The organism is Micromonospora sp. NPDC048868 (assembly GCF_043198195.1).
GTDB lineage: Bacteria > Actinomycetota > Actinomycetes > Mycobacteriales > Micromonosporaceae > Micromonospora > Micromonospora reichwaldensis.
On record NZ_JBICUN010000015.1, the window covers coordinates 53628 to 109898 of the forward strand.

General features: G+C 73.0%; 52 protein-coding genes and 2 tRNA genes (2 of these 54 running past the window's edge). 33 read left to right on the plus strand and 21 right to left on the minus strand.

Annotation, left to right across the window (positions count from 1 at the left end):
• The 3 genes from glp to ACGFNF_RS21985 all read left to right on the plus strand — a co-directional run.
• Positions 1-1141, plus strand: partial view of a gephyrin-like molybdotransferase Glp gene (glp, locus tag ACGFNF_RS21975; protein WP_121396714.1) — the 3' portion only. The gene continues 173 nt to the left of window position 1, outside the view; the window shows 1141 of its 1314 coding nt (coding positions 174-1314); its start codon lies off the left edge, out of view; its stop codon occupies positions 1139-1141.
• Between the two features lie 96 nt (positions 1142-1237).
• Positions 1238-1888 carry a GNAT family N-acetyltransferase gene (locus ACGFNF_RS21980; protein ID WP_393170270.1) on the plus strand — a complete coding sequence of 217 codons (651 nt, stop codon included), beginning with the start codon at positions 1238-1240 and terminating at the stop codon, positions 1886-1888.
• A gap of 178 nt (positions 1889-2066) precedes the next feature.
• Positions 2067-2858 carry a hypothetical protein gene (locus ACGFNF_RS21985; RefSeq protein ID WP_311410678.1) on the plus strand — a complete coding sequence of 264 codons (792 nt, stop codon included), beginning with the start codon at positions 2067-2069 and terminating at the stop codon, positions 2856-2858.
• A 66-nt stretch (positions 2859-2924) separates the two neighbouring features.
• Here the strand turns inward: ACGFNF_RS21985 and ACGFNF_RS21990 are convergent, their stop codons facing one another.
• Positions 2925-3668: a class I SAM-dependent methyltransferase gene (locus ACGFNF_RS21990; protein ID WP_393170272.1), complete on the minus strand. Its 744-nt coding sequence runs from the start codon at positions 3666-3668 to the stop codon at positions 2925-2927.
• Positions 3669-3914: 246 nt separating this feature from the next.
• Between ACGFNF_RS21990 and ACGFNF_RS21995 the strand changes: the two genes are divergently transcribed.
• A tRNA-Ala gene (locus ACGFNF_RS21995) sits at positions 3915-3988 on the plus strand.
• 71 nt (positions 3989-4059) lie between these two features.
• On the opposite strand, the gene ACGFNF_RS22000 is transcribed toward ACGFNF_RS21995, so the two are convergent.
• From ACGFNF_RS22000 to ACGFNF_RS22015, 4 genes are all read right to left on the minus strand, one after another.
• Entirely contained in the window at positions 4060-5025 is a 966-nt protein-coding gene (locus ACGFNF_RS22000; protein WP_393170274.1) for a phosphotransferase enzyme family protein, read from the minus strand.
• A gap of 121 nt (positions 5026-5146) precedes the next feature.
• Complete coding sequence (locus ACGFNF_RS22005; RefSeq protein WP_393170276.1) at positions 5147-5926, minus strand: class I SAM-dependent methyltransferase; 780 nt, start codon at positions 5924-5926, stop codon at positions 5147-5149.
• 175 nt (positions 5927-6101) lie between these two features.
• Positions 6102-8579 (minus strand): M14 family metallopeptidase, encoded by a 2478-nt coding sequence (locus ACGFNF_RS22010; RefSeq protein WP_393170278.1) that lies wholly within the window; start codon positions 8577-8579, stop codon positions 6102-6104.
• A gap of 451 nt (positions 8580-9030) precedes the next feature.
• Positions 9031-10062, minus strand: coding sequence for a saccharopine dehydrogenase family protein (locus tag ACGFNF_RS22015; protein WP_393170280.1), 1032 nt, complete (start codon positions 10060-10062; stop codon positions 9031-9033).
• A gap of 105 nt (positions 10063-10167) precedes the next feature.
• Here ACGFNF_RS22015 and ACGFNF_RS22020 point away from each other — a divergent pair, with 105 nt between their 5' ends.
• Positions 10168-11121, plus strand: a complete 954-nt coding sequence (locus tag ACGFNF_RS22020; RefSeq protein WP_393170282.1) for a helix-turn-helix domain-containing protein — start codon at positions 10168-10170, stop codon at positions 11119-11121.
• 85 nt (positions 11122-11206) lie between these two features.
• Here ACGFNF_RS22020 and ACGFNF_RS22025 read toward each other — a convergent pair whose 3' ends face one another.
• Positions 11207-12565 (minus strand): glycosyltransferase family 2 protein, encoded by a 1359-nt coding sequence (locus tag ACGFNF_RS22025; RefSeq protein WP_393170284.1) that lies wholly within the window; start codon positions 12563-12565, stop codon positions 11207-11209.
• Between the two features lie 333 nt (positions 12566-12898).
• Here ACGFNF_RS22025 and ACGFNF_RS22030 point away from each other — a divergent pair, with 333 nt between their 5' ends.
• Complete coding sequence (locus ACGFNF_RS22030) at positions 12899-13588, plus strand: hypothetical protein (protein WP_393170286.1); 690 nt, start codon at positions 12899-12901, stop codon at positions 13586-13588.
• An 86-nt stretch (positions 13589-13674) separates the two neighbouring features.
• Here ACGFNF_RS22030 and ACGFNF_RS22035 read toward each other — a convergent pair whose 3' ends face one another.
• The 3 genes from ACGFNF_RS22035 to ACGFNF_RS22045 all read right to left on the minus strand — a co-directional run bounded on the left by ACGFNF_RS22035 (position 13675) and on the right by ACGFNF_RS22045 (position 15671).
• Positions 13675-14661, minus strand: a complete 987-nt coding sequence (locus ACGFNF_RS22035; RefSeq protein ID WP_393170288.1) for a hypothetical protein — start codon at positions 14659-14661, stop codon at positions 13675-13677.
• A gap of 208 nt (positions 14662-14869) precedes the next feature.
• A complete protein-coding gene (locus ACGFNF_RS22040) occupies positions 14870-15526 on the minus strand; it encodes a 4'-phosphopantetheinyl transferase (protein ID WP_393170290.1) in 657 nt (218 codons plus the stop codon).
• Positions 15519-15671, minus strand: a complete 153-nt coding sequence (locus tag ACGFNF_RS22045) for a hypothetical protein (protein WP_393170292.1) — start codon at positions 15669-15671, stop codon at positions 15519-15521. Before ACGFNF_RS22045 ends, ACGFNF_RS22040 begins: the two co-directional genes overlap by 8 nt.
• A gap of 147 nt (positions 15672-15818) precedes the next feature.
• On the opposite strand from ACGFNF_RS22045, the gene ACGFNF_RS22050 reads away from it, so the two are divergent.
• On the plus strand, positions 15819-16088 hold the full coding sequence (locus tag ACGFNF_RS22050) for a hypothetical protein (protein ID WP_357576565.1): 270 nt from the start codon (positions 15819-15821) through the stop codon (positions 16086-16088).
• A 17-nt stretch (positions 16089-16105) separates the two neighbouring features.
• Here the strand turns inward: ACGFNF_RS22050 and ACGFNF_RS22055 are convergent, their stop codons facing one another.
• From ACGFNF_RS22055 to ACGFNF_RS22065, 3 genes are all read right to left on the minus strand, one after another.
• Entirely contained in the window at positions 16106-16270 is a 165-nt protein-coding gene (locus ACGFNF_RS22055; RefSeq protein ID WP_393170294.1) for a hypothetical protein, read from the minus strand.
• Positions 16271-16344: 74 nt separating this feature from the next.
• A complete protein-coding gene (locus tag ACGFNF_RS22060; protein WP_357576559.1) occupies positions 16345-16998 on the minus strand; it encodes an HNH endonuclease family protein in 654 nt (217 codons plus the stop codon).
• Between the two features lie 455 nt (positions 16999-17453).
• Positions 17454-19169 carry a dolichyl-phosphate-mannose--protein mannosyltransferase gene (locus ACGFNF_RS22065; protein ID WP_393170296.1) on the minus strand — a complete coding sequence of 572 codons (1716 nt, stop codon included), beginning with the start codon at positions 19167-19169 and terminating at the stop codon, positions 17454-17456.
• Between the two features lie 66 nt (positions 19170-19235).
• Here ACGFNF_RS22065 and rsmI point away from each other — a divergent pair, with 66 nt between their 5' ends.
• On the plus strand, positions 19236-20102 hold the full coding sequence (gene rsmI, locus ACGFNF_RS22070; RefSeq protein WP_370518919.1) for a 16S rRNA (cytidine(1402)-2'-O)-methyltransferase: 867 nt from the start codon (positions 19236-19238) through the stop codon (positions 20100-20102).
• A gap of 232 nt (positions 20103-20334) precedes the next feature.
• Here rsmI and ACGFNF_RS22075 read toward each other — a convergent pair whose 3' ends face one another.
• On the minus strand, positions 20335-21363 hold the full coding sequence (locus ACGFNF_RS22075; protein ID WP_393170299.1) for a hypothetical protein: 1029 nt from the start codon (positions 21361-21363) through the stop codon (positions 20335-20337).
• 158 nt (positions 21364-21521) lie between these two features.
• Between ACGFNF_RS22075 and metG the strand changes: the two genes are divergently transcribed.
• Complete coding sequence (gene metG / locus ACGFNF_RS22080; RefSeq protein ID WP_393170301.1) at positions 21522-23324, plus strand: methionine--tRNA ligase; 1803 nt, start codon at positions 21522-21524, stop codon at positions 23322-23324.
• Between the two features lie 83 nt (positions 23325-23407).
• Here the strand turns inward: metG and ACGFNF_RS22085 are convergent, their stop codons facing one another.
• A complete protein-coding gene (locus ACGFNF_RS22085; protein WP_393170303.1) occupies positions 23408-24259 on the minus strand; it encodes an alpha/beta fold hydrolase in 852 nt (283 codons plus the stop codon).
• A gap of 89 nt (positions 24260-24348) precedes the next feature.
• Positions 24349-25581, minus strand: a complete 1233-nt coding sequence (locus ACGFNF_RS22090; protein ID WP_393170305.1) for a hypothetical protein — start codon at positions 25579-25581, stop codon at positions 24349-24351.
• 82 nt (positions 25582-25663) lie between these two features.
• On the opposite strand from ACGFNF_RS22090, the gene ACGFNF_RS22095 reads away from it, so the two are divergent.
• The 6 genes from ACGFNF_RS22095 (at position 25664) to ACGFNF_RS22120 (ending at position 31734) form a co-directional block, all read left to right on the plus strand.
• Positions 25664-26590 carry a TatD family hydrolase gene (locus tag ACGFNF_RS22095; RefSeq protein WP_393170307.1) on the plus strand — a complete coding sequence of 309 codons (927 nt, stop codon included), beginning with the start codon at positions 25664-25666 and terminating at the stop codon, positions 26588-26590.
• A gap of 55 nt (positions 26591-26645) precedes the next feature.
• On the plus strand, positions 26646-27515 hold the full coding sequence (gene rsmA, locus ACGFNF_RS22100; RefSeq protein WP_393170309.1) for a 16S rRNA (adenine(1518)-N(6)/adenine(1519)-N(6))-dimethyltransferase RsmA: 870 nt from the start codon (positions 26646-26648) through the stop codon (positions 27513-27515).
• Positions 27516-27525: 10 nt separating this feature from the next.
• Complete coding sequence (locus tag ACGFNF_RS22105; RefSeq protein WP_393170311.1) at positions 27526-28482, plus strand: 4-(cytidine 5'-diphospho)-2-C-methyl-D-erythritol kinase; 957 nt, start codon at positions 27526-27528, stop codon at positions 28480-28482.
• Positions 28483-28653: 171 nt separating this feature from the next.
• Positions 28654-30459, plus strand: a complete 1806-nt coding sequence (locus ACGFNF_RS22110) for an ABC-F family ATP-binding cassette domain-containing protein (RefSeq protein ID WP_393170313.1) — start codon at positions 28654-28656, stop codon at positions 30457-30459.
• Between the two features lie 115 nt (positions 30460-30574).
• On the plus strand, positions 30575-31030 hold the full coding sequence (locus ACGFNF_RS22115; RefSeq protein ID WP_357578990.1) for a DUF4383 domain-containing protein: 456 nt from the start codon (positions 30575-30577) through the stop codon (positions 31028-31030).
• Positions 31031-31257: 227 nt separating this feature from the next.
• Positions 31258-31734: a DUF4383 domain-containing protein gene (locus ACGFNF_RS22120; protein WP_151453465.1), complete on the plus strand. Its 477-nt coding sequence runs from the start codon at positions 31258-31260 to the stop codon at positions 31732-31734.
• Positions 31735-31746: 12 nt separating this feature from the next.
• Here the strand turns inward: ACGFNF_RS22120 and ACGFNF_RS22125 are convergent, their stop codons facing one another.
• Both ACGFNF_RS22125 and ACGFNF_RS22130 read right to left on the minus strand, forming a co-directional pair.
• Positions 31747-32436, minus strand: a complete 690-nt coding sequence (locus tag ACGFNF_RS22125; protein WP_357578991.1) for a TetR/AcrR family transcriptional regulator — start codon at positions 32434-32436, stop codon at positions 31747-31749.
• A gap of 71 nt (positions 32437-32507) precedes the next feature.
• On the minus strand, positions 32508-33464 hold the full coding sequence (locus ACGFNF_RS22130; protein ID WP_393170316.1) for an acyl-CoA desaturase: 957 nt from the start codon (positions 33462-33464) through the stop codon (positions 32508-32510).
• A gap of 135 nt (positions 33465-33599) precedes the next feature.
• Between ACGFNF_RS22130 and ACGFNF_RS22135 the strand changes: the two genes are divergently transcribed.
• The 9 genes from ACGFNF_RS22135 (at position 33600) to ACGFNF_RS22175 (ending at position 42313) form a co-directional block, all read left to right on the plus strand.
• Positions 33600-34466: a helix-turn-helix domain-containing protein gene (locus tag ACGFNF_RS22135; protein ID WP_393170318.1), complete on the plus strand. Its 867-nt coding sequence runs from the start codon at positions 33600-33602 to the stop codon at positions 34464-34466.
• Positions 34467-34474: 8 nt separating this feature from the next.
• A tRNA-Gln gene (locus ACGFNF_RS22140) sits at positions 34475-34546 on the plus strand.
• Between the two features lie 63 nt (positions 34547-34609).
• Positions 34610-36187: a bifunctional UDP-N-acetylglucosamine diphosphorylase/glucosamine-1-phosphate N-acetyltransferase GlmU gene (glmU, locus tag ACGFNF_RS22145; protein ID WP_393170320.1), complete on the plus strand. Its 1578-nt coding sequence runs from the start codon at positions 34610-34612 to the stop codon at positions 36185-36187.
• Positions 36188-36242: 55 nt separating this feature from the next.
• Entirely contained in the window at positions 36243-37223 is a 981-nt protein-coding gene (locus tag ACGFNF_RS22150; protein WP_132231504.1) for a ribose-phosphate diphosphokinase, read from the plus strand.
• A 439-nt stretch (positions 37224-37662) separates the two neighbouring features.
• Entirely contained in the window at positions 37663-38364 is a 702-nt protein-coding gene (locus ACGFNF_RS22155; protein ID WP_393170322.1) for a 50S ribosomal protein L25/general stress protein Ctc, read from the plus strand.
• Between the two features lie 105 nt (positions 38365-38469).
• On the plus strand, positions 38470-39060 hold the full coding sequence (pth, locus tag ACGFNF_RS22160) for an aminoacyl-tRNA hydrolase (RefSeq protein ID WP_132231500.1): 591 nt from the start codon (positions 38470-38472) through the stop codon (positions 39058-39060).
• A 122-nt stretch (positions 39061-39182) separates the two neighbouring features.
• A complete protein-coding gene (locus tag ACGFNF_RS22165; protein ID WP_151453458.1) occupies positions 39183-40016 on the plus strand; it encodes an inositol monophosphatase family protein in 834 nt (277 codons plus the stop codon).
• A gap of 81 nt (positions 40017-40097) precedes the next feature.
• Positions 40098-41009 (plus strand): sulfate adenylyltransferase subunit CysD, encoded by a 912-nt coding sequence (cysD, locus tag ACGFNF_RS22170; RefSeq protein ID WP_311413708.1) that lies wholly within the window; start codon positions 40098-40100, stop codon positions 41007-41009.
• A complete protein-coding gene (locus tag ACGFNF_RS22175; protein ID WP_151453456.1) occupies positions 41009-42313 on the plus strand; it encodes a sulfate adenylyltransferase subunit 1 in 1305 nt (434 codons plus the stop codon). Before cysD ends, ACGFNF_RS22175 begins: the two co-directional genes overlap by 1 nt.
• Positions 42314-42438: 125 nt before the next feature.
• Here ACGFNF_RS22175 and galK read toward each other — a convergent pair whose 3' ends face one another.
• Together galK and galE are read right to left on the minus strand one after the other, a co-directional pair.
• The gene (galK, locus tag ACGFNF_RS22180; protein ID WP_393170325.1) at positions 42439-43599 is read right to left on the minus strand and encodes a galactokinase; all 1161 of its coding nucleotides are present in this window, start codon (positions 43597-43599) and stop codon (positions 42439-42441) included.
• Complete coding sequence (galE, locus tag ACGFNF_RS22185; RefSeq protein ID WP_357578997.1) at positions 43596-44579, minus strand: UDP-glucose 4-epimerase GalE; 984 nt, start codon at positions 44577-44579, stop codon at positions 43596-43598. The genes galK and galE overlap by 4 nt, the downstream gene beginning before the upstream one ends.
• Positions 44580-44844: 265 nt before the next feature.
• Between galE and ACGFNF_RS22190 the strand changes: the two genes are divergently transcribed.
• From ACGFNF_RS22190 to ACGFNF_RS22215, 6 genes are all read left to right on the plus strand, one after another.
• Positions 44845-45780 (plus strand): hemolysin family protein, encoded by a 936-nt coding sequence (locus tag ACGFNF_RS22190; RefSeq protein WP_393170404.1) that lies wholly within the window; start codon positions 44845-44847, stop codon positions 45778-45780.
• Between the two features lie 33 nt (positions 45781-45813).
• Positions 45814-46839: a tryptophan--tRNA ligase gene (trpS, locus tag ACGFNF_RS22195; protein ID WP_151453452.1), complete on the plus strand. Its 1026-nt coding sequence runs from the start codon at positions 45814-45816 to the stop codon at positions 46837-46839.
• Positions 46840-46885: 46 nt separating this feature from the next.
• Positions 46886-47443 carry a 2'-5' RNA ligase family protein gene (locus ACGFNF_RS22200; RefSeq protein ID WP_357578999.1) on the plus strand — a complete coding sequence of 186 codons (558 nt, stop codon included), beginning with the start codon at positions 46886-46888 and terminating at the stop codon, positions 47441-47443.
• Positions 47444-47577: 134 nt separating this feature from the next.
• Positions 47578-48501, plus strand: coding sequence for a YihY/virulence factor BrkB family protein (locus ACGFNF_RS22205; protein WP_357579000.1), 924 nt, complete (start codon positions 47578-47580; stop codon positions 48499-48501).
• Between the two features lie 14 nt (positions 48502-48515).
• Positions 48516-48884: a GntR family transcriptional regulator gene (locus tag ACGFNF_RS22210; protein WP_393170328.1), complete on the plus strand. Its 369-nt coding sequence runs from the start codon at positions 48516-48518 to the stop codon at positions 48882-48884.
• A gap of 87 nt (positions 48885-48971) precedes the next feature.
• Positions 48972-49412 carry a hypothetical protein gene (locus ACGFNF_RS22215; protein ID WP_393170330.1) on the plus strand — a complete coding sequence of 147 codons (441 nt, stop codon included), beginning with the start codon at positions 48972-48974 and terminating at the stop codon, positions 49410-49412.
• A gap of 158 nt (positions 49413-49570) precedes the next feature.
• On the opposite strand, the gene ACGFNF_RS22220 is transcribed toward ACGFNF_RS22215, so the two are convergent.
• Both ACGFNF_RS22220 and ACGFNF_RS22225 read right to left on the minus strand, forming a co-directional pair.
• Positions 49571-51205 carry a glycoside hydrolase family 13 protein gene (locus ACGFNF_RS22220; protein WP_357579002.1) on the minus strand — a complete coding sequence of 545 codons (1635 nt, stop codon included), beginning with the start codon at positions 51203-51205 and terminating at the stop codon, positions 49571-49573.
• Positions 51206-51438: 233 nt separating this feature from the next.
• Entirely contained in the window at positions 51439-52527 is a 1089-nt protein-coding gene (locus tag ACGFNF_RS22225; protein ID WP_357579003.1) for a LacI family DNA-binding transcriptional regulator, read from the minus strand.
• 200 nt (positions 52528-52727) lie between these two features.
• Here ACGFNF_RS22225 and ACGFNF_RS22230 point away from each other — a divergent pair, with 200 nt between their 5' ends.
• The 3 genes in view from ACGFNF_RS22230 to ACGFNF_RS22240 are tightly spaced (each overlapping or abutting the next) and all read left to right on the plus strand, a layout consistent with a single transcriptional unit that may run on beyond the window.
• Complete coding sequence (locus tag ACGFNF_RS22230; protein WP_393170333.1) at positions 52728-53981, plus strand: extracellular solute-binding protein; 1254 nt, start codon at positions 52728-52730, stop codon at positions 53979-53981.
• Positions 53981-55621, plus strand: a complete 1641-nt coding sequence (locus tag ACGFNF_RS22235) for an ABC transporter permease subunit (RefSeq protein WP_393170335.1) — start codon at positions 53981-53983, stop codon at positions 55619-55621. Before ACGFNF_RS22230 ends, ACGFNF_RS22235 begins: the two co-directional genes overlap by 1 nt.
• On the plus strand, positions 55618-56271 hold the 5' portion of the coding sequence (locus ACGFNF_RS22240; protein ID WP_151454464.1) for a sugar ABC transporter permease. It continues 243 nt past the right edge of the window; only the first 654 of its 897 coding nucleotides appear in the window; its start codon is at positions 55618-55620; its stop codon lies beyond the right edge, outside the window. Before ACGFNF_RS22235 ends, ACGFNF_RS22240 begins: the two co-directional genes overlap by 4 nt.

The window sequence follows — 56271 nt, forward strand, 5'->3', positions numbered from 1 at the left end:
CTTCGACCAGTCGGCCGTGGACGGGTACGCGGCCCGCTGGGAGGACATCTCCGGAGGCGGTCGGGGCGTGGGCTACGTCCCGACCCAGTCCGGCGGGCCGGGCGGGCGCAACGTCCGGCTCAACGTCGTCGGCGACCTCGGCGCGGCGAGCTGGCGGCCGGTCCGGCTCACCCCGGGCGCCTGCTTCTCCGTCGCCGCCGGGGCGCCGCTGCCGCTCGCCGCGGACGTGGTCGTCCCGGTCGAGTGGACCGACCAGGGCATGGCCGCCGTGGAGATCTTCCGCGTGCCCAAACGGGGGTACGGGGTGCGCCGGGCCGGCGAGGAACTGCCCGCCGGCACCCTGCTGGCCCGGGCCGGCACCTACGTGTCGCCGGCGCTGGTGGCGGTCTTCGCCGCCACCGGCATCGGGCACGTCGTGGTCCGGCCCAGCCCTCGCGTGGTGATCGTGGCCACCGGCGACGAGCTTGTCGACGTGGGCCGGGGCAGCCAGCCCGGCCAGACGGTCGACGCCAACTCGCACGCGCTGACCGCCGCCGCGGCCGAGGTGGGCGCCCTGGCGTACCGGGTGGGCATCTGCGACGACGATCCGGAGGGGCTGCGCGGGCTGCTGGAGGACCAGACGCTGCGCGCCGACCTGATCATCACCACGGGTGGGACCGGCACCGGGCCGGGCGACATGGTGCGGCGGATCCTCTCCCGGCGGGAGGGCAGCCGGGCCGGCCCGGTCACCTTCACCGAGGTCGCGCTCTACCCCGGCACCTCGCTCGGTTTCGGCACGGTCGGCGCCGAGGAGGTGCCGGTGGTCTGCCTGCCCGGCGACACGGGCTCCGCCCTGATCGGCTTCGAGGTGCTGGCCCGCCCGGCGATCAACCTGCTGGCCGGGGCGGAACCGGTGTTCCGGCCCAGCGTCCGCGCACACCTGCTGGAGACGATCTCGTCGCCGGTGGGGCTGCGCGAGTTCCGCCCCGCGCACGTCGCCGAGCGGCGCGGCGGCGGCTACACGGTGCAGCCGCTCAACGGTGGCCCGTACACCCTCTCGGGGCTGGCCGAGGCGAACGGGCTGATGGTGCTCGGCGAGCGGGTGACCACCGCGGCGGCCGGTTCCACGGTGGACGTCCTCCTGCTGGACCGGCGCCGGTGAGCGCGAGGAGTGAGCTTGCGAGCCCCGCAGTCGTGAACGGAAGGTCAGCTCGGTGAGCGCTCCGGTTTCGTCGGTCGTGAGCGGAAGGTCTGTTCCGTGAGTCTGTTCGGGGTCGGGCGGGCGCCGGGGTGGCCGGCGGTGCTGGCCGACGGGCCGGTGCTGCTGCGGCCCTACCGGCGTTCGGACGCCGCCGCCTGGTCCGAGGTGCGCCGCGCCAACCGGGAGTGGCTCGCGCCGTGGGAGTCGTCCGTGCCGGGGAGCTGGCACGAGCTGAACTCGCCGGCCGCGTTCCGCTGGGTCTACCGCGACCAGCGCCGGTCGGCGCGCACCGGCGAGGGGATGCCGTTCGCCGTCTGCCTGCGCGAGGGCGGCCGGGACCAGCTGGTCGGCCACCTCAACGTGGGCAGCATCGTGCGGCGGGCGTTCTGCTCGGCGTACGTGGGCTACTGGGTGGACTCCCGGGTGGCCGGTCGTGGCGTCATCCCCACCGCGCTGGCGCTCGCGGTCGACCACGCGTTCGGCGTGGGTGGGCTGCACCGGGTCGAGGTGAACATCCGCCCCGAGAACCGGCCGTCCCGGCGGGTGGTGGAGAAGCTGGGTTTCCGCGAGGAGTCGTACCACGTGCGCTACATGCACATCGACGGTGCGTGGCGGGACCATATCGGCTACGCGATGACCAGCGAGGAGGTCGCCGCCGAGGGTGGGCTGCTGGCCCGCTGGCACCGGCTCCGCGCCACCACGGGGTGAGCCGTCCCACGCACGGGATCGGCGCGGCGTGTCAGCATCCGCGTCCACGGCCCGTAACCTCAAGTAACTGCAAGCTGTGGCAAGCGCTGCTCCACCCGTACGATCCGCGCACCCGACCACCATCGGTGGAAGATCCTGCGGCCGGGCGGCGGTTGCTCCGAATTCGGTGACGGGAGGGGTGAGGGTGCCGACCTCGGTGCTCCTCGCCGTCCTCGCCGCCGCCGGTCTGCTCGCCCTCGCCCCGGCGCTGGTTCGCCGGTACGACGCCACCGAGCGGCTGGTGGCGGAGCGGGCGCAGTCGACGGCGCGGGTGCTCCAGCGCCGCCGGCGGCGCCGCACTGTGCCGGGGCACCGCCCGGTGCACCCGCCCCGAAGCCTCGTCATCACCCTCAGTGAGGACGCGAACACGGGCGGGCTCTCCGCGCCGGTCTCCGCGCCCCCCGCCACGCGCCGGTCGAAGCGGCTGCGCGCCGTGCCGCCGGCCCCCCGCAAGGGCCGCCGCCGGCCGCCGCCCCGCCGACAGCACACCCCCGCCGTCTACCGGCGCCGCCGGGTGCTCGCCGCGCTGCTGCTGCTGAACTTCGTCGAGCTCATCGGCGTGATCGTGGTCAGCCCCGGCTTCTGGATCAGTTTCGGGGTCACCGCCGCGCTGCTGGTCGCGTACGTCGTACACCTGCGGCGGCTGGCGCTGGCGGATCGCCGGCGGCGGCGGGCGCAGGCCCGCGAGGCGGCGTGGCTGGCCGCCCGGCAGGCCGAGGTGCGGCGGGAGCAGGCCCGCCGGGCGGCGGCCCGCCGCGAGGCGCAGCGTCGCCTGGCGGCCCAGCGCGAGGTGGTACGCCGTGCCGCGATGGGCCTGGACCGCCCGGCGGACCTGCCGGCGGCGGCCAACGGCGGCTCGGTCTCCTACCGTCGCTCGGGTGGCCTGCGCGGTCGCCCCTACCAGTCCGGCCGCGGCTCCCACTCGGCCTGACCGGCCACGTCTCTTTCTCGCCTGATGCGCCGGTCGTGGCCGGCGGTCGGTCCGGCCCGCCGCGCGTCAGCTCGTGGCCGGCAGGCGGTAGACGGACACGTGCGACCGCGAGTCTGCGGTGAACTCGGCGCCGGACCAGTCCGCGTGCCGGCTCTCCAGCTCGAACCCGGCCAGCTGACCCATGAGGTCCAGCTCCGCCGGCCAGATGTAGCGGTGCGGCGACCGGAACAGCCGGGCGTGCGTGCTCTCGTCGAACCGGAAGTGGTGCGACACGACCTGCTGGCGCAGCACGTCGTAGGTGTCCAGGCCGATGTACCCCGGCTCGGACGACCAGACCGTCGCCTCCTGGCCCGGTGGGAGCTTGCGCAGCTCCGGCACCCACAACTCGATCACGAACCGGCCGCCCGGGGCGAGGTGGCGGGCGGCGTTGCGGAAGCAGGCCACCTGCTCGGACTGGGCGAGCAGGTTCGAGATCGTGTTGTAGACGAGGTAGACCAGCGAGAACTCGCCCGGGGCGGTGGCGGTCGCCATGTCACCGATCACCACCGGAACGGTCGCCTCGTCCACCTTCGTCCGCAGCCGCTCCACCATCGGGCGGGACAGCTCGATGCCGCTGACCGGCACCCCGCGCGCGGCGAGCGGGACGGCCACCCGGCCGGTGCCGACAGCGAATTCGAGCGCCGCCCCGCCGCCGGCCAGCTCGGCCAGCCGGTCCACGGTCGGCCCCAGCACCTCGGGGGCGAACATGCCGGTGCCCGGGGTGTCGTAGCGGCGGGCGGTGTCGTCGTCCCAGACGTCTTCCTGTCGCATGCGCCCCACGCTTCCCACCACCGCCCGCGATGTCCACCGACTTTCGCGCCGAACGGCTCCCCCTCCGCCGCCTGCGTGGGGTCCTGCTCCGAGATCTTGGTGGCTGGCGGCCCCCGGAGGGGCCGTTTCGTGCCAAGATCTCGGCGCGCGGGGGGTGGATTCGCGGCGGGGGCGGTGAACCTGTTAGCCTTGGCGCCGGCCCGCCCGGTGAAAGCCGGGTGGGACCGATGCCGGTCCGCCGGCGGAGGGGTTGTGGCGCAGTCCGGTAGCGCACCTCGTTCGCATCGAGGGGGTCAGGGGTTCGAATCCCCTCAACTCCACCCATTTCGAAGGCCGTTTCCGTTCGTCGGAGACGGCTTTTTTCGATCTTGTACGGCAGCGGAGTGCAGCATCAGGGCGCGTAGCCGGGGTCGGCGACGGTCTCGGCGATGCGGGTGAGCCAGTGCAGGTCGTTGGCGCGAGATTCCGGGCTGGCCTCGGGGTTGAGGATGCCACCCAGGAATTCGGCGACGTCGTCGAGGTGCCGCTCGCTGCGGTAGTAGCTCAGCAGGGTCTGGTCCGGTTCCAGCGGCCCGTAGCCGCGGCGGAAGAGTTCGGCGCGGTGCGCGTCGATCGGGTGGTCGCCGAAGTCCTGGCTGTAGACGAACATCAGGTCCCGCTCGCGTGGCGCGAGGATCGGCGCGTCCCAGTCCACGACGTGCAGTGGACCGTCGTCGTCAGCGATCAGGTTGCCGGGGTGGATGTCGGCGTGGCAGATGACGTGTCGAGCGTGCGTCACGCGGGAAGCCAGCTCGTCGACCGTCTCCGCCAACCGGTGCAGCGCGGCGCCGTACCGGGCCCAGAACGCGCCGAGGGCCTCGCTCGTCGCAGCCTGCCCGCCGAGGGTTCGCAGCCGCTCGCCAGCGTCCGACCGGTAGGTCTCGACCGGCAGGACGGCGGCGAGGTCTGCGCTCGGCGTGACGGCGTGCAGGCGCCCCAGGAACTCGCCGTACTCGCTCCACTGGCGGTCGGTGAGGCCGCGCCGCCACCGGCTGCCGCCGTCGTGGAACGGGTAGAGCAGCAGCTGGTACTCCCCGAACCGGTGACAGGCTCCGCCGTCCGGCAGGTCGATGGGTGCCACGACCTGCCGGACGCCCTGCGTCCTGAGGAACCCGGGCAGCAGGACGGCCGCCCGGGTGAACGTGCCGCGGCGCAGCTTGAGGAAGTATCGCTCGCCGTCGGACGCGTCCACCCGGTACGCCCATGCGTGCCCGTCGAGCCCGACCGGCATGAACACGAGGTCGACGATGGTGACGGCCCAGGCGGCGGCCACCTCAGCCGCCAGGAGCCGTTCGTCGACGCCAGGCTTGTCGATCATCGCCGGAGCGTCGCAGTTGGCAGTCCGGCCGGCAAGTGACTTGCCACCTGCGGGCGCCCGGGCCCCTGGCTGCCCCGCGAGTCGGGGCAGCCATGCCACGGCGCCTGTCAGCCGCCCGCCGTCACGGCTTCACCGCCCGGGTGGCGAAGTAGCCGGGCAGCCATCCGGCGGTGGCGTCGGAGTGGTGCGGCGCCTCCTCGAAGCCGACGATGACGAAGCCGGCGGCGAGCTGACCGCCGATCTGCGCGGTCATCGTGTGGCTGTACTCCAGCGGTGCGTCCGCGCCCCACAGGCGTTCGCGTTCCGCCGCCGGGACGTGGGTCAGGTCGCTGTACGGCAGCCGGTGGCGCACCACCAGTTCGCCGCGCTGGTCCAGCGCCTCGTTGTCGAAGAGGAAGACGTCCGGGTTGAGGAAGCCGGACAGCAGCGTCCCGCCCGGTCGCAGCACCCGGAAGCACTCTCGCCACACCGGCGCGAGCTCGGGCACGAACAGGTTCGACACGGGGTGGAAGACCAGGTCGAACGAGGAGTCCGGGAACGCCGACAGGTCGCGCATGTCCCCGAGGACGGTACGCAGCTCCAGGCCGTCCCGCCGGGCGACCGACTCGTCCTGCTCGAGCTGACGGGGCGAGTTGTCGAAGACGGTGACCCGGGCCCCCGCAGCGGCCAGCGTCGGACCCTGCTGCCCGCCGCCCGAGGCCAGACACAGGATGTCCGTGCCCGCGAGGTCGGCGGGGAACCAGGAGCGGTCGACGGGCTGGTAGCCGATCAGGACGACCGACCAGTCGCCGGCACGCGCCCTGGCGGTCGTCTCGCTCGATACGGGGCGTGACCATTCGTTGCCCTGCTCGACCTGCCGATCCCAGGCGGTGCGGTTGTGTGCTACCGGGTCAGGAGGCATTGCCCCACGCTAGCGGCCGAGGGCCGCGGCGCAGCCGGCATTTTCGTCCGGGCGGCGGACGCCGGGTCGCCCGGCGGCACCACAGCGACGGCCGGCCGTGGCCCACCATGGAAATGATCATTGCCTCGTCGGTGCGGTCTCCCGCACCGACGAGGCAACGCCTTGACGCCGCTACCTACTTGACGATCGTGACCGTCGCCGAGCGGTAGTTCCTGCCGTTCTTCTCCGGGTCGTAGCCCTTCTCGACGTTGCCGGAGGCGTCGACCGAGAACCAGCGGAACGTGGTGGTCCCGGTGACGCGGAAGACCTGTCCCGGCTCACGGAACTCGGTGGCCTGGTAGCGCGGCGATTCGAGGGTGGGCCGGCTGCCGTCCGTCGTGTAGTAGATGGTGGCCGGCTCGCTCGTCTCGAAGCGCACGTCGACGGACCCGGTGTACCTGCCGCCGCCAGGGACGAGCTCGGACGTCGGCTTCTTCTTGTCCTTGCCCCACTCCGCCGCGATCCGGAACATCTCCATGATCCCGTTGGCGTACTCCATCGTCTCGGAGTGGCCGCTGACGAGCGCCGGATTGCCCTCCCACGCGGGCTGGAACGAGCCGCCCTGCCAGTTGCCGGTGGCCGGGTTGTAGATCGAGCCGCCGACCTCCCAGCCGAAGGAGTAGATCCCGTAGGTGTGGTACATGTCCTCACGGACGTTGCCGGCGGAGGAGTACAGGACGTCCGACGAGCCGCCGACGTTCTCCGGCGTGACGACGGTCTCCCGGTACGCCTTGACCTGCGACAGGATCCTGCCGGCCGACTGCCAGTAGAATGCCTCGTCGCCCAGCGGCGGACGCGGCGTGGTGACCCGGCCGTCCGCGATGTAGGCGCCGGGCTGCCAGAACAGCTGACCGCCGTTGGAGTGCACCGACATCATGAACTTGATGTTCGAGTACTTCTCGACCAGCCAGACGATGTTCTTCGACTCGGGCTCGGACAGCTTCTCCGGCCCCTGGTAGGTGCCGCTGGTGCAGACCGTCGACCCACCGGCGTAGCCGTCGTGGCCCGACCCGACCCGGTAGTTCCGGTTCAGGTCGACGCCCCACGAGTTGCGGCGGTCCGGGTCGGCGTTCGCGTCCTCGCAGTGGTTCGTCAGGTTCTTACGCTGAGAGGCGTAGTTGTAGAAGCTGTAGTTCGCGCCGTCGGGGTTGTTCGACAGGACGAGGAAGATGTCCGTCTCCTGGACGATCTTCTTCGTTTCCTGGTCGGTCCTGTAGTTGTGCACCAGACGCTCGGCCGTCTCCAGCGTCGTCGTCGCCGGCACCCACTCGCGGGCGTGGTCCTGGGCCTGGATCAGGACACCGGGGTTGCGGCCGTCGCGGTGCTTGCCGATCCGCAGGACCGGGATGGTGGCCTCGCCGCGGGGCACCTCGCCCTCCGGCGCGCCGACGCGCTTCTGGTCGAGGAAGTCGCTCAGCGCGACCGGGGCGGACGTCGGCACGACGAGCCCGGTGCCGGCGTTGCTGCGGTACGGGTGCGCCCGGTCGATCAGGCCCTGGGACTGGGTCTCCAGTGCCGCCGCCACCTGCGCGGCGGTGCTGGCGAGCGCGCCGTTGGCGTCCTTCGCGAGGAGGACGCGGACCGCCTTGCCCGACACGTCGACGCCGAGCGGGAGGCTCGCCCCCGGCCGCTCCACGAATTCGACGGTGACGTCGTTGCCGCCCTCGTGGCCCCACGCCGCCGAACTGACGACGACCGCCGCCTGCCCGGTACCGCCGATCGTGGCCTGCGCCTTGCGCTGGTAGCCGTTGGTCTTGTGCGGCAGGTAGACGATCTCGGCGATGTCCGGGTACTGCCGGGCGATCTCCTCGGCGCGGCTGAAGAGCTGCTGCGGATGCTTGTAGCCGTCGATGAAGTCCGACTTGTAGCCCGGGTTGTCCGTCAGCGGCGGCGGAGCGCCCTCGAGCCAGTTGGAGACCTTGCCGGTGGTGACGCCGCCGGTCGAGCTGGTGACCTTGATCTGGTCAGGACGCGCGTCGAGCTTGAACAGGTTCCGGTGGAACATGTACTGCCCGGAGTCGACGAAGCGGCTCATCGTCCGGGCGGAGCCGAACGGCGTACCGACGCCCGAGTCGTTCTCGAGCTGCATCAGGACGATCGGGTTGGTCTGTCCACCTTCGGTGGTCCGTGCCTCGACGTAGAGGAAGCCCTGGCCCTTCGTGGTGAACCAGTCGGCGCGGACGACCCGTACCGTCGCGTCGTTAGCCTCGGTCACCTGCGCCGGCTGGGCGGCCCGCGCCCCGGCGGCCCGGAAGCCGCCGTCGGCCACGTCGCTCCAGGTGAAGCGCTCGTTCTCGCCGAGGATCTTGACGCCCATCGCCTTGAGCTCGGCGACCTGCCCGGCGTCCACGTGCGCCTCGCCCTCGATGCCGTCCGGCACGCGCGTGAGGCCGTGATCGACGTCGTAGCCGGCGGCTACCACCTTGTCGAGCATGTCGGAGCCGGTCAGCTTGATGCGTACGTGGTTCGACGCGTGATCCGCGTGGTGGGCTCCTTCGGAGCCCGTGGCGGTGGGCTTCGTGGGGTCCGCGCCCGCAGGCGCGGTCGCCACGAAAGTGGTTGCCACCAGGGCGGACATCGCGAAGAACACGATGCGTGGCTGTCTACCTCGCATGCTCCCCTCCTTCTGTCTGTGGCCGTCAGTGATGTCGCGGCCGGCCCGAGCGCGGGTCGGACCGCATCGATCCATCCAAAAATGGTCATGCTGCGCCCGCCCACGGCGAGCCCGGCTTCGACGGATCGCGTCGGAGGATCGTGCCGGGTGCGAGCGGGCCGGGTGCGTCGGATGCAGTGCGTCGTGTGTCCGCCCACGGCGATCCAGGCCTCGACGGATCGCGTCGGGGACCGTGCGGAGCATGGGCGGAACTGAGGCGGCGGAGGCGTCTTTCACGTCGACGACGTGGCTTGACCTGGATCTTTGCATCGCCTGAGCCGTTTGATCAACCCTCTGATGCGGCGGCCAGAGGGAACCTTGAGGATTCGGTGTGCCGGCCGGCGCCGCAGGTGGCGAACGTGACCGGCGACCACCACGACGGTGGCGCCATCGAGGGCGACCGGACGAAGGCCTACGGGCGCAGGTCGACCGAGACGTGCCCGGACAGGGCACGGAGGAAGTCGGGCGCGTCGAAGATCGCGCCGGCGGAGGCGACGCCTACGGTCCTGGTCCGTCCGGTGAGGACACGGTCGACGGCCTCCACGGCGAGAGGCGCACTGACGGCGTAGATGTCCTGGCCGCTCGCCACGGCACGCCGTCGCACGCCGCCGGAGCGCACGACGGCGTCGACGACGAAGGTCTGCGCGGACCGTCCGCTGTCGTCGACCGCGGTCGGTGCCGGTGTCGCCGGGGCCGCCAGTTCACCGGCCGCCTCGACCGTCATGTAGGTGCAGACCTCGGGGATGGCCAGGTGGCTGGGGACGGTGACGATGTCGGCCATGCTGAACTCGCCGATCACGGCCCGGGTTCCCATCGGCTCGGGGAAGGGCCACCGCGCGGCCGGCGGGGCGTCGTCGCGGTACTCCAGTCGTCCCCGGCTGAAGCGGACGCGCCGGCCGTCCCTGCGCTGCCTGGAGACCGTGCCGGCGGCGCGGGTCCCGGGCGTGGGATGCCAACCGCTCAACCCGTACGCGATGTGGGCCTCGTCGGCCGTCGTCCAGTCGCCCATCGCCGCGGTGACCAGCAGGTCGCCGAGGCCGCCGAAGAAGGCCATCGCGGGGACCACCACGATTCCCGCGGCACGGGCGCGATCGGCGAAGTGCGTGAAGGTGTCGAGATTGGCTTCGATCTCGGCCGCCACGTCCACGTACGGGATCCCGGCGCGCAGCGCCGCCTCGATCACTCCAGCGGCGGTCACGGCGAAGGGCCCGGCGCAGTTGACCACCGCGGCCGCGCCGGCCAATGCGCGGTCGAGCGAGGCCGGGTCGTCGACCGGGGCCGGCCGGATGTCGAGACCCGGACAGGACGCCGCGAGCGCCCGCAGCTTGTCCGCGTCACGTCCACAGAGCAGCGGTACGAACCCGCGAGCACGCAACTCCGCCACCACGAAGCGCCCGGTGTGCCCGTACGCGCCGAAGACCGCCACCGTCCGACCCGATCCCATCAGCTCTCCCAGTTTCCGTGCCTGATTGATCAACTCCGCTCATCCTGGTGGCGGTGGGTCGGCGGCGCGAGTGTCTGGAACGACACCTCCCGTACAGTTTCGGACATGGCTACCGTCGCGCTGGCCGTCACCGACGGGATGCTGCACTTCGAGCTGTCCCTGGCGTACGAGGTCTTCGGCGCCGACCTGACCGGCGTGGTCGACCCCTGGTACGGCGTCACCGTCTGCGGATCGGGCGCGGTGCGGGTCGGCCGGTTCCGGCTCGAGCCCGACTGCGGGCTCGACCAGCTCGTGCACGCCGACACGGTGATCGTTCCCGGGTGGGTCGACGTCGACGTGGACCCACCCGCCGACCTCGTCGACGCGGTGCGCGCGGCCCACGAGGCGGGCGCGCGGGTGGCCTCCCTGTGCACGGGCGCGTTCGTGCTCGCCGCCGCCGGCCTGCTGGACGGCCGACGGGCGACCACGCACTGGGCGCACACCGATGCCCTGGCGGCTCGCCATCCCCGGGTGCAGGTCGATCCGGACGTGCTCTACGTGGACAACGGCAGCGTGCTCACCTCCGCCGGCAAGGCCGCCGCGATGGACCTGTGCCTGCATCTGGTCCGCCTCGACCACGGCTCGGCGGTCGCCAACACGCTCGCCCGCCGCCTGGTCGTACCCCCGCACCGGGCCGGCGGCCAGGCCCAGTACGTCATCGCCCCGGTGCCCGACCAGGACGACCATCCGCTCGCCGAGCTGTTCTCCTGGGCGATCGAACGGCTCGACCACGCGTTGACCGTGGAGGACCTGGCCCGCCGGGCGAACATGAGCTCGCGCAACCTGGGCCGCCACTTCCGGTCGGTGGCCGGCACCACCCCGCTGCAATGGCTGCTGACCCAGCGGATCCGGCACGCCCAGGAGCTGCTGGAGACCACCGGCGACAGCATCGACGCCATCGCGGCGGCCACCGGCATGGGCACCGCAGCGACGCTGCGCCGGCACTTCAACCGCACCGTCGGCGTGCCCCCGGACACCTACCGCCGCACCTTCCGCAGCACCCGGTCCGGCGCGCGATGACGAGCCACCACGGGGGCAGCGCGGCCCTGCTCCGGCCGCCCGCCTGACCCGCGTGCCGATGGCCGCTTGCGGTCGCCGGGCGACGTCACACGCGTGCCGGGCTCCTCCGCGCGGTGGCAGGCAGGGGCCGCAGGGTGAGCACCTCGCCGAGCCCGTCGACGTGGGTCAGCCTGGTGGCGAACGCGGCGCTCAGGGTGCGGCGCAGGTAGTCCAGCACCGCCGGCCCCGGGGTGAGCGGCGCCGATCCTGTGTCGCCCGTGCCGACCAGGTGCACCTCGCGGGCGAGCCGTCCGGAGGTGTTGACGAACCGGCAGAGGTCATCCCACCGCAGGTACCGCCAGAAGTCGACGCTGACCACCGCGTCGAGGCTGGCCGGTGGGATGGGCGGGTCCACGCCGACCAGGTGGTAGTTCGTCGGGCCCGGCGGGGCGGCGTAGTCGAAGGTCAGCGCCCCGGTCGGCAGGTCGACCTGATCGCTGCCGGTGCCCACCCACAGCACGCGGGGGCCGGGCAGGCGGTCGGCGAGCCTGTCGAACGCCGGCCCGATCCGGCACGTCGAGCGTCGCGCGCAGTCGGTGGCCGCGGAGCGGTAGTACACGATGCGCTCCAGCGAGTCGTACACGTCCAGCAGTCCGTAGAACTCCCATTCGATGACGTGGTACTGCCCGGTCAGGAGGCTCCGGTTGGCCGCGAAGTCGGACCAGTTGCGGTCGGTGTTGCGGTGGTGCGGGAGGTGGAAGGCGCGGGCCTCGTCGTCGAAGGCGAAGTTCAGTTCGGTCACGCCGAGGTGCCGGTGCACCCGGTAGAACAGCTCGATGTCCTCCAGGCCCCAGCGCAGCCCGGAGCGTTCGTCGAACCCGCCGGCCCGGTCGAAGAGGTCACGGGCGAGCGAGATGTTGTGGGTGTAGGCGAGCGCCCAGCCCGCCCGGAGCCACTCCGGCCCCGGGGGCTGACCGTGCGGGAAGCGCAGGTCGCCGGCGCGGTCCGCGCGGCGGCGGGGGACGTCGGTCATCTCCCCGTCGTCGAGGGCGGCCTCGACGTGCTCCAGGCTCAGCTCGTCGCGCCGGCCCATCAGCACGGCGGGCCGGCCGGCGACCGCGTGGTGGGCCAGGTGGCGCTCCAGCAACTGCGGGGAGGCGTACGAGTCGGCGTCGAGGAACAACAGCAGCGGCGCCCGGGTGTGCCGGACGGCCTCGTTGCGGGCTGCGGAGCGTCCCCGCCGTCTGGGGAACTCCAGCAGGCGGAGGTCGAGACCGGTGGCGGCCTCGACGGCGTCGGCGTAGCCGGTGGGGGAGCCGCCGTCGCGGATGACCACCACCTCGAAGCGCTCGGGGCTCACCGTCTGTCGCGTCAAAGCCCGCAGCGTCAGCGCCAGGCACTGCGCGTCCTGATAGGTGGGTATGACCACGCTCAGCTCGACCGCGTCGTTCGTCCGTGCCGTCATTCGACTTCCCCGTCATGGTGGTGGTGCGTGATTTCCATTGACGCGCCTCGCGCGGGAGCGCGGCCCGGTCGGTCACGCGTAGTGGTTCACGCTCCGGCCAGGACCGTCGTCGTCGACGGTGCCGGTGGGAGCTAAACAGCGCGCCAAATGAGGATCAACCGATTCGTCGATGTCTGGGGTGGGATCAGTGGATCGACAGGGGTCCCGACGACACCGGGTGACGAACGCGAGGCGCGGCGTCGAGGAAACCGCGCGACCCGGCCGGTAGCCGGATTCGCGGCCGCCACCGTCCGGGGACCGGCGCGCGTGCGGCCGGTCACTACGCTGCGGCCCGTGGAGCGGATGGCGGGTGTGTTCTGGACGGGTGGCTGCGCGGCAGTCGTCGTCCTGCTCGTGGCGGGCGTCGTCGCGCTGGTCGTGGCGTCCCACCGGCGGGAGCGGGAGCGGCGGGAGCACTGGCGACAGTGGGCCGCCCGGTACGGCTGGACCTTCGACGAGCGGCCCCAGATCACCTGGACCGACCGGGTGCCGGGCCGCAACCGCCGGGGCGTGCGGTTCGCGCTGACCGGGACGCTGCACGGCCGACCCGTCTGCGTGGCCGAGTACGCGTACACCGAGACGCACAGCTCGACCGGCGCGGACGGCAACCAGACGACCACCACGCACACCCACACGTACGTCGTCTGCTCGGTGTGGCTGCGGCGGTCGTTCCCGGCGCTCGCGGTCGGACCGCGCCACGCGTTCTCGAAGCTGGGCCGCGCGCTGTTCGGCAGCGACACCTACGCCACCGGGCACGAGGAGTTCGACCGGCAGTGGCGGGTGGCCGCGGCGGCCCCGGGGCAGCAGGCGCTGGTCGGGCCGACCCTGATCGCCGCGCACCTGGCGGGAGCGGTGCCGGGCTGGAGCGTGCGGGGGGCGGAGCTGGTCACCTACCGGCGCGGCCGGCTGGAGGACGCCGCCCTGGTGCCGTCGCTGGTGACCCCGCTGATCACGGTCGCCGACCTGCTGGAGCAGGGCCGCTGACGAGCGCCGGCCCCGACGGGACGGCCGGCGGTAAGAGCGCGGGAGGCCGGCCCCCAGGGGTCCGGCCTCCCGTCACGAGCTGTGGATCACGGCCGCCAGGAGCCGGTGGTCTGGAACCTGTGCTGGTATTCCAGCGCGCCGTTCTTGTCGGCCACGTTGAACACCACCGTGCCCGCGCGTTTGCTGCCCTCGGGCAGGTTGTTGCCGGAGCCCAGGGTGTCGCCGCAGCCGGAGAGCGCGCTCGCCAGGCCGTTGGCGGTGGTGCCGTTGGCGGCCACCCAGTTGAAGTAGAACGGGTTGATGGAGCTCTTGCCCTTGGTCACCGTCGCGGTGACGTGGGCGATCAGGTACATGCCCTTGTCGGGGGGCGGGGCGTACGACCGGCAGCCCTTGGTCTCCGTGGTGAACCGGGTGACCGTGATCTCCATGGTCCCGTCGTCGTCGGAGACCACAAGGGTGGCGCCGGGCTTCATGTTGAAGGTCTCGCCCTCCCTGGCCGACGGGGACGGGCCGTCCGGCTGCAGCGTGATTCGCGGGGCGGCCCTATCCAGATCGTTCGCCGCCTTGTTGGCGCCGGCGACGAGCGCGACGACACCGCCGACGCAGCAGAGCAGGGCCAGCACGACCACCACGGCCACGACGATCAGGACGGTCTTGTTCTTCTTCGGCGGCGCGACCGGATGCGGCGGGCCGAGGGGGTAACCGGGCGCGCCGCCCGGGTAGCCGGGCCCACCGGGCGCGTAGCCGGGCCCACCGGGCGGCGGGTAGCCGGGCCCGGCGGCCGGATACCCGGGCGTGCCGGACACCGGCGGGTACGGCGTGCCCGAGGTCGGCTGGTGCGGGGCGGCCCACGGCTCGCCCGGCATCCCGGACACCGGCGGCTGCGGCACCCCCGAGACCGGGGGCTGCGGTGCGCCGGAGACCGGCGGCTGCGGCGCGGCCCACGGGTCGCCGGCCGGCTGCTGCGGCGGCACGGGCGGGAGCGGGGCCCACGGGTCGCCCGTGGCCTGCGGGGCGCCGGAGGTCGGCGGCTGCGGCGGGTGGCCGCCCTGGTCGGCGGGGAACTGCGGCATCGGTGCCGGCGGGTACGGCTGCGGCTGCTGCTCCGGGCTCGGTTGGTTCGGATCCTGCGGCCCGTAAGGGGGCGGGGGGTGACTCACCGTACTCCTAGGCACCTGACGACGACGGCAAACGCGGCTGACGCTACCGTGCGCGGACAACGGACCATCTTCGCGTCTCCGGCAGCGCCGCGCCGTCCCCTGTTCGGATTCCGTGCCCGGGTCAACCGGGCAGCAGCACGGCGGCGGTGCGGACCAGCGCGTCGTCGACCGCGAACCGGCCGGTGACCAGCGCGGGCGGACGGGCGAGCGGAGTCGCGTCGAGTCGCGCCGGGGCGATCCGGGCGGTGAAGGTGCCGGCGTCCGGATCCAACTCCACCAGCGCGTCGTGGAAGTCCAGCCACGTGCCGACGACCGGGTGCCACACCTTGTAGATCGTCTCCTTGGCGCTGAACAGCACCGCCGGCCAGGAGGTGCCCACCGGCAGGCGGGCGCACCGCTCCTGCTCCTCGGGCAGGCAGATCAGCCGGCGTACGCCCGCGTTGAGCTCCCGGTGTCCCTCGGCGTCGATGCCGACCGACCGGATCTCGCCGGCGCGGGCCGCGACGGCCGCGCAGTAGCCAGCAGTGTGGGTGATGGCGCCGACCACACCGGCCGGCCAGACCGGCGACCGGTCCGCGGCCGTCGGCACCGCCACCGGGGGCACGCCCAGCGCGGTCATCGCCCGCCGGGCGCAGACCCGCCCGGCCGTGAAGTCGCGGCGGCGGCTGTCCACCGCGCGTTCGCTCAGGCAGGCCCGCTCGGCCGGCAGTAGCTCGCCGACCCAGTCCGCCGGCCCGGCCACGGCCACCGCCACGGACGGCGGCAGCAGGTCACGCATCGCCGCCTGCCGACAGGTACGACCGCACGCGCGCCCGTGCGGCGTCGAGACCGTCGGCCGGCACGACCGTGCATCCCTCGGTGCCGGGTCGCGGGCCGGGCCGTCGGGCCGGCACCTGATCCACGGTCAGCGTCGTGAGGGCCATGGTTGGTCAAGGTACCGCAATGGCGTAACACCGGAGCGTCCCGTGGCGCTGACAGGGCGTCATCTCGGAAACGACAGTGATCCGGTGCCGTCCGATGCCGGCCGCGTTCGGGGGGCCCGCATCGCAGCGAGCCGAAGAAGGAGTGCGATGACCGCTGGTTCGGAGCCCTCGCCGTCCCCTGTGGACGCACACGTCCCTTCGACGCCCGGCTGGACCTGCGGCACCTGCGGCGCCGACTGGCCGTGCGAGACCAAACGCTCCCGGCTGCTCGAGGAGTACCAGTTCGACCGGCCGATGCTCAGCGTGTACCTGGGTTCCTGCCTGGCCGCCGCCACGCAGGACCTGCCGCCCGTGCCCGGGACGTCCCTGCAGGACCGGTTCATCGGCTGGCTGTCCCGGGAGCCTAGGCGAAGGTGACGGGACCCACCGGCGGGTCACCGGGCGGGCCGGCCCGCCCCGTCCACCGTGCTCGCGATCAGGTCGTGGCCCAGGTCGAAGCGGATGCCGTCCGGGTTGGTCAGCTCCGCCGAGACACCCCATCCCAGCGCGGCCAGGGCGCCAGCGGCACCGGTAGCCGACGCGCGTCCGCGATCTCGCACTCCCTCTCCTGGCGAAGCCGACACAGGTCGCAAGCCATGGGCGGAGAGTGCAAGATCGCGGGGGCGCGGGAGGGTCAGTACGCGTGCGTCACCGTGATCGTGATGTTCGTGCAGGAGTTCGCCCGGCTGGTCAGCGCGCTCTTCTCGGCGCTGTCGACGCTCAGCCGCCACCGGGTCTTCACCGCCACCCACTCGCCGACGTACCGGCACTTCTCGTTGGTGGGCTGCCAGGTGGCCGGGTCCTGGTCACCCTTGGCCTGGTTGACGTTGTCGGTCACCGCGACCAGCGACCTGACGTCGCCGAGGTCGTTGGCGAACGCCTGCCGCCGCGACGTGGTCCAGTTCCGGGCCCCCGAGTCCCACGCCTCGGCGAGCGGAACCATGTGGTCGATGTCCAGGTCGGACGGGTTGGTCCAGTAGGCGGCGTCGTAGTAGGAGCGCCAGCGCCCGCCGGTCAGTTGGCAGCCGGAGCCCACCGTGGGGCGGGTGGTGGCCTCGGCGATCAGCACCTCGTAGCGGGTGTTGCAGCCGTCGGAGTCCGCGTCGGTCCAATGCGGGAACAGGTCCCGGTTGTAGCCGGTGCGTACCTCGGTGGCCACCGGCAGGTCGGCGACGAGGGTGCGCAGCGGCACCGAGACGGTGGCCGCGTGGGCGGGGGCGGACAGGCCGAGGGTAGCGGCGGTGACGGTGGCCAGCAGGCCGCCGGTCCAGCGGAGGGTACGGGTCATCGTGAACTCCGTCCGATCGATCGGGATGGCTGACAGTGCAACCGGCCCGGGTGCCGACGGACCGGACCCAGGGTTACTGGAGAACCAAATCGATCGATACGTTACGGGAAGTCTCCCATCGATGGGAATCCCGATCGCTGCGAAATCTGGCAGACCCTGCTCCCGCCGGCGGTGCGATCCGTACCGTTTGCGCAAGATGACGGACCGTTAGGTGCCGGATGTAAACCATCCGTGCGGTGTCGCGTTGGTCGGAAATCTGACCGAAGTCGACCCGTTGTGCCAGTGGTAGGTGGTGGTTAAGCTCTTGATGCGCGCCCCAATCGCCCGCTTCCCCCGTGGCAGGCGATCGGGGCGCGCATCTACGTCGAACGGGCCCGCACGCCACCGCGTGCGGGCCCGTTCCTTGTGCACCCGCCGCGCCGCCCGGGGCGTGCGGCGGGTGCCGTGCCGTCCCGTCAGATCCAGCGGCCGTCCAGCCACATCCGCGCCGACCACTCGGCGTACGGCAGCACCTTCCCGACGAAGATCGGATGGAAGTACGCGAAGCAGAGCGCGACCAGTAGGACGTACGCCCCGGCGATCACCCCGCCGACCAGCCTGCGATCCCGAAGCTCGTCCGACTCGACGCGCGCGGCGGCGGGGCCGCCGTCTCCCGGCTGCGCGGCGACGGCGCCCGGTGGACCGGCCGGCGTGACGATCGCGCCGAGCACGTAGACCACCGCCAGCACCAGGAACGGCAGGACCGGCGCGGTGTAGAAGGAGAACATCGTCCGGCCGTCGAGGGCGAACCAGAACCAGGGCAGCAGGCCGGCCGCCACGACGAGCAGGATCGCTCCCGCCCGCCAGTCCCGCCGGGCCAGGCCCAGCCAGACCAGTGCCGCCAGCGCGGGCAGGAACGACCACCAGAGCAGCGGGGTGCCCAGCAGCAGGATCTCGGAGGCGCAGCTCGGCGCCCCGCAGGGCCCGTCGCCGACCCAGTAGAAGGCGACCGGCCGGCCGAGCAGCAGCCACTGCCACGGCCACGACTGGTACTTGTGCGGGTCGTCGAGGCCGGCGTGGAAGCCGTACGCGGCCTTGTGGTACTCGATCAGGTTGTTCAACGCGCCGAAGACCGGGGTGTCGCTCAGCGGGGCGTTCGGGTAGCGCTCGGCCAGCCGGTAGTAGCCCTCGTCGCCGAGCAGCCAGCCGGACCAGGTGGCGACGTAGGTGAGCACCATCAGCACGCCGGCCAGCACCAGCCACGGCACCTCGTCGAGGAGGGCGTCCCGCCACGGCCGGCGTACGCCGGCGGAGCGGCGGACCCCGACCTCCCAGAGGATCACCAGCAGCGCGAAGACAGGCAGGAAGTAGAGCGCGCTCCACTTGACCGCGCAGGCGCAGCCGAACAGGACCCCGGCGGCGAGCCGCCACCACGGCCAGTTCCGCCAGCCGCCCGCCGGCCGCCCGGCCCGCCCGGGCCGGCCCGGGTCCAGGCCGGCCTCCAGCGCCCGGGCCCACCGGCGACGCCGGGCGTCCCGGTCGAGCACCAGGGCGCCGAACGTGGCCAGCACGAAGAACAGCAGGAAGATGTCGAGCAGCGCGGTGCGGGAGAGCACCAGGTGGAAGCCGTCCAGCGCGAGCAGCAGGCCGGCGGCGCAGCCCAGCGCGGTCGAGCGGAACATCCGCCGGCCGATGCGGACCAGCAGCAACACGGACAGGGTGCCGACGACCGCCGCCGAGACCCGCCAGCCGAACTCCGGCGCCGTCGTCATCAGGTGCCCCGGCACGGAGATGCCGTGCTCGGCGTCGGAGTAGCCGAAGGCCCACTCGCCGAACCCGATCAGCCACTTGCCCAGCGGCGGGTGGACCACGTACGACGGGCCGCCGTCCTTGTAGTTCCACTCGACGCCCTTGTCGATCAGCCCCCAGCCGTCCCGGGCGTAGTAGGTCTCGTCGAAGATCTTGCCCGGCGGGTGGCTCAGGCCGACGAAGCGCAGGATCGCCGCGATGGCGACGATCACGCCGGTGGCGAGCCAGGAACGCCCGTCCAGCCGGGCCTCGACGGTGGCCAGCCGCCGCCGGACCACGCCGGGGATCCCGCCGGAAGCCGGGGACCTGCCCTCCGGCGGACTGCCGTCCGTGAGGTCCTGCCCCGCCTGGTCCGCGCTCTGTGCTGTCGACGCACTCGTCACCCGGCGATCGTAGGCTGCGAAGGTGCCCGGTGGCGCCCGTCGTCTCCGATACCGGTAAAGCCGTCGATGAAGGAGTTGCATCTCGTGGGTGAAAAGTCCGAAACCGGGCGCCTGGTCCTGCTCGGCGCGCCGCTCGGCAACCCCGCCGACGCCTCCGCCCGGTTCCGCGAGGTGCTCGCCGCCGCGGACGTGGTGGCCGCCGAGGACACCCGCCGGCTGACCCGGCTGGCCCGGGACCTCGACGTCACCGTCGGCGGCCGCATCGTCTCCTACTTCGAGGGCAACGAGGAGCGGCGTACCCCCGAGCTGGTCGACGTGCTGACCGCCGGCTACCTGGTCGCCCTGGTCACCGACGGCGGCATGCCGAGCGTCTCCGACCCGGGCTACCGGCTGGTCCGGGCCGCCCTCGACGCCGGCGTGCCGGTCACCGCCGCGCCGGGCCCGAGCGCGGTCACCACCGCCCTGGCACTGTCCGGCCTGCCCTGCGACCGGTTCTGCTTCGAGGGCTTCCTGCCGCGCACCGGCGGCGCCCGCCGGTCCCGCCTGCGGGCCCTCGCCGCCGAGGAACGGACGCTTGTCTTCTTCGAGGCGCCGCACCGGATCGCCGCCGCGCTCGCCGACCTGGCCGCCGCGTTCGGCGCCGACCGGCCCGCCGCGCTCTGCCGCGAGCTGACCAAGACGTACGAGGAGATCGTCCGCCGCCCGCTCGGCGAGCTGGCCGACTGGGCGGCCGAGGGGGAGCCGCGCGGCGAGATCACCCTCGTCGTGGCCGGCGCGCCCGAGTCGGCCCCCGAGCGGCCCGACGACGACACGCTGCGCGCCGCCGTCGCCGCCCGCGAGGCCGCCGGGCTGTCCCGCCGGGATGCGATCACCGAGGTCGCCACGGAGTACGCCCTGCGCCGCCGCGACGTCTACGCCGTCGTGCACGCCTGACACCCGGGTCGTGCCCGCCTGACACCCGACTGGAATCTCCACCCGGCCAGGCCGGGATCCGACGCGGCCCGACCGAATCCCGACCCGGCCCGACTGGGACCCGACGCGGCCCGACCGAATCCCGACCGGGCCGACCGGGATGCCGACCCGGCGCGACCGGGATCCCGGCCAGGCCTGGCCGGGCACCTCGGCGGCGGCCCGGCCGTCGGGTGCCCGGCAGCACCCGACGGGTTCACCAGGCGGCGACGAGGAAGCCGAGGGTGATCGCCAGTGGGCCGGCCGCGGCGCCCGTCACCGCCCAGCGGCGCAGCCGGGGGTCGGCGATCCGGGCGGACCCGGTCCACCTGACGATCCCCGCGCCGCAGCCCAGCACCACCAGCAGGCCGAGCAGCCAGCGCAGGTGCCCGGCCGCGCCGGTGTCCGCGTACGCGGTGCCGCCGTCCGGGCCGGTCATCCGGGCCGGCAGGATCGTGCCGGTCGCGGTGCGCTCCGCGGCCACCCCGCTCACCCGCACGCCGTACGCGGTCCACGTCTCGTCGGCGGGGGCGAAGTTGCCCCGGCAGCGTTGCGCGAGCCCGCCTCCGGTGCAGTCGGCGATCACCACCGTGCCCCGGGTGGCGTGCCCCACCGCCAGCCAGAACGGGCCCGCGCTGACCCAGGCGAAGAACGCCGCCACCAGGCTCAGCGCCAGCAGGGCGGCCAGCCCCGGCAGCGGATCGGGCGGACGCGGGGTGCGCCGGGCCCGCCGCCGCGCGGCATCCTCCCGGGCCGACCGCTCCCGCTCGTGCGGCGGTTCCTCCCGGATCGGGGTGCCGTCCCAGTGCACCAGCTCGATCGGCGGCCAGTACGCCCCGTCGGCACCGTCCCCGCCGTCCGGCGTACGCCCGCCGTCGTCCGACGCAGGCCCACCGCCCTCGCCGTCCGGCGTACGCCCGCCGTCGTCCCGGTCCGGCGGGTCGCCGGCGGACGGACGCCCCCGGCGGGGCCAGCGGTTCGGCTGCCGGACGGGGACCCGGCGCGGCACGGCGTCGACCGGCGCCCCGGTCGTGGGCTCCACCTCGACGGCGGGCGCGGCGGACGGCGGGGCCGCCACGGGTCCGGCGGCCTCGACGGGCGACTCCGGCGGCGACCCCGGCGGCGCGGCGGCCTGGACCGCCCGGGGGTGCGGCGCGCGGGTGCCGCGCGGCGCCCTCCCCGCGCCGCCGTCCGTCGGGCCGGAGGGACGGTCGTCACGATCCCGGGCCGCTCGTCTGCCAGTCACGGCGTTCATTGCACCCCGCGACCAGGGCGTCCGCCGGCAGCTCAGGCCGCGTGTCGGCGACAAATCGGGCGAACATCGGACCCGGTCCCACCGGGCCACCGGGCCGGGGGCCCTATTGGTTCGCGGTCACCGCGAGCGGGTCACTAGGCTTGCTGGTCATGAGTCACGTTCTCGCGGCGGTCGCCTGGCCGTACGCCAACGGCCCGCGCCACATCGGCCACGTCTCCGGTTTCGGCGTTCCCTCCGACGTCTTCAGCCGGTACATGCGGATGGCCGGGCACGACGTGCTCATGGTGTCGGGCACCGACGAGCACGGCACCCCCATCCAGGTGCAGGCCGACGCCGACGGGGTCACCCCGCGCGAGCTGGCCGACCGCTACAACCGGGTGATCGTGGAGGACCTGCACGGCCTCGGTCTCTCCTACGACCTGTTCACCCGCACCACCACCCGCAACCACTACGCCGTGGTGCAGGAGCTGTTCGAGGGGATGTACCGCAACGGCTACATCGTCCCGAAGACCACGATGGGGGCGATCTCCCCGTCCACCGGCCGGACGCTGCCCGACCGCTACATCGAGGGCACCTGCCCGATCTGTGGCTACGACAGCGCGCGCGGCGACCAGTGCGACAACTGCGGCAACCAGCTCGACCCGATCGACCTGGTCGACCCGAAGTCGCGGATCAACGGGGAGACCCCGAAGTTCGTCGAGACCGAGCACTTCTTCCTCGACCTGCCCGCCCTGGCCGACGTGCTGCGGCAGTGGCTCGACACCCGCGAGGGCTGGCGGCCCAACGTGCTGCGCTTCTCGAAGAACCTGCTCGACGACCTCCAGCCCCGGGCCATCACCCGCGACCTGGAGTGGGGCGTGCCGATCCCGCTCGACGGCTGGCGCGAGCGCCCCGACAAGCGCATCTACGTCTGGTTCGACGCGGTGATCGGCTACCTCTCCGCCTCGATCGAGTGGGCCCGCCGCTCCGGCGACCCCGAGGCGTGGCGCCGGTGGTGGTCCACCGACGGGGAGGGGAAGGACGCTCGCGCCTACTACTTCATGGGCAAGGACAACATCGTCTTCCACTCGGTGATCTGGCCGGCGCTGCTCTCCGGCTACTCGGGCGAGGGCAGCCGGGACGGCGCGCCGGGCGACCTGGGCCGGCTCAACCTGCCCACCGAGGTGGTCTCCAGCGAATACCTGACCATGGAGGGGAAGAAGTTCTCCTCCTCGCGCCGGGTCGTCATCTACGTCCGGGACTTCCTGGAGCGCTACGACGCCGACGCGCTGCGCTACTTCATCGCCGCCGCCGGCCCGGAGAGCAACGACACCGACTTCACCTGGGCCGAGTTCCTGCGCCGCAACAACGACGAGCTGGTCGCCGGCTGGGGCAACCTGGTCAACCGGTCCGTCTCCATGGCGGCGAAGAACTTCGGCGCGATCCCGCCCGTCGACCCCGCCGGCCTCACCGAGGCCGACGAGGCGCTGCTCGCGGTCGCCCGGGCCGGCTTCGCGACGGTCGGCGACCTGATCGCCCGGCACCGCCAGAAGCAGGCCATCGGCGAGGCGATGAGGGTGGTCGCCGAGGCCAACCGGTACCTCTCCGAGCAGGCGCCGTGGAAGCTCAAGGGCGAGGACGACAAGCCGCGGATGGGCACCATCCTGCACGTCGCCCTCCAAGTGGTCAGCGACGCCAACACGCTGCTCACCCCGTTCCTGCCGCACAGCGCGCAGCAGGTGCACGAGCTGCTCGGCGGCACCGGCGTGCACGCCCCGATGCCGGTCATCGAGGAGGTCGAGGACCTCGACGGCGGGCCCGCGTACCCGGTGCTGACCGGCGACTACACGGTCGGCGCGCGCTGGGAGTCCGTACCGCTGGAGGCCGGCCGGCCGCTGGCCGCGCCGAAGCCGGTCTTCCGCAAGCTCGACCCGTCGATCGTCGACGAGGAACTCGCCCGCCTGGCCGACTGACGGCCACCTGCGCGCCGACGGGCGCGACCCCCGAGGGGGTCGCGCCCGTCGCCGGCGCGTCCGGACCTGGCGCCGGTGGCGCGTCAGGCCCGGGCCATCGCCGGCGCGCCGATGAAGTCCATGATGCTGCGGTTGACCTCGGCCGCGTTCGTCCACGGGATGCCGTGCGGCGCGCCCTTCAGCGTCACCAGCTGGCTGCCGGGCAGCATCGGCTGAAGCCGCTGACCGGTCGCCGGGTACGGCAGCACCGCGTCGGCGTCGCCCTGCACGATGAGCACCGGCACGTCGATGCGGGACACGTCGCCCCGGAAGTCGGTCTGCCAGGCGTCCACGCTGTCGTGGGTGCCCTTCGCCGAGGCCCGGGCGCCGATCTCCCAGTGCGCCCGGAACGCCTCCTCGCTGACCAGCCTGCCCTTGTTCTCCTGGTAGTTGAAGAACGCCTCGCAGAAGGTGGTGAGGTAGGCGAACCGGTCGTCGATGATGGCCCGCTGGAAGCCCTGGAAGAGGCTCTTCTCGACCCCCTCCGGGTCGTCCGAGGTCTTCAGCAGGAACGGCGCGAGCGGGGCCAGCAGCACCGCCCGGTCCACCCGCTGCGAGCCGTACACGCCCAGGTAGCGGGTCACCTCGCCGGTGCCCATCGAGTGACCGACCAGGATCGCGTTCCGCAGGTCCAGCTCCGTCATCAGCACGTCGAGGTCGGCGGCGAACGTGTCGTAGTCGTACCCGGACGCCGGCTGCGCCGAGCTGCCGAAGCCCCGCCGGTCGTACGTGATCGTCCGGTACCCGGCAGCCAGCAGCGGTCCGACCTGCTTTTCCCAGGTCGCCCCGTTGAACGGGAAACCGTGGATCAGCACGATCGGCTGACCGGAGCCGTGGTCCTCGTAGTACAGGTCGACGGGGGCGGAGTTCTCCGTCCCCACGGTGATGAAAGGCATGCGCGTCTCCTGGTCACGTGACGGTCGGACGCCCGCGCTTTCCCACCCCACCCGGGGTTATGCCGCCCGAAACCGGCGCCCGGCCCTGCTCAGAGCGCGTACGGCAGGTCCACCACCCGGTCGTCGGTGACCTCGGACGCGGGCGCCCACGTCTCGTGGACGCCCCGCTCCTGGCACTGCGCCCCGGTCTCGGCCACCGCGTCCGGGCCGGGCCGACGCAGGCGCAGGCGCAGCCACCCGGACTCCTCCCGCAGCACCAGGCAGGGCACGCCCCGCCAGTCGGCCAGCCGCAGCCGGCGGGCCGCCGACTCCACCGGGTACCGGGCGGCCCGGGTCATCGCCAGCACCCGGAACCCGCCGGGCTGGTCGGCCACCGCCTCGTACTCGCCGCCGGCGTAGTCGCCGACCAGCCGCGTGGAGCGGGGCGCCTCGCCGGTCGGGACGTACTCCTGGTCGGGGGAGAGCCCCGGCACCGCCGCCAGCAGGTGCCGCCACTGCGGGCCGGCCATCCGCAGCCAGCCGCGCTGCTCGGCCTGGTAGCTGTAGAGCACCACCTCCACGCCGTCGGCCGGGTACGCGAGCAGGGTGGCGTTCGCCGGCATCGGCAGGTCCGCGAAGTCCCGGGTGACGAACTCCGGGACGAGCTGGGTGCTGCTGGGCACGAAACCGGTGCCGAGCACCGCCCCGCCCAGCCGGTCCCGGGGCGCGAGCGCGGTCAGCCCCCGGTGCGCCCCGCCGACCGGCACGTCGTAGTCGGCCGGGTCGGCCGCCCGCCAGCGCAGCGCGTACGTCACGTCCGCGCCGTCGGGACCGTCCGCGCCGTCGGTGCGCAGCACGGCCGTCGCCGACGGCGTACGCAGGTGCGCCACGTCGTGCTCCCGATAGCAGAACCCGTGCGGCAGCCACCCGCGCACGTAACCGGCGAGCTGCCGCGCGGAGAGCACCTTCACCATCCGGGTGCCCCGCCGGACGACCGCGGAGGCGCGCACCGCCGCCAGCGTCGGGTCCCCGGCCGCGGCGGGCTGCTGGCTGAGCTGCTGCACGTACGCCCAGCCCCGCTCCCGGTGCAGCGGCACCAGCAGCAGGGACTCCGCCTCGTCGCCCGGCTCGGCCACGGGAGGCACGACGGTGACCTCGGTGGCGTGCACGAACCTGCGCCACGGCAGCGTGACCCCGGGCCGGGGCGCCCACTCGAAGCCGGGCGCCTCCTCGGCACTGAACAGCTCGTACGCCGCGCCCCGGGCGATCTCCTCCGCCGGGTACACCACGCCCCCGTACGTCACACGCGGGCCGTTTCCGCTGGCCTGAGGGGTGATGGTCACGCCGACGACGCTAGGCGCGAGATGTGCCGTCCCGGTGAACAGGCGGTGGCGTCCCCACGACGCGGACCACCGGCGGTGTGTGATGCTGACCGCGATGAGCGAGCCCACCGAAACCCGCAAGCAGCGCGCCGCCCGCCGGGCCGGGGAGTTCCCGCCCGTGCCCGAGCCGCTGCCCCGCCCCGTGCTGGACAGCCACACCCACCTCGACATCACCGTCAGCGAGGCCGGCGTGCCCCCGCAGCCGCAGGCGGACGGGGACCCGGGCGTCGTACCCGTCGAGGACCCGGTCGCCGTGGCCGTGGCCGTCGCCGCCTCGGTGGGCGTCGACCGACTCGTGCAGGTCGGGGTGGACGTCGCCTCCTCCCGCTGGGGGGCCGACGTCGCCGACAACCACCCGGCCGTGCTGGCCACCGTGGCGCTGCACCCGAACGAGGCCCCCCGCCTGCCCGACCTGGACGAGGCGCTGCGCGAGATCGAGGCGCTCGCCGCCCGGGACCGGGTGCGCGGCATCGGCGAGACGGGAATGGACTTCTTCCGCACCGGCGAGGAGGGCCGCGCCGTCCAGGAGGAGAGCTTCCGGGCGCACATCGCCATCGCCAAGCGGTACGGCAAGGCGCTGGTCGTCCACGACCGCGACGCGCACGCCGACGTGCTGCGGATCCTCGACGACGAGGGCGCCCCGGACACCGTGGTGCTGCACTGCTTCTCCGGCGACGCCGACTTCGCCCGCGAGTGCGTCCGCCGGGGCTACCTGCTCAGCTTCGCCGGCACGGTCACCTTCGGCAGCGCCGCCGCGCTGCGGGAGGCCGCCGCGCTGACCCCGGTCGAGCAGATCCTGGTGGAGACCGACGCGCCCTACCTGACCCCGATGCCGCACCGGGGCCGGCCGAACGCCTCGTACCTGATCCCGCTGACCGTACGGTCGCTGGCCGAGACGACGGGCACGGACCTGGACGAGCTCTGCGCCGCCGTCTCCGCCACCGGCGACCGCGCCTTCGGCCTGTGGTGACGGTCAGGACCCCTGGCCCGCGCGCCCGGAAGGCGGTCCGCATAGGCTACGGGGCGTGACCGGTCTCCTCGGCCCGGCGGAGATCCGGGAACTGGCCGCCCGGCTGGGCGTCACCCCCACCAAGAGGCTCGGCCAGAACTTCGTGCACGACCCGAACACCGTCCGGCGCATCGTCACCGCCGCCGGCCTGGCCCCGGACGACGTGGCGCTGGAGGTCGGCCCCGGCCTCGGCTCCCTCACCCTCGCCCTGCTCCCGGCCGCCGCGCACGTGCACGCCGTGGAACTCGACGCGACGCTGGCCGGCGCGCTGCCCGACACCGCCGCCCGGCACGCCGGGCCCGACGCCGCGCGGCTGACCGTGCACCACGCCGACGCGCTGCGCGTCCGCGCCGCCCAGTTGGCCGAACCCGCGCCGACCGCGCTGGTGGCGAACCTGCCCTACAACGTGGCCGTGCCGGTGGTGCTGCACCTGCTCGCCGAGCTGCCCAGCCTGCGGCACGGGCTGGTGATGGTGCAGAAGGAGGTCGCCGACCGGCTCGTCGCCGGTCCCGGCTCCAAGGTGTACGGCGTACCGTCGGTCAAGCTCGCCTGGTACGCCTCGTCCCGCGCCGCCGGGAAGGTCCCGCCGAACGTCTTCTGGCCGGTGCCGAACGTCGACTCCGGGCTGGTCGCCTTCACCCGCCGCGAGCCGCCCCGCGCCGACGTACCCCGGCAACGGGTCTTCGCCGTGGTGGACGCGGCCTTCGCGCAGCGCCGCAAGACCCTGCGCGCCGCGTTGGCCGGCTGGGCCGGCGGCGCGGACCGGGCGGCCGACGCGCTCACCGCCGCCGGCGTCGACCCCGGCGCACGCGGGGAGTCGCTCACCGTCGAGCAGTTCGCCGCCATCGCCGCGTCGGCCCCGACCGCCCCACCCGCAGCGCAGTAGGCTGACGCCCGTGACCGAGGCCTGGGGACCGGACGACGAGGACGAGCAGCGGCGGCGCGGAGCCAGCGGACCGGTGCGGGTCCGGGTGCCTGCCAAGGTCAACCTGCACCTCGGGGTGGGGCCGCTGCGCCCTGACGGCTACCACGAGCTGAACACCGTCTACCACGCCATCTCCATCCACGACGAGCTGACCGCCCGCCGGGGCGACACGCTCACCCTGACCATGGAGGGCGAGGGCGCCGGCGAGCTGGCCCTGGACGACACCAACCTGGCCATCCGGGCGGCCCGCGCCCTCGCCGGCTACGCGGGGGTGCCGCCGCACGCCCGGCTGCACCTGCGCAAGCAGATCCCGCTTGCCGGTGGGCTGGCCGGAGGCAGCGCCGACGCGGCCGCGGCGCTGGTCGCCTGCGACACGCTCTGGGGGACCGGGCTGTCCCGCGACGAGCTGGCCCGGATCGCCGCCGACCTCGGCTCCGACGTGCCGTTCCTGATCCACGGCGGCACCGCGCTCGGCACCGGCCGGGGCGAGTCGGTCAGCCCCGTGCTGGCCCGCCCCACCACCTGGCACTGGGTGGTGGCCGTGGCCGACAGCGGCCTCTCCACCCCGGTCGCCTACCGGGAACTGGACCGGCTGCGCGCGGCCGGCGTGGCCGGCGAGCCGCTGGGCAGCACCGACGCGCTCTTCGCCGCGCTGCGCCAGCGGGACCCGCGGGTGCTCGCCGCGGCCCTCGGTAACGACCTCCAGGACGCCGCCCTGGCCATGCGCCCGTCGCTGGCGGAGACGCTGAAGGCCGGCGAGGCGGCCGGGGCGCTGGCCGGCATCGTCTCCGGCTCGGGGCCGACCTGCGTCTTCCTCGCGGCGGACGCCGCCGACGCCGAGCGGATCGCCGCGGAGCTGACGTCCGCCGACGTGTGCCGCGAGGCGCGCACCGCGCACGGCCCGGTGCCCGGCGCGCGCATCGCCTGACCGGCCCACCCCGCCCGATCCCGCGCTCCCGGCCCCCCGGTACCGCCTCTCCAGGCGGCGCCGGGTGGAGCCCGCGCCCGGCGGGCGGCGGGGCGGTCCGCGTACGCTGGAGACTCAGGCGTCCCAGGTGCCGGCCGGCACCGGGACGCCTTGATCATGGGAGGTGAGGTCGTGGCCAACATCGTCAACCTGGACCGGGTGTCCAAGGGCTACGGCGCCGCCGGGCCGCTGCTCACCGACGTCTCGCTCGGCCTGGACGACGCCGACCGGATCGGCGTGGTCGGCCTCAACGGCGCCGGCAAGTCCACCCTGCTGCGGCTGCTCACCCGCATCGAGGAACCGGACGACGGGCGGGTCACCCACCGCCGCGACCTGCGGGTCGCCTGGCTGCCGCAGAGCCTCCAGCTCGCCCCCGAGGCCACCGTCCGGGACGTGGTGCTCGGCACCGCCTGGCTCGGCGAGAGCATGGGCGCCGAGCATGAGTGGGCCGGTGACGCCGGCGTGCGGGCCATCCTCGACGGCCTCGGCATGCCCCACCTCGGCCTCGACCAGCCCGTCGGCCCGATGTCCGGCGGCGAGCGGCGGCGGGTCGCGCTGGCCGCGCTGCTGGTCCGCGAGTCCGACCTGCTCATCCTCGACGAGCCCACCAACCACCTCGACGTCGGCGGCGTCGACTGGCTGGCGAAGTACCTCGTCGGCCGCAAGGGCGCGCTCGTCGTGGTCACCCACGACCGGTGGTTCCTCGACGCCGTCTGCACCACCACCTGGGAGGTCGCCGACCAGACCGTCCGGGCGTACGAGGGCGGCTTCGCCGCCTGGACCCTCGCCCGCGCCGAGCGGGACCGGGTCGCCGCAGCCACCGAGGCCCGCCGGCAGAACCTGCTCCGCAAGGAGATCGCCTGGCTGCGGCGCGGCCCGCCCGCCCGCACCTCCAAGCCGCAGTTCCGCATCGACGCCGCCAACGCCCTCATCGCCGACGTCCCGCCGGCGCGCGACACCATGTCGCTGCAACGGCTCGCCACCGCCCGGCTCGGCAAGCAGGTGTACGACCTGGCGCAGGTCACCCTGCACGCCGGCCCGAAGGAGATCCTGCGCGACACCACCTGGCAGGTCGGCCCCGGCGACCGGATCGCCATCCTCGGCCGCAACGGGGCCGGCAAGACCACCCTGCTGCGGATGCTGGCCGGCATCACCCGCCCCGACGGCGGGCGCTTCGCCACCGGCTCGACCGTCCGGCCGGCCTTCCTCTCCCAGGAGCTGGCCGAACTGCCCGGCCACCTGCGGGTGCTCGAAGCGGTGGAGGAGGTCGCCCGGCGGGTGCAACTCGGCGACCGGGAGGTCTCCGCCGCCCAGCTCGCCGAGGTCTTCGGCTTCGACGACCGGCGGCTCTGGACGCCCGTCAGCGACCTCTCCGGCGGCGAGCGTCGCCGGTTGCAGATGCTCCGCCTGCTGGCGGGGGAGCCGAACGTGCTGCTGTTCGACGAGCCCACCAACGACCTGGACACCGACACCCTCGCCGCGCTGGAGGACCTGCTCGACTCCTGGCCCGGCACCGTCATCGTGGCCAGCCACGACCGGTACCTCATCGAGCGGGTCAGTGAAGTCGCGTACGGGATGTTCGGCGACGGGCGGCTGGTGCACCTGCCCGGGGGCGTCGACGAGTACCTCGCCCGGGCCGCCGGCCAGCCCGGCCCAGCGATGCCGGAGACGGCCCCCGGGGGTGGCGCCGACACCCCCGCGGCGACCGGCATGTCCGCCGCCGAGGCGCGGCAGGCCCGCAAGGAACTGGCCCGGCTGGAACGGCAGGTCGGCAAGCTGGAGCAGAAGGAGGCGACGCTGCTCGACCAGCTCGCCACGCACGCCACCGACTACGCGAAGGTCGCCGAGCTCGACGCCCAGCTCAAGGAGCTGCGGGCCGAGCGGGAGCGGACCGAGGAGTCCTGGCTGGCCCTGGCCGAGGAGATCCCGGCGACCTGAGTCGCCCCCCTGGTCGCGGCGCCGCACACCGGAGGCCCCCGTGTGCGGCGTCACACTCCGGGGTGCGGGACAATCGTCGGCGACCCCTCACCCGAACGGCGTTGGAGACTCAGACATGGCCCACACCCCCGTCAACCACCCCGCGCGGCCGGTCTACCGGGCGATCGGCGGGCTGACCGGTCTGTACCTGGTGGCCTTCGGCGTGCTCGGCATCATCGCGAGCGCCGGCAACGAGGCCCTCGCCCAGGATGACACCCAGGTCCTCGGCCAGGGCACGAACCTCGGTTTCTCGCTGCTCAGCGCCCTGCTGGGGGCCGCGGTGCTGGCCGGCACCGCGATCGGCCGCAACATCGACGTCATGATCAACCAGTGGCTGGCGTACGCCATCATGGTGATCAGCCTCGCCGGTCTCGCCTTCATCCAGACCGAGGCCAACATCTTCAACTTCAGCATCTTCACCGTCATCGCGCTGATGGTGGTCAGCCTGGTCCTGCTGATGGTCGGAATGTACGGCAAGGTCGGCACGGACGAGGAGCAGGAGGCCTGGCAGAAGGCCCGGCTCGTGCTCTGAGTGGTTGTGGGGTTTTCGCCGGAGCCCGACCCGCTCCGGGCGGTCAGGCTTGATCCCTGCGCGGGTCGGGCTCCGGCGAAAACCTGTCGTGGTCCCGCTCCGCCCGGCCCGTTGCTGCCAGGTGGGGTGGGACCTTCGTGGTTTCCGCCTTTGTCGGGCGGTTTGGCGGACGGGCGACCTCCTCCTTTGGGACAATCGGGGCGAATGTCCTGACTGGTGGAGGGGTCATGCCGCACTTTCCCGTGAACCATCCGGCGCGGCCGGTCTACCGGGTCCTCGCCGGCCTGGTGGGGCTCTACATCCTGGTCTTCGGCGTCTGGGGCGTCGCCCTGACGGCGGGCGACCCGCTCTTCGACCGGGGCGACAACTGGGCCCTCGGGCTCCGCACCAACCTGGCCTTCTCGCTGGCCTCCGTCGCCTTCGGGATCGTGCTCATCGTCGGCGCGTCCCGGCGCGGCAACCTCGGCCACTACATGAACCTGACCGCCGGGGTCGTCTTCCTGGTCACCAGCGTCCTCATGATGTCCGTGCTCCAGACCGAGGCCAACTTCCTCAACTTCTCGATGTCCACGGTCATCGTGTCGATGCTCTTCGGCCTGCTCCTGCTCGGCACCGGCCTGTACGACAAGGTCGGCACCGACGAGCACGCCGAGGAGGAACGGCGGCTGCGGCACCACCCGGTCTCCGAGGCCCACGGCCGCTGACCGACGTCGGGGTCAGCGCCCCCGCACCGTGATCAGGCTCGGCTTGGCCTCCAGGTGCGACAGCCCGCTCCAGGCCAGGTTGACCAGGTGCGCCGCCACCGTCTCCTTGCGCGGCTTGCGCACCTCCAGCCACCAGCGGCCGGTCAGCGCCACCATCCCCACCAGCGCCTGCGAGTAGAGCTCGGCCAGCTTCGGGTCGTAGCCCCGGCTGGAGAACTCGGCGCCCAGGATGTGCTCCACCTGGTGCGCCACGTCGTTCATGACGCTGCTGAAGTTGCCCGCCGCCGACAGCACCGGCGACTCCCGCACCAGCACCCGGAAGCCGCTGGTCTCCTCCTCGATGTACGTCAGCAGGGCCAGCGCCGCCTGCTCCAGCAACTCGCGGGGGTGCCCGGCGGTCAGGGCCGTGGTGATCCGGTCCAGCAGGGCGCGGACCTCCCGGTCCACCACCACCGCGTAGAGCCCCTCCTTGCCGCCGAAGTGCTCGTAGACCACCGGCTTGGAGACCTTCGCGCGGGCCGCCACCTCCTCGATGGAGGTGGCGTCGAAGCCGCGCTCGGCGAAGATCTGCCGGGCGGTCGAGATCAGCTGCTCCCGGCGCTGGGCCGCCGACATGCGTACGCGTGAGGAGGGTTTGGGGGCCGCGGCGGGAACCACCCGCCGCCGGCCGGTCGTGCCGTCGTTGCCAGGGACATCCGCCATGTTCTCGTCATTCCGCCGGCGCTCGGTCACCCGGCCATCCTGCCAGGCGACCTCCGCGCCCATCGACCGCGCTACCGGCCGGCGGCCGGTGCGACGAGCTTCGCCGCGATGCGTTCGGGCTTCGGCCAGCGCACGTCCCACGCCGCGCCGAGCCTCTCGAACAGCCAGATCACCCGCGCCGAGATGTCCACCTGGCCGCGCAGCACGCCGTGCCGGGCGCTGGTCGGGTCGGCGTGGTGCAGGTTGTGCCAGCTCTCGCCGAACGACACGATCGCCAGCGGCCAGAAGTTCGACGCGCGGTCGCCCTGGCGCATCGCGAACGGCCGCTCCCCGTAGACGTGGCAGACGGAGTTGATGGACCACGTCACGTGGTGCAGGAGGGCGATGCGCACCAGGCCGGCCCAGAAGAGCGCGGACAGCGCTCCCCGCCACGACCAGGTGAGCAGGCCGCCCATCAGCGCGGGACCGAGCACCGAGACCACCACCAGCAGCGGGAACAGCCGGTCCACCCGGCTGATGTCCCGGTCGGCGAGCAGGTCCGGGGCGAAGCGCTTCCGGTTGGACAGCTCCCGGCCGAAGAGCCAGCCGACGTGCGCGTGGAACAGGCCCTTCGTCAGGCCGCGGACGCTCTCCCCGAACCGCCACGGCGAGTGCGGGTCGCCCTCCAGGTCGGAGAAGGCGTGGTGGCGTCGGTGGTCGGCCACCCACTGGATGATCTCGCCCTGCACCGCAAGCGAGCCGGACACTGCCAGCGCGATCCGCAGCCAGCGCTTCGCCTTGAACGACCCGTGCGTGAAGTACCGGTGGTAGCCGACCGTGATGCCCAGCCCGGAGAGCACGTACCAGAACCCGGCGACGGCCACGTCGGTCCAGCTCAGCCAGCCACCCCAGGCGACCGGTACGGCGGCGACGAGGGCCAGGAATGGGATCACCACGAACGCCCAGAGGGCGATGAGGATGCCCCGGGACTGGGTGCCCTGGGTGAGGGGCTTCGGTCCGGCGGCGGGGTCGAGGGACGTAGCGGACATGGGCACCTCGCAGAGGGACGGAGTGATCACGAAGTTACGCCTACGTCACCGTAACTTAGGCGCTGGCGAGGCGCATGGGACAGCGTCAGGGATGAATGTCTGGTGCTGTCGTACGTGCGTTCTAAAGTGCTGCTCATGAGCGATCCCCTGGCTGACGAGGTGCGCCGGCTGCGCACCGTCGAGCAGCTCTCCGTCCGCGAGATCCGGGCACGGACCGGGCTCGGGCGCAACCGGGTCCACGACCTTCTCCGGGGCGTGCCGGCGCCCGAGCGGACCCGCCGACCCAATGCCAAGGACGACCTCAGGGCGGCGGCAGTCGAGCTGCGCGCCGAGGGGCGTTCCGTCAACGACATAGCCCGCCAGCTCGGCGTGGCGAAGTCGACCGCCTACCAGTGGGTCAGGGACCTGCCGCTGGCCGAGGAGGGAGCGGGCGCTGAGCGGCGCCGGGCTCACGCGGCGCTGATGACCGAGGCGCGGTGGTCGGCGCACCGAAAGGCCCGCGACACGGCCCGGGCCGCGGAGCAGGTGCGTGCGGCCGGCCTGGTGGGCTCCCTCGCCGACCGGGATCTCCTCCTCCTCGGTGCGGCGATCTACTGGTGCGAGGGGACGAAGTCCAAGCCGTGGCGGCGGGACGACCGCCTCCAGTTCGTCAACAGCGATCCGGGGCTGCTCGCGCTCTTCCTGCGTTTTCTCGAGGTGTGCGGGGTCGACCGTGCCGTGCCCAGCTATCGCATCAGCATCCATGAGACGGCCGACCTCGACGCGGCACTGAAATGGTGGGCCCGGAAGCTCGACCTGCCGGTCGATCGCTTCCAGCGCGCCAACCTCAAGAAACACCGTCCGGCCACGCTGCGGCGCAACGTCGGGGACGACTATCGTGGCTGCCTGGTGATCACCGTGCCGCGTAGCCGCGAGCTCTACTGGCGGATCGAAGGTATGATCGCCGAGCTGTTCCAGACCGTCGAGCGAGGCGAACCGTCAATGGCGGTGCGCGAAGCTTGACATTTTTATGGGGTGTGGGGTAACGGCAACCCGCAGGCCTTTGGAGCCTTGAGCTCCTGGTTCGAATCCAGGCACCCCAGCTCACACCGCGTCTCACGGCATTCGTGTGGCCATGCCGAACGGCGGCTCGCCGTCTGGTTAGCATGGCCGCGAGACTGTTCGCCGTCCCGACGGGAGCCCGTGTCGTGTCCCAGCCCCACCTCCGCACCGTTGTCGTGCTCGCCGCCGGTGAGGGCAAGCGGATGAAGTCGGCGCTGCCCAAGGTGCTGCACCCGCTGCTCGGCCGTACCCTCGTCGGCCACGTGCTCGCCGCCGCCGCTCCGCTGGCCGCGGACCGCACGGTGGTCGTGGTGGGGCACGGCGCCGACCAGGTCCGCGCGCACCTCGCGGAGATCGCCCCCGACGCCACCCCGGTGCTCCAGGCCGAGCAGCTCGGCACCGGACACGCCGTCCGGATCGCGCTGGACGCCGCGCCGGACGCCACCGGCACCGTGATCGTGATCAACGGTGACGTGCCGCTGCTCCGCCCGGAGACGGTTGCCGCGCTGGTGGCGGCGCACGAGGAGGCACGCGCGGCGGCGACCGTGCTCGCCGCCGAGGTGCCCGACCCGACCGGCCTGGGCCGGATCGTGCGCGACACCGACGGGCGGCTGGAGCAGATCGTCGAGGAGCGCGACGCGACCCCCGCGCAGCGGGCGATCCGGGAGATCAACGCCGGCATCTACGCGTTCGACGTGGCCCGGCTGCGCGACGCGCTGGGCAAGCTGTCGACCGACAACGACCAGGGCGAGGAGTACCTGACCGACGTCTTCGCCCTGCTGGGCTCGGCCGGCGAGCCGGTGGCGGTGCACGTGGCGGCGGACCACGTGGAGACGCTGGGCTGCAACGACCGGGTCGAGCTGGCCGCCCTGCGCCGGCTGCTGCGCGACCGGGTCAACGAGGCGTGGATGCGCACCGGGGTCAGCCTGCTCGACCCGGACACCACCTGGATCGACGTGACGGTCGCCCTCGACCGGGACGCGGTGGTCGACCAGAACACCCAGCTGCGCGGCGGCACGGTGGTCGGCACGGGCGCGGTGGTCGGGCCGGACGTGACGCTTGTCGACACCGTCGTCGGCCCGGGCGCCACGGTGCTGCGCAGCCACGCGGTGGGCGCGGAGGTCGGTGCGGGCGCCAGCGTCGGGCCGTACGCGTACCTGCGGCCGGACGCCCGGCTCGCCGAGAAGGCCAAGGTCGGCACGTTCGTCGAGGTGAAGAACTCGGAGGTGGGTGCGGGCGCGAAGGTGCCGCACCTGTCGTACGTGGGGGACGCGACGATCGGCGCGAAGGCGAACATCGGCGCGGCGACGATCTTCGTGAACTACGACGGGGTGAACAAGCACCGCACCACGGTCGGCGAGGGCGCGTTCGTCGGCTGCGACACCAGCCTGATCGCGCCCGTCGAGGTGGGCGCCGGGGCGTACGTGGCGGCGGGCAGCGCGATCGCGCAGGACGTGCCGGCGGGCGCGCTCGGGGTGACCCGTGCGCCGCAGCGCAACATCGACGGTTGGGTGGCCCGCAAGCGGGCGGGCACGGTCTCCGCCGAGGCGGCCGCGCGGGCCCAGGCAGCGGATGAGGGTGCGTCGGCGCCGGGACCCGGGGCAAGTGAAGGTGAGGCAATCCACGGGGATGCCGAGCCGGTCAGGTCGGCCCCGGGCGCGGGGGATACTGCAACCGAATAGTCCCCGGCCCACCACCACCGCCGGGTACCACCGACCAACGGGAGCAGACGGGCCCATGGGCAGCATCGTCGCCGAAAACCGCAAGAGCCTGATGCTTTTTTCCGGACGTGGCTTTCCGGAGTTGGCCAAGGAGATCGGTGAGGTGCTCGGCGTCGCGCCGACGCCGGCCGACGCGTACGAGTTCGCCAACGGTGAGATCTTCGTACGGTTCAAGGACTCGGTACGCGGTTCGGACGCCTTCGTGGTGCAGTCCGTGACGCACGGGGTGAACACCTGGGTCATGGAGACCCTGATCATGATCGACGCGCTGAAGCGCGGTTCGGCCAAGCGGATCACGGTGGTCCTGCCGTTCTACCCGTACGCGCGGCAGGACAAGAAGCACCGCGGCCGGGAGCCGATCTCGGCCCGGCTGGTGGCGGACCTGCTGAAGACGGCCGGGGCGAACCGGATCCTGACCGTCGACCTGCACACCGCGCAGATCCAGGGCTTCTTCGACGGCCCCGTCGACCACCTCTTCGCGATGGACATCCTCGCCGAGTACGTCCAGCACAAGTACGCCGGCCGCCCGATGACGGTGGTCGCGCCGGACTCGGGCCGGGTGCGGGTGGCCGAGCGGTGGACGGACCGGCTGGGCGGCTGCCCGCTGGCGTTCATCCACAAGACCCGGGACCCGCTGAAGCCGAACCAGGTGGTGGCGAACCGGGTGGTCGGCGAGGTCGAGGGCCGCGTCTGCCTGATCGTCGACGACATGATCGACACGGGCGGCACGATCTGCGGTGCGGCGGACATCCTCCGGGAGTCCGGCGCGGCCGACGTGATCGTGGCCTCGACGCACGCGCTGCTCTCCGACCCGGCGACCGAGCGGCTGAAGAACGCCCCGATCAGCGAGGTCGTGGTGACCAACACGCTGCCGCTGCCGCCCGAGAAGCAGCTCGACAAGATCACCGTGCTGTCGATCGCGCCGCTGCTGGCGCGGGCGATCCGTGAGGTCTTCGACGACGGTTCCGTGACGACCCTCTTCGGCGGCCTGAGCTGACCGTCTGACGCCGGGCCGGGCGGGCACCGCCGCCCCCGGTCCGGCGTCGGCGCTCCGGCAGCGGCGTCGCTGCGTCGACCGGTCACGGGTGGGAAGGCCGGTCACGGGTGGGAAGGCCGGTCACGGGTGGGAAGGCCGGTCGGCGCCGGGCCGGCCCGGCGCCCGGCGGCGGGTGCCGCCGGGGCGGGCCGAAATCGCCCTGCGGGGCTGCGGGAACGGTGATAAGGGGACTGCCGGAACGCGCGGAATCAGCTCGGGTAGACTGGTGCGGTTGCCACGGCGAGGGTGCCCGGCGGGCCGCTGAGAAGCGCCGCACGGAGGCACCGTCATCGACGCGGTGCTCCGGGCAGTCGTTCTCGACGCATGAGCCCCAGCGAGCCCCTCGCCCCAGCACCGCCAGACGACAAGCCGCCGCAGCGAAAGCATCAGGAGTTCTCCCGTGTCCGAGGTAAAGATCAGCGCCGAGCCCCGCACCGAGTTCGGCAAGGGTGGTGCCCGTCGTACCCGCCGGGCCGGCAAGGTGCCCGCCGTGCTGTACGGCCACGGCGAGAAGCCCAAGCACATCGCGCTGCCGTCGCGTGAGTTCGCCGCCGCGATCCGCAAGGGCGGCGCCAACCAGCTCTTCGCGATCGAGGTCAGCGACGGCACCCAGGTGCTGGCGCTGCCGAAGGCGATCCAGCGCGACCCGATCAAGGACACCTTCGAGCACGTGGACCTGCTGCTGGTCCGCCGGGGCGAGAAGGTCACCGTCGAGGTCCCGGTGCAGCTGACCGGCGAGGCCGCGCGGGACACCCTGATCGTGCACGACCACGACACCCTGTCGGTCACCGCCGACGCCACCAAGGTGCCGGACCACCTGGAGGCCTCGATCGAGGGCCTGGAGGCCGGCACCCAGGTCACCGCCGGCGACGTGGAGCTGCCGGCCGGCGTCGAGCTGGCCGCCGACGCGGACCAGACGGTCGCTTCGGTGACCGCCGCGCCGACCGCCGAGCAGCTCGAGGCCACCCTCCCCGAGGTCGAGGAGGCCGCCGAGGAGGCCGCCGAGGAGGCCGAGGCCGGTGTCGGCGAGGAGACCGCCGAGGCCGCCGAGGCTCCGGCCGCGGAGGGCGAGGAGAACGCCGAGGCGAAGACCGAGGCCTGATCGGTTCGCATCGTTGCGACAGGCGTCCCCGCGCGGTCGGGGGCGCCTGTCGGCGTATCGGTGTCCGGGCGGGCGGGTGACGGCGAGCAGCGGGAGGGGCGGGGCGTGACGGACGAGACGGGGCCGTGGCTGGTGGTCGGCCTGGGCAACCCGGGTCGGGAGTACGCCGGCAACCGGCACAACGTCGGCTTCATGGTGGCCGACCTGCTGGCGGGCCGGCTCGGCGCGAGGTTCGGCCGGCACAAGCGGGCGGTGGCGGAGGTCGCCGAGGGGCGGCTCGGTCTCGGCGGGCCGAAGCTGGTGCTGGTCAAGCCGCTGACGTACATGAACCTCTCCGGCGGGCCGGTGACCGGTCTGGCCCAGTTCCACAAGGTGCCGCCGGGCCGGGTGGTCGCGGTGCACGACGAGTTGGACATCGGCTACGGGCAGGTGCGGGTGAAGTGCGGCGGTGGCGAGGGCGGGCACAACGGCCTGCGTTCGATGTCGAAGTCGCTGGGCACGAAGGAGTACGTCCGGGTGCGGTTCGGCATCGGCCGGCCCCCGGGGCGGCAGGACCCGGCGGACTACGTACTGTCGGATTTCGGCGCGGCGGAGCGCAAGGAGCTGGAGTTCCTGGTGGACCGGGCCGCGGATGTGGTGGAGTCGGTGATCACCAGGGGCGTGGAGCCGACGCAGAACCTCTACCACGGGGTGTGAGGGCAGGGTCGGGCGCCGGGGGCCGGTAGTCTTCGCCTTTCGGCGCGACGCGACCGTCGGGGCGGCTCGTCGGCGGCGACGTGCCGGGTGCGGAGCACGGCGAGGCGACGGGAGCAGGAGTCATGGGCAGTCCTCCGATGATCGACGGCGCTTTCGCCCGGTGGCTGGCGGCCCGGGCCGGTCAGGCGCTGCTCGGCCTGCGGTCCGAGATGGGTTTCGCCGACGCGGGGGCGTTGAAGTCGGCGGGCGACAAGGTCTCGCACGACCTGATCCGCACCGAGCTGGCGAAGTGGCGGCCGGGTGATGCGGTCCTCTCCGAGGAGGACGAGGGTTCGCGGCTGGCCTGGGCGGCGGAGGTGAACGCCGAGGCGGTCTCCCGGCTGGCGGCCGACCGGGTGTGGATCATCGACCCGTTGGACGGCACCCGGGAGTTCGCCGAGGAGGGCCGTTCCGACTGGGCGGTGCACGTGGCGCTCTGGGCGCGGGACGCGCCGACGCCGCACGGGCTGGTGGCGGGCGCGGTCGGGCTGCCGGCGCAGCAACGGGTGCTGGGCACCGACTATCCGCCGGCGTACCCGCAGCTGACCCCGGAGGCGGCCGCGGCGCCCGGCGGGCGGACGATCCGCCTGGCGGCGAGCCGGAGCCGGCCGCCGGTGTTCCTGACCGACCTGGCGGAGGACGTCGGGGCGCACCTGGTGCCGATGGGCTCGGCCGGGGCGAAGATCGCCGCGGTGGTCACCGGTGAGGTGGACGCCTACATCCACGCGGGCGGCCAGTACGAGTGGGATTCGGCCGCGCCGGTCGCTGTGGCGACGGCCACCGGGCTGCACGCTTCCCGGATCGACGGTTCTGCGCTGAGATACAACGAGGCGGATCCGCGCCTGCCGGACCTGCTGGTCTGCCGCGAGGATCTCGCCAGTCGGTTGCTTGCAGCGTTGCAGCGTCATTCCGGGTAGCCTGAGCGGCACTTCTTGGCATGCCCGACCGGAAAGGTCTGGAATATCGATGAGCGGATTCGAGCGAAGCGAGCCCGTGTCATGACCGCCCCCGCCGCCTACCAGGTGTCGCACCTCGACGCGCTGGAGGCCGAGAGCATCTTCGTGATGCGCGAGGTGGTCGCCGAGATGGAGCGGCCGGTGCTGCTCTTCTCGGGCGGCAAGGACTCGATCGTGATGCTCCGGCTGGCCCAGAAGGCGTTCGCCCCGGCCAACATCCCGTTCCCGGTCATGCACGTGGACACCGGGCACAACTTCCCCGAGGTCCTGGAATACCGGGACCAGCGGGTCGCCGAGCTGGGGCTGCAACTGGTGGTGGCGAGCGTGCCGGAGGCGCTGGCCAGCGGGCTGGTGCGGGAGTCGGGCGACGGGATGCGCAACCGGATCCAGACGCCGGTGCTGCTGGACGCGGTGGAGAAGCACCGGTTCGACGCGCTCTTCGGCGGCGCCCGCCGCGACGAGGAGAAGGCCCGCGCCAAGGAGCGGGTGTTCAGCTTCCGCGACGAGTTCGGCCAGTGGGACCCGAAGAACCAGCGCCCGGAGCTGTGGTCGCTCTACAACGGCCGCCACCACCCGGGCGAGTCGATCCGGGTCTTCCCGCTGTCCAACTGGACCGAGCTGGACGTCTGGCACTACATCGCGCGCGAGCGCATCGCCCTGCCGTCGATCTACTACGCCCACGAGCGCGAGGTGGTCGAGCGCGACGGGATGCTCTACGCGGTCAACGAGTTCTTCCGCCCCCGGGCGGGCGAGGACCGGTTCAAGGCGCGGGTGCGCTACCGGACGGTGGGCGACGCGTCCTGCACGGCGGCGGTCCGTTCCGACGCCGACACGGTCGAGAAGGTCATCGAGGAGGTCGCCGCCACCCGGATCACCGAGCGCGGCGCCACCCGGGGCGACGACCGGGTCAGCGAGGCCGCCATGGAGGACCGCAAGCGGGAGGGCTACTTCTGATGACCACCGAGACCGTCGCGCCCGCGGCCACCGAGACGCCCGGCAGGCCGATGGACCTGCTGCGCTTCGCCACCGCCGGCAGCGTCGACGACGGCAAGTCGACCCTGATCGGCCGGCTGCTCTACGACACGAAGTCGCTCTTCACCGACCAGCTCGCCGCCGTCGAGGCGGTAAGCGCGGCCCGGGGCGACGAGTACACGAACCTGGCGCTGCTCACCGACGGCCTGCGGGCCGAGCGTGAGCAGGGCATCACCATCGACGTGGCGTACCGCTACTTCGCCACCCCCCGGCGGAAGTTCATCATCGCGGACACCCCGGGGCACATCCAGTACACCCGCAACATGGTCACCGGGGCGTCGACGGCCGACCTGGCGCTGATCCTGGTGGACGCCCGCAAGGGCCTGGTCGAGCAGTCCCGCCGGCACGCGTTCCTCTGCTCGCTGCTGCGCGTGCCGCACCTGGTCCTCTGCGTCAACAAGATGGACCTGGTCGACTTCTCGCAGGAGGTCTTCGAGCGGATCGCGGACGAGTTCACCGCGTTCGCCGCGAAGCTCGACGTGCCCGACCTGACGGTGGTGCCGATCTCGGCGCTGCGCGGCGACAACATCGTCGCCCGGTCGGAGAACATGCCCTGGTACGAGGGCCCGTCGCTGCTGCACCACCTGGAGCGGGTGCACATCGCCAGCGACCGCAACCTGGTCGACGTCCGGTTCCCGGTGCAGTACGTGATCCGCCCGCAGTCGACCACGGTCACCGACTACCGGGGCTACGCCGGCCAGGTCGCCTCCGGCGTGCTCAAGCCGGGCGACGAGGTGATGGTGCTGCCGTCCGGGTTCACCAGCCGGATCGCCGCCGTGGAGACCGCCGACGGGCCGGTCGCGGAGGCGTTCCCGCCGATGTCGGTGACCGTACGCCTGGAAGACGAGATCGACATCTCCCGGGGCGACATGATCTGCCGCCCGAACAACGCCCCGGCGGTGTCCCAGGACATCGAGGCGATGGTCTGCTGGATGGACGAGACCCGTCCGCTCCAGGTCGGCGGCAGGTACGCGATCAAGCACACCACCCGTTCCGCGCGGGCGATCGTGCGCGGGCTGCACTACCGGCTGGACGTCAACTCGTTGCACCGCGACGAGTCCGCCGACGGGCTCGGGCTCAACGAGATCGGCCGGGTGCGGTTGCGGACCACCGTGCCGCTGCTCGCGGACGAGTACCGCCGCAACCGCACCACCGGCGGCTTTGTGATCATCGACGAGGCCACCAACCGTACGGTCGGCGCGGGGATGATCGTCGAGGCGCAGTGAGTCCCGCCGACGGGCGGGTGCCGACGCCCGCCCGTCGCCTGCCGGGCTGACCGCGCCCGGCGCAGGGCCCCACGCCGGCAGCCGCCGCTGCCCGCCGGCCGGCCGGCGGGTCGCCGCGTCGGTGCTCAGTCCAGCCGGGTCGCCCCTGGGCCGGGCAGGACGGTGACGTGGCCGGGCGCGGCGAAGCCCCGCTCGGCGTACTCGGCCGTGACGGCGGCGGCGACCGCGTCGGCCCGTTCCGCGTCGACGAGGGCGAGGACGCAGCCGCCGAAGCCGCCGCCGGTCATCCGGGCACCGAGCGCCCCGGCGCCCAGGGCCGCCTCGACGGCCGTGTCGATCTCCGGGACGGTGATCTCGAAGTCGTCGCGCATCGAGGCGTGCGAGGCGGTCAGCAGCGGGCCGATCTCGCGTACCCGCCCGGCGCGCAGCAGCGCGACCGTGTCGAGCACCCGCTGGTTCTCGGTGACGACGTGCCGTACCCGGCGGCGGGTCTCGTCCTCGTCGAGTCGGGCCAGGGCGTCGGCCAGCCCGTCGACGGGGACGCCGCGCAGCGCCGCGACGCCGAGCAGCCCGGCGGCCCGCTCGCAGGAGCCGCGGCGGGCGGCGTACTCGCCGTCGGCGTGCCGGTGCGGGGCCCGGCTGTCGACGACCAGCACGGCGAGGCCGGCGTCGTCCAGGTCGAAGGGGACCTGCTCGACGGACTCGTCCCGGCAGTCGAGGAAGAGCGCGTGCCCGGCGCGGCACCGGATCACCGCCGACTGGTCCATGATCCCGGTCGGCGCGCCCACGTAGTCGTTCTCCGCCCGCTGGGCCAGCCGGGGCCGTCGCTCGGCGGGCAGGTCCAGCGCGCCGAGGTCAACCAGGGCGGCCAGCACGGCGGCCTCCAGCGCGGCCGAGGAGGACAGCCCGGCGCCCAGCGGCACGTCGGAGGCGATCGCCAGGCGCGCGCCGGGTGGCGTGTGCCCCGCCTCCCGCAGCGCCCAGACGACCCCCGCCACGTACGCGCCCCAGCCGTCGACCCGGCCGGGCCCGGCCAGCTCGTCGGCGCCGAAGGCGACCGTCTCGCCGGTGAGCTCGGAGCAGACCGTCCAGGTGTCGCCGGGCTGCGGGGCGGCTGCCACCACCGTGCGCAGCGGCAGGGCGAAGGGGAGCACGAAGCCGTCGTTGTAGTCGGTGTGCTCGCCGATGAGGTTCGCCCGCCCGGGAGCCGCCCAGCGGCCGGCGGGCGGCTCGCCGTACGCCGAACGGAAGCCGGCGGTGGCGCGGGCCGCGACGTCGTCGGTCACCGCGGCCCCACGACGTGCGTGCGGTAGAAGGCCCAGGCGTCGGCGACGATGTCGGGCAGGGTCGGCTTCTGCGGCACCCAGCCCAACTCCTCGCGGGCCAGCGCGGACGACGCGACCAGCTCGGCGGGGTCGCCCTCGCGGCGCGGCGCCACCTCGACCGGCACGGGGTGGCCGGTGACCTCGCGGACCACGTCGACCACCTGCCGGTTGGTGAAGCCGTTGCCGTTGCCCAGGTTGTAGATCCGGTGCTGGCCGGCGGTGGCGGCGCCGAGCGCCAGCAGGTGGGCGCGGGCCAGGTCGGCGACGTGGATGTAGTCGCGCACGCAGGTGCCGTCGACGGTCGGGTAGTCGTCGCCGAAGAGCTGGAGCTTCTCCCGCCGGCCGGCGGCCACCTCCAGCGCGATCGGGATCAGGTGGGTCTCGGGGTCGTGCCGCTCGCCGAGCGCGACGTCGCCGTCGAGGTACGCGCCGGCCACGTTGAAGTAGCGCAGCGAGACGGCGGCCAGGCCGTGCCCGATCGCCTCGGAGGTGAGGGCCATGTCGACGGCGAGCTTGGTGGCGCCGTACGTGTTGGTGGGGGCCTTGACCGCGGTCTCCGGGATCGGCAGCTCGGTGGGGTTGCCGTAGACGGCGGCGGTGGAGGAGAAGACCAGGCGGGGTACGCCGGCGGCCCGGACGGCGTCGATCAGGGCGATGGAGCCGACCGTGTTGGCGTGCCAGTAGAGCTCGGGCCTGGTCATCGACTCGCCTGCGGCGATCAGCGCGGCGAAGTGCAGCACCCCGTCGAAGCCCGCGCCCGGGGTGAGCACCCGCGCGGCGTCGTGGACGGACGCGTCGACGTACGTCGCGTCGGGGGCGAGCGCCTGCCGGTGGCCGGTGCGCAGGTCGTCGAGCACCACCACCTCGTGGCCGGCGTCGAGCAGCATCCGGGTCACCACGCTGCCGATGAAGCCGGCGCCGCCGGTGACGAGCAGTTTCACGTCGGTCTCCTCCTGCCTGGCCGCCGTGTCGCGGCCCGTGTCGTGATCACCCTACGGCCGGTCGCCCGGTGGCCGCCCTCCGTCGGCGACCTTGCCATTCCACCATGATTCACCAACTTCGAACAGAGCCGAACACGGACAGCCCGTTGGCGCCGTGCTGTCTACCATCACAGTCATGCGGGAAGCGGATGCTCCCGGGCCGCGGCGACGCGCCCGGAGCCGGCCACGCCGCGAGCCGGGGCCGCTGCCCCGGGCCGTCGCCCGGATGGTGGTGCGCACCGCCGACGCCGCCACCCGGGCGGTGACGGCCCTGCTCGGCGCCAGCCCGGCGGCCGGCCGGGAGCGGATCAGCGAGGCGGAGCTGCGCGACCTGGTCGCCGCCAACACCCTGCTCGACCCGGTCGAGCGCCGGATCATCGACGAGGTGCTGGTCGCGGGCGCGAGCCTGGTCCGCGAGGTGATGATGCCGCGCACCGAGGTCGTCTTCCTCTCCGCCCGGCACACCATCGCCGAGGCGGAGCGGCTGGTCCGGGCCGAGACGCACACCCGCTACCCCGTGGTCGACGGCACCCACGACGACGTGGTCGGCTTCGTGCACCTGCGCGACGTGCTGCTCCGCCCCGACCTCGACCCCCGCACCACCGTCGGCGAGCTGACCCGGGAGGTGAAGCGCCTGCCCGGCAGCAAACGGGTGCTCGCCGCGCTCAGCGAGATGCGCCGGGAACGCCACCACCTCGCCGTGGTGGTCGACGAGTACGGCGGCACCGCCGGGATCGTCACCCTGGAGGACCTGATCGAGGAGCTGATCGGGGAGATCCACGACGAGTACGACACCGCCCCCGAGCCGGTGCACGCGGGCCTGCCCGCCGTGGTGGACGGCCGGCTCAACCTCGCCGACTTCGCCGAGCGCACCGGGGTGAGCCTGCCGCCCGGCCCGTACGAGACGGTCGGCGGATTCGTGATGGCCGCGCTGGGCCGGCTCCCGGTCGCCGGCGACGAGGTGGCGGTGACCGGGAGCCCGGCCGGCGACGGCGGCGCGGCACCCGACGACCCGTCCGGCGGATGGCTGCTGCGGGTGCTCACGCTGGAAGGGCGACGGGTGGCCCGGCTCACGGTCACCGCCGGGCGCCTGCCGGAGCCACGGCGCGAGGCCGCCGCCCCGACACCGACGGGGCGGAGCCGACCCGCCGGCCCGTCATGACGCGCACCGGGTCTTGCTGACAGAATTGCCGCCATGTCCGACGTACCCGCCCGCCCCCGCGTCTTCTCCGGCATCCAGCCGACGGCCGACTCGTTCCACCTCGGCAACTACCTGGGCGCCGTGCGGCACTGGGTGGCGTTGCAGGACACCCACGACGCCTACTACTGCGTGGTCGACCTGCACGCGATCACCGCGGGGCACGACCCGAAGACGCTCATGCAGCGCTCCCGGATGGCGGCCGCCCAGCTCTTCGCCGTCGGCCTCGACGCGGAACGCAGCACGCTCTTCGTGCAGTCGCAGGTGCCCGAGCACTCGCAGCTCGCCTGGGTGCTGGGCTGCATCACCGGGTTCGGCGAGGCGAGCCGGATGACGCAGTTCAAGGACAAGTCGCAGAAGCAGGGTGGCGAGCGGGCGAGCGTGGGCCTGTTCACCTACCCGGTCCTGCAGGCCGCCGACATCCTGCTCTACCAGGCCAACGCCGTGCCGGTGGGCGAGGACCAGCGCCAGCACCTGGAGCTCTCCCGCGACCTGGCCCAGCGGTTCAACTCGCTGTTCGGGCCGACCCTGACGGTGCCCGCGCCGCACATCGTCAAGGACACCGCCAAGATCACCGACCTCCAGGACCCGACGGCCAAGATGTCGAAGTCGTCCTCGTCGCCGGCCGGCATCGTCAACCTGCTGGAGGATCCGGCCCGCTCGGCCAAGAAGATCCGTTCCGCGGTCACGGACACGGGGCGGGAGATCGTCTTCGACACCGAGACCAAGCCCGGCATCTCCAACCTGCTGACCATCTACTCGGCCCTGAGCGGGCGCAGCGTCGACGACCTGGTCGCCGCGTACGCCGGCAAGGGCTACGGCGACCTGAAGAAGGACCTCGGCGAGGTCGTGCGGGAGTTCGTCGGCCCCATCCAGGAGCGCACCCGGACCTACCTCGACGACCCGGCGCAGCTGGACAAGCTGCTCGCCGCCGGCGCGGAGAAGGCCCGCGCGACCGCCGGCGAGACGCTGCGCACCGTGTACGAGCGGGTGGGCTTCTTCCCGCCGGTGCGCGGCGAGTAGCGCCCCGGCGCGACGGGTGAGGGCGGACGGGCCGGTGGCCGGAGGGATGACGCACAGCGTGGATCGCAGGGACGGGACGCCGGACGCCGGTGACACCATCGAGATCGGCATCGCGGTCGACATCCCGGAGCCGTGGGGCGGCATGCTCACCCGGCGGCGGGTCGAGGCCGGCGACCCTCGGGTCGTGCCCGCGCACGTGACCCTGCTCGGGCCGACCGAGATCCCGGTGGCGACGCTGCCGACGGTGGAACGGCACCTCGGGTCGGTCGCCGCCGCCCATCTGCCGTTCACCCTGCACCTGCGGGGCACCGGCACGTTCCGGCCGGTGACCCAGGTCGTCTTCGTGGCGGTGGCCGCCGGGATCAGCGAGTGCGAACTGCTCGCCGCCGCGATCAGCGCCGCCCCGGAGCTGCACCGCGAGACGCGCTTCCCGTACCACCCGCACGTCACGGTCGCGCAGGACGTCGCGCCGGAGGCGCTGGACAGGGCGTACGAGGACCTGGCCGACTTCTCGGCCATGTTCGAGGTCGAGGCGTTCACCCTCTTCTCGCACAGCGGGCAGACCCGGTGGCAGCCGCGCCGGGACTTCCGGCTGGGCGGCTGAGCGGTCACCCGGGTGCGCCACGAGCGCCACGGCGCCCACTTCGCCGAGGCCGGTGCGGGCCGAAGGACCGCCGCCCGGTGCGGGGCGGCGTCCGGTTGCCCGCGCGGGGGCGAAAGATCGGCGAGGATGACGGCGTGAACGTGCTGGGCCGTATCGAGGCGGGCATCGACAGCAGGATCAGCGCCGCGCGCCGCCGGTGGGGCGTCGCGGACCACCTGTGGCGGGCCGGCGTGCTCTACACCGACGTGCTGGGCGGGCGGCTGGCCGCCGCGATCGCCTACTACGGCTTCTTCGCGGTCTTCGCGCTGGCGCTGGTCGGGTACTCGATCTTCGGGGCCATCCTGGAGGACAACGACGAGGTCAGCGACGCCGCCGCCGACTTCCTCCGGGAGAACCTGCCGTTCCTCGACCCCGTGCAGATCGCCGACAGCAGCGGCACGGTCGGGGTGGTCGGCCTGATCATCCTGGCGTTCACCGGGATCGGCTGGGTCGAGGCGATCCGTTCCTCCCAGCGGCTCATGTACGGGCTCAACCAGCAACCGGGCAACCTGGTGGTCCGCCGCCTGGTCGACCTCGGCGTGCTGGTGGTCATCTTCGTGCTGCTCGGCGTCTCGGTGGCGGCGGTGGACACCCTGGAGTCGCTGCTGCGCTTCCTGCTGCGCAGCACCGGCTCGGCGGGCCTGACCACGGTCAGCGCGGTGCTCAGCGTGCTGGTCAACGCGGTGCTGGCCACCCTGCTGCTGGTGGCGGTGCCGAGGCTGCGGATGACCCGGTCCCGGCTGCGCCCCGTGGTGCTGCTGGTCGCGGTCGGCATCACGCTGCTGAACACCGTCGGGCGCTTCTACGTGGTACGCACCGAGCGGAACCCGGCGTACACGGTCGTGGCGGGCGCCGTGGGCCTGCTGCTCTACCTCTACCTGCTCAACCAGCTGGTGCTCTTCGGCGCGGCGCTGGCCGCGACCAGCCCGCGCGGCCGGGTGGTGGACCTGGCGGCGAGCCCGGCGCCGGCCGAGACGGACGCGGAGACGGATCCCGGCACCCCGGGCGGGGCCGGATGAGCGGGGGAGCGGGCGTGCGGATCTCGGTCGACCAGGCCTCGGCGGTGCCGCCGTACGAGCAGGTGCGCGGGCAGCTCGCGGAGCTGATCGGGACGGGCCGGTTGGCGGTGGGCACCCGGCTGCCCACGGTCCGAGCGTTCGCGGCCGACCTCGGGCTGGCGGTCAACACCGTGGCGCGGGCCTACCGGGAACTGGAGGCGGCCGGTCTGCTGGAGACCCGCGGCCGGCACGGCACCTTCGTCGCGCCCGGGCGCGACGACGCGACGGACCGGTTGCAGCGGGTCGCGGCCGACTACGCCGCCGAGGCCGCCCGGTTGGGCGTGCCGCCCGCGGCGGCGCTGGCCCTGGTCCGCGCGGCGTTGGACGCGGCCCGGCCGGGCTGACGCGCGCGGAATGCCGACAGCCACGACGGCGGTGAAATAGGGGCGAATGCCTCCCGGTCCGGGGGCGTGACGGACCATGATGGGCGCGTGGGCGCACTCGTGACACTGGACCTGCCGGACGACTCGCCGATGCTCGGCCTGCCGTGGATCATCACCTTCGGCCCGCTCGGCGACGTCGACGAGTGGGAGCCGGTGGTCTGCGGCCCCTACGAGCGGCCGCACGCCCTCGCGCTGGCCGAGGCGATCGTCGCCGAGGAGCAGCTGATGGCGGTGGTCGAGCCGCTGCTGCCCGCGGTCTCGGCCGAGGAGATCCGGGGCGAGATCGCCGCGGCGCAGGTCGCCGCCGAGGACGAGGTGGCGCAGCTCGACCAGGCCGACCTCTACGGCGACTTCGAGGACACCATCGACGAGGAACTGGAGGCGGCGGCCGAGGAGGCCGACCGGGCGGAACCGCTGGCCCCGCCCACCGAGGCCGAGCTGCGGGCCGGCTTCGGGCGCATCGCCGCGAAGCTCACCGGCGGGGTCTGAGCCCAGCCGGGTGGGCGCATCCAGATGGACGCCGGCGCCGCCGGAGCGGACTCCGATGACGCCGGCGCCACCTCACCCCCCACCACAAGGGGTCGATGGCCCAGTCGCCCGTCGGCGCGGGGCACGACGGACGACCAGGTCGATGACGGGTTACCCGCTCAGCGCCGTTCGAACCAGGCTGCCGCGTCGATTCCGAGCAGATGGCCGGAGCCCTGCCCGGTGAGCGGCTCGCTGGCGGCGATCGGCACGCCGTACCCGTCGATCAGGGCCGGCGCACCGCTGATGTTGACCACGCAGGTCAGCACGGTGTCGCCGGCGGCGCGGCTGAAGGCGAGCACGCCCGGCCCGGCCTCCAACCAGGTGACTCCGCCCGCGTCGGCGGCCAGCGCCGGGTGTTCCCGGCGGATCCGCAGCGCGGTGCGGTAGAGCTCCAGCGTCGAGCCGGGCACGCCGGCCTGGGTGGCGACCGAGAGGCCGCGCCAGGTCGCCGGGGCCGGCAGCCAGCTCAGCTCGCTGCCCTGCGGCCCGAAGCCGTACGGGGCCAGCTCGCCGCTCCACGGGATCGGCACCCGGCAGCCGTCCCGGCTCTCGCCGGTGCGCAGGAACGCCGGGTCCTGGCGCAGCTCGTCCGGCAGGTCGAGCACCTCCGGCAGGCCCAGTTCCTCGCCCTGGTAGATGTAGGCGCAGCCGGGCAGGGCGAGCATCAGCAGGGTGGCGGCCCGCGCCCGGCGCAGCCCCTCGGCGCCGTCGCCGTAGCGGGTGACGTGCCGCTGCTTGTCGTGGTTGGACAGCACCCAGGTGGTGGGCGCGCCGACGATCGTCGACTCGGCGAGCGCGGTGTCGATGACCTTGCGGAACGAGTCGGCCGACCAGGTCGCGTCGAGGAAGTCGAAGCTGAACGCCTGGTGCAGCTCGTCCGGGCCGATGTAGCGGGCGAGGCGCTGCGGGGTCTCGGCCCACGCCTCGGCGACCGCCATCCGGCCGCCTGGGTAGCTGTCCAGGATCGGCCGCCAGGCGCGGTAGATGTCGTGCACCTCGTCCTGGTCGAAGTAGGGGAGCCGGCCCTTGCCGAGCAGCTCCGCCTGGCGCTGACCGGTGGTCATCGAGTTGAACCCGACGTCCGGCAGCCCTTCGGCCTTGATCATGCCGTGCGCCACGTCGATCCGGAAGCCGTCCACGCCCCGGTCGAGCCAGAAGCGCAGGACGCCCTCGAACTCGGCGCGCACCTCGGGGTGGCGCCAGTTCAGGTCCGGCTGGGCCGGGTCGAAGAGGTGCAGGTACCACTGGCCGTCGTCGATGCGCGTCCAGGCGGGGCCGCCGAAGATGCTCTCCCAGTCGTTCGGGGGCAGCTCGCCGTTCTCGCCCTTGCCCTCGGCGAAGAGGTAGCGCTCGCGCTCGGCGGAGCCCGGTCCGGCGGCCAGCGCCGCCTGGAACCACGGGTGCGCGCTGGAGGTGTGGTTGGGCACCAGGTCGACGATGATCCGCAGGCCGAGGGCGTGCGCGTCGGTGATCATGTTGTCGAAGTCGGTGAGGGTGCCGAACATCGGGTCGACGTCGCGGTAGTCGGCGACGTCGTACCCGCCGTCGATCATCGGGGAGGTGTAGAAGGGGGTCAGCCAGAGGGCGTCCACCCCGAGGTCGCGCAGGTACGGCAGGCGCTCACGGATGCCCTGGAGGTCGCCGACGCCGTCACCGTTGGAGTCGGCGAAGCTGCGTACGTACACCTGGTAGACGACCGCGGAGCGCCACCAGTCGTCGTCGGAGGTCAGCGGCGTGGGGTTGCTGACGGTCATCGGTGGCGTTCCCCGTTCTGTGGCGCGGGACGGCGGCACCCGGCGTGGCGCGGGTGCGGGTGCGGTGTCTGAGCAGAATGCCGCCCGTGACTGCAAGAGTCAAGCATTCCTTGCGCAAGAAATGGCGTGGGTCACGGCGCGCGGCGCCCGCGACCGCCCGGCCCTTGCGGAAGCGGGCCGTCGGGGCGGCGGGCGGGGCGGTCAGGCCGGGGCGGCGGGCGCGGGCGGGGCGGTCAGGCCGGGACGGCGAGCGCGGGCGGGGCCGGGCGCTGCCGCGTCGGGCCGCCAGGGGTCGGCCGCGCGGCGTCGGTGGGCGCGACAGCGGTGGAGCCGCGCACCACCAGTTCCGGGCGGAACACGTACTCCGAGTGCGGGGCGGCGTGCCCGTTGATCTCGTCGACCAGGGCCCGCACGGCGGCGACGGCCATCGCGGCCACCGGCTGCCGCATCGTGGTCAGCGGCGGATCGGTGAAGGCCATCAGCGGGGAGTCGTCGTAGCCGACCACCGACAGCTCGCCGGGCACCGACATGCCGCGCTGCCGGGCGGCCCGGATCGCGCCGAGCGCCATCAGGTCGGAGCCGCAGACGATGCCGGTGACGCCGCGCTCCAGCAGCCGGGCGGCGGCGGCCTCGCCACCCTCCACACCGAACAGGGAGAGCTCGGCCAGCTCGTCGAGGCCGGCCTCGTCGACGCCGACCAGCCGGCCCATCGCGGCCCGGAAGCCGGCCACCCGGCGCTGCACCGGTACGAACCGGTCCGGGCCGGTGATCAGGCCGATGCGGCGGTGCCCGAGCGCCACCAGGTGGGCCACGGCCAGCTCGGTGGCCTCGCCGTCGTCGCAGGAGACGAAGGGCGCGGGAATGCCGGGCGCGTACCCGTTGATCATCACGACGGGCAGCGGGCGGGCGATCAGGGCCCGGTAGCGGTCGTGGTTGGCGGCGGTGTCGGCGTGCAGGCCGGAGACGAAGACTATTCCGGAGACCTGCCGATCCAGCAGCATCTCGACGTACTCGTCCTCGGTGACCCCGCCGGCCGTCTGGGTGCACAGCACGGGGGTGAAGCCGCTCTGCGCCAGGGTCGACTCGATCACCTGGGCGAAGGCGGGGAAGATCGGGTTGTCGAGTTCGGGGACCACCAGACCCACGAGGCCGGCGCTGCGCTTGCGTAGCCGGGCCGGGCGCTCGTAACCGAGCACATCGAGGGCGGTGAGTACGGCTTGCCGGGTCTCGGGGGCCACTCCCGGGCGGTCGTTGAGCACCCGCGACACCGTGGCCTCGCTGACTTCGGCCTGTTGGGCGATGTCGGACAGTCGAGCGCGCATGGGCGCACTTTAGCTCAAAGGCAAGTTCTTGCGTACACTTCTGCAAGCCCTTCCATTCTCTGCAACCTCTTGCTAACGTCCCCGCAACACGCGAGAGCAGCGGCGCAGCACGCCGAGCGCCGGTTGGCAAGAAACTTACAGAGCTTCCACTGGCGGGTCCGCCCTTCCCCCGGCGTGCCGCCATGACGACAGGAGTACCGATGCGCATCCGTACCGCGGGTGTGGTCGCCGTTCTCGGCCTGGCGCTCGCCGCCTCCGGCTGTGGTGGCGACAGCAACGACGAGCCGGCCGCGAAGGAATCCAGCAAGGCCGCCACCGGCGGCAAGCTGGTGATCTGGGCCGACGACAAGCGCGCCGCCGCCCTCAAGCCGTTCGGTGAGAAGTTCGGCAAGGAGAACGGCGTCACGGTCGACGTCCAGGCCGTCTCCAAGGACCTCCAGACCAACTTCGTCACCGCCTCCCAGCAGGGCAGCGGCCCGGACGTCGTGGTCGGCGCGCACGACTGGATCGGCAACCTGGTGCAGAACGGCGCCATCGACCCGGTCCAGCTCGCCGCCGAGCAGAAGAGCGCCTTCAACGAGACCGCCGTCAAGGCCGTCACGTTCAACGGCCAGCTCTACGGCGTGCCCTACGCCATGGAGAACCTGGCGCTGATCCGCAACACCGAGCTGGCTCCCGAGGCGCCGAAGACCATCGAGGAGCTGGTCGCCACCGGCAAGAAGCTCAAGGCCGAGAAGAAGGCCAGCGAGATCCTCTGTCTCCAGTCCGGCCAGAACGGCGACGCGTACCACATCTACCCGCTCTACACCTCGGCCGGCGGCTACCTATTCGGCACCGCCGCCAACGGCGACTACGACCCGAAGGACCTGGGCGTGGGCAAGCCGGAGTCGATCGCGGCGTTCCAGAAGATCGCCAAGCTGGGTGAGAAGGGCGAGGGTGCGCTGAAGCGCTCCATCACCGGCGAGAACTCCATCGCCACCTTCACCGGCAAGAAGTGCGCCTTCCTGGTCTCCGGCCCGTGGGCCATCGCCGACGCCAAGAAGGCCAACATCAAGTACGACATCTCCCCGGTCCCCGGCTTCGCCGGCGGCAAGGAGGCCCAGCCGTTCGTGGGCGTCCAGTCCTTCTACGTCGCGGCCAAGGGGAAGAACAAGGCCCTGGCGCAGGAGTTCGTCGCGAACCACGTGACCACCCCGGACCTCGCCATGGCGCTCTACAACGCCGAGCCGCGTCCCCCGGCGCTGACCGCCGCGCTCGACCAGGTCAAGGGCAGCGACCCGGACCTGGCCAAGTTCCAGGAGGCCGGCAAGAACGGCCAGGTGCTCCCGGCGATCCCGGCCATGGCCGCGATCTGGGACCCGTTCGGCAAGGCGGAGGCCGCCATCATCGGCGGCGCCGACCCGGCCAAGACGATCACCGCCGCCGGTAAGACGATCGCCGGCCAGATCAAGTAATGAGCACGCCGTCGTCCGGCCCGGGGACTGCCACGCAGCCCCCGGGCCGGGGGCCCGTACGGTCCGGGTCCCCGCGCACGTCCCGTACCGCGCGGAACCACGCGCCGATCACCCTGACCGGCATGCTGGTCAAGGTGGTCCTGCTCGGCCTCGTGGCCGGGATCGCGGTCTGGGCGGCCTTCCCGCTCATCGAGGCCGAACTCTGGGTCGGGTTGGCGGTCCTGCTGGCGACCACCGCCGGCCTCTTCTACCTCTACCTGACCCCCCGGCACATCCCCGTCAAGTACCTGCTCCCGGGCACGCTCTTCCTGGTGGCGTTCCAGATCATCCCGGTGCTCTACACCGCGAGCACCGCCTTCACGAACTTCGGCGACGGCCACCGGGGCAGCAAGGACGACGCCATCGTCGCCATCCAGAGCGGCTCGGTGACGCAGGTCCCCGGCTCGGTCCAGTACCCGCTGACCGTCGCCACGAAGGGCGACCCGGCCACCGGCGCGCTGGTCTTCCTGGTCACCGACCCGCAGACGAACACCGTCTCCGTCGGCGACACCGAGGGCCTGCGCCCGCTCGACGCCGGCAGCGTCACCGTCGCGCCGGGCGGCAAGGTCACCGCAGCCGACGGCTACCAGATCCTCAACTTCGGCGAGGCCAGCAATCGGAGCAAGGACATCACCGACCTGGTGGTGCCGACCTCCGGGGGCGCGCTGCGCTCGTCCGGCCTGTCGCGCGCCTACGAGGGCAAGGCGGTCCGGGCGTACGACGCGGGCTGCGACTGCATCCGCGACAGCGAGACCGGTAAGACCTGGACCGCCGACGGGAAGGTCGGCTCCTTCGTCGCCGCGGACGGCGAGACCCTGGCCCAGGGCTGGCAGGTCAACGTCGGGCTGCGCAACTTCGCCGACGTGCTCACCGACCCGGCCATCTCCGGCCCGTTCTTCAGCACGCTGATCTGGAACTTCGCCTTCGCGCTCGGTTCCACCGGCTTCACGTTCCTGCTCGGCATGGGCATCGCGCTGGCGCTGCACTCGCCCCGGATGCGGGGCACGAACTTCTACCGGGTGCTGCTGATCCTGCCCTACGCCATGCCGTCGTTCGCGATGCTGCTGGTCTGGCGGGACATGTTCAACACCGACTTCGGCCTGATCAACAACCTGTTCGGGCTGGGGGTGGACTGGTTCGGTGAGACCTGGTCGGCCCGGCTCGCGGTGCTGCTGGTGCAGCTCTGGCTCGGCTACCCGTACATGTTCCTGGTGACGACCGGCGCGTTGCAGGCCATCCCACGCGAGCTGACCGAGGCCACCTCGGTCGACGGGGCGTCGCCGTTCCAGTCGTTCCGCGCGGTGACCATGCCGCTGCTGCTGGTGGCGATCTCGCCGCTGCTGATCGCGTCCTTCGCGTACAACTTCAACAACTTCAACGCGATCCAGTTCGTCACCGAGGGCGGACCGTTCCCGGCGGACAACCCGACGGCCGGCGCCACCGACCTGCTGATCACCTACACCTACCGGCTGGCCTTCGGCGCCCAGGGCGCCGAGTACGGCCTGGCCGCCGCTGTCTCGATCTTCATCTTCGCGATCGTGGCGACGGTGTCGGCGATCAGCTTCGCCCGGACCCGCAAGCAGGAGGAGGTGTACTCGTGAGCACCCGCACCGAAGCGCCCGTCGCCAACCGCAACGCGACCGGACGGCGGAACCGCTGGTTCGCCCAGGTGGGATGGCGGCACCTGGTCGGCATCCTGGCGGTGGCGTTCAGCCTCTTTCCGATCCTGTTCGTCGTCTCGGCGGCGCTCAACCCGCTCGGCACGCTCTCCTCCACGGAGCTGGTGCCGACCGGTGCCTCGCTGGAGAACTTCACAAACCTCTTCGAGCGGACCGCCTTCGGTCGCTGGTTCCTCAACTCGCTGCTCCTGGCGGGGGTGGCCAGCTTCGCGTCGATCTTCCTGTCGGCGCTGGCGGCGTACGCCTTCTCCCGGATGCGCTTCGCCGGCCGCCGAGTCGGGCTGCTCTCCCTGCTGCTGATCCAGATGTTCCCGCAGTTCCTGGCGATCGTGGCGATCTTCCTGATCTTCACGAAGGTCACCGAACTGTGGCCGGTGATCGGCTTCAACACCCCGTGGGGTCTCTTCCTGCTCTACATGGGTGCCGCCCTCGGCGCGAACACCTGGCTGATGAAGGGCTTCTTCGACACGCTGCCGAAGGAACTGGACGAGTCCGCCACCATGGACGGCGCCTCGCACGCCCAGATCTTCTTCCGGATCATGCTGCCGCTGGTGGCGCCGATCCTGGCGGTG

What these genes read in the sequence shown, in the direction of transcription:
- ACGFNF_RS22230 (WP_393170333.1), top strand. Translation starts at nt 52,728, where the DNA reads ATGCGCATCCGTACCGCGGGTGTGGTCGCCGTTCTCGGCCTGGCGCTC.
- ACGFNF_RS22035 (WP_393170288.1), bottom strand. Translation starts at nt 14,661, where the DNA reads ATGCCGCAGTTCCCCGCCGACCAGGGCGGCCACCCGCCGCAGCCGCCG.
- metG (WP_393170301.1), top strand. Translation starts at nt 21,522, where the DNA reads ATGAGTCACGTTCTCGCGGCGGTCGCCTGGCCGTACGCCAACGGCCCG.
- ACGFNF_RS22000 (WP_393170274.1), bottom strand. Translation starts at nt 5,025, where the DNA reads ATGATCGACAAGCCTGGCGTCGACGAACGGCTCCTGGCGGCTGAGGTG.
- ACGFNF_RS22225 (WP_357579003.1), bottom strand. Translation starts at nt 52,527, where the DNA reads ATGCGCGCTCGACTGTCCGACATCGCCCAACAGGCCGAAGTCAGCGAG.
- trpS (WP_151453452.1), top strand. Translation starts at nt 45,814, where the DNA reads ATGTCCGACGTACCCGCCCGCCCCCGCGTCTTCTCCGGCATCCAGCCG.
- ACGFNF_RS22005 (WP_393170276.1), bottom strand. Translation starts at nt 5,926, where the DNA reads ATGCCTCCTGACCCGGTAGCACACAACCGCACCGCCTGGGATCGGCAG.
- rsmI (WP_370518919.1), top strand. Translation starts at nt 19,236, where the DNA reads ATGAAGGAGTTGCATCTCGTGGGTGAAAAGTCCGAAACCGGGCGCCTG.
- glmU (WP_393170320.1), top strand. Translation starts at nt 34,610, where the DNA reads ATGGCCGCGAGACTGTTCGCCGTCCCGACGGGAGCCCGTGTCGTGTCC.
- ACGFNF_RS22060 (WP_357576559.1), bottom strand. Translation starts at nt 16,998, where the DNA reads ATGACCCGTACCCTCCGCTGGACCGGCGGCCTGCTGGCCACCGTCACC.
- ACGFNF_RS22015 (WP_393170280.1), bottom strand. Translation starts at nt 10,062, where the DNA reads ATGGGATCGGGTCGGACGGTGGCGGTCTTCGGCGCGTACGGGCACACC.
- ACGFNF_RS22045 (WP_393170292.1), bottom strand. Translation starts at nt 15,671, where the DNA reads ATGGCCCTCACGACGCTGACCGTGGATCAGGTGCCGGCCCGACGGCCC.
- ACGFNF_RS22115 (WP_357578990.1), top strand. Translation starts at nt 30,575, where the DNA reads ATGGCCCACACCCCCGTCAACCACCCCGCGCGGCCGGTCTACCGGGCG.
- ACGFNF_RS22020 (WP_393170282.1), top strand. Translation starts at nt 10,168, where the DNA reads ATGGCTACCGTCGCGCTGGCCGTCACCGACGGGATGCTGCACTTCGAG.
- ACGFNF_RS22135 (WP_393170318.1), top strand. Translation starts at nt 33,600, where the DNA reads ATGAGCGATCCCCTGGCTGACGAGGTGCGCCGGCTGCGCACCGTCGAG.
- cysD (WP_311413708.1), top strand. Translation starts at nt 40,098, where the DNA reads ATGACCGCCCCCGCCGCCTACCAGGTGTCGCACCTCGACGCGCTGGAG.
- ACGFNF_RS22120 (WP_151453465.1), top strand. Translation starts at nt 31,258, where the DNA reads ATGCCGCACTTTCCCGTGAACCATCCGGCGCGGCCGGTCTACCGGGTC.
- ACGFNF_RS22175 (WP_151453456.1), top strand. Translation starts at nt 41,009, where the DNA reads ATGACCACCGAGACCGTCGCGCCCGCGGCCACCGAGACGCCCGGCAGG.
- ACGFNF_RS22085 (WP_393170303.1), bottom strand. Translation starts at nt 24,259, where the DNA reads ATGCCTTTCATCACCGTGGGGACGGAGAACTCCGCCCCCGTCGACCTG.
- ACGFNF_RS22200 (WP_357578999.1), top strand. Translation starts at nt 46,886, where the DNA reads ATGACGCACAGCGTGGATCGCAGGGACGGGACGCCGGACGCCGGTGAC.
- ACGFNF_RS22010 (WP_393170278.1), bottom strand. Translation starts at nt 8,579, where the DNA reads ATGCGAGGTAGACAGCCACGCATCGTGTTCTTCGCGATGTCCGCCCTG.
- ACGFNF_RS22235 (WP_393170335.1), top strand. Translation starts at nt 53,981, where the DNA reads ATGAGCACGCCGTCGTCCGGCCCGGGGACTGCCACGCAGCCCCCGGGC.
- ACGFNF_RS22190 (WP_393170404.1), top strand. Translation starts at nt 44,845, where the DNA reads ATGGTGGTGCGCACCGCCGACGCCGCCACCCGGGCGGTGACGGCCCTG.
- ACGFNF_RS22165 (WP_151453458.1), top strand. Translation starts at nt 39,183, where the DNA reads ATGGGCAGTCCTCCGATGATCGACGGCGCTTTCGCCCGGTGGCTGGCG.
- ACGFNF_RS22220 (WP_357579002.1), bottom strand. Translation starts at nt 51,205, where the DNA reads ATGACCGTCAGCAACCCCACGCCGCTGACCTCCGACGACGACTGGTGG.
- ACGFNF_RS22050 (WP_357576565.1), top strand. Translation starts at nt 15,819, where the DNA reads ATGACCGCTGGTTCGGAGCCCTCGCCGTCCCCTGTGGACGCACACGTC.
- ACGFNF_RS22040 (WP_393170290.1), bottom strand. Translation starts at nt 15,526, where the DNA reads ATGCGTGACCTGCTGCCGCCGTCCGTGGCGGTGGCCGTGGCCGGGCCG.
- ACGFNF_RS22130 (WP_393170316.1), bottom strand. Translation starts at nt 33,464, where the DNA reads ATGTCCGCTACGTCCCTCGACCCCGCCGCCGGACCGAAGCCCCTCACC.
- ACGFNF_RS22095 (WP_393170307.1), top strand. Translation starts at nt 25,664, where the DNA reads ATGCTGACCGCGATGAGCGAGCCCACCGAAACCCGCAAGCAGCGCGCC.
- ACGFNF_RS21990 (WP_393170272.1), bottom strand. Translation starts at nt 3,668, where the DNA reads ATGCGACAGGAAGACGTCTGGGACGACGACACCGCCCGCCGCTACGAC.
- ACGFNF_RS22125 (WP_357578991.1), bottom strand. Translation starts at nt 32,436, where the DNA reads ATGGCGGATGTCCCTGGCAACGACGGCACGACCGGCCGGCGGCGGGTG.
- ACGFNF_RS22025 (WP_393170284.1), bottom strand. Translation starts at nt 12,565, where the DNA reads ATGACGGCACGGACGAACGACGCGGTCGAGCTGAGCGTGGTCATACCC.
- ACGFNF_RS22150 (WP_132231504.1), top strand. Translation starts at nt 36,243, where the DNA reads ATGGGCAGCATCGTCGCCGAAAACCGCAAGAGCCTGATGCTTTTTTCC.